General features: G+C 69.7%; 39 protein-coding genes. 15 read left to right on the top strand and 24 right to left on the bottom strand.

Going from position 1 to position 57,671, the window contains the following annotated elements:
* Nucleotides 1–397 precede the first annotated feature (397 nt).
* Nucleotides 398–814 (top strand): hypothetical protein, encoded by a 417-nt coding sequence (locus LZ199_RS34605; RefSeq protein ID WP_253998038.1) that lies wholly within the window; start codon nt 398–400, stop codon nt 812–814.
* A gap of 47 nt (nt 815–861) precedes the next feature.
* On the opposite strand, the gene LZ199_RS34600 is transcribed toward LZ199_RS34605, so the two are convergent.
* From LZ199_RS34600 to LZ199_RS34560, 9 genes are all read right to left on the bottom strand, one after another.
* The gene (locus LZ199_RS34600) at nt 862–1,791 is read right to left on the bottom strand and encodes a lytic transglycosylase domain-containing protein (protein ID WP_253998037.1); all 930 of its coding nucleotides are present in this window, start codon (nt 1,789–1,791) and stop codon (nt 862–864) included.
* A gap of 223 nt (nt 1,792–2,014) precedes the next feature.
* A complete protein-coding gene (locus LZ199_RS34595; protein ID WP_253998036.1) occupies nt 2,015–3,673 on the bottom strand; it encodes a hypothetical protein in 1,659 nt (552 codons plus the stop codon).
* 42 nt (nt 3,674–3,715) lie between these two features.
* The gene (locus LZ199_RS34590) at nt 3,716–4,603 is read right to left on the bottom strand and encodes a hypothetical protein (RefSeq protein WP_253998035.1); all 888 of its coding nucleotides are present in this window, start codon (nt 4,601–4,603) and stop codon (nt 3,716–3,718) included.
* A gap of 81 nt (nt 4,604–4,684) precedes the next feature.
* On the bottom strand, nt 4,685–5,287 hold the full coding sequence (locus LZ199_RS34585) for a hypothetical protein (RefSeq protein ID WP_253998034.1): 603 nt from the start codon (nt 5,285–5,287) through the stop codon (nt 4,685–4,687).
* A gap of 31 nt (nt 5,288–5,318) precedes the next feature.
* A complete protein-coding gene (locus LZ199_RS34580) occupies nt 5,319–5,936 on the bottom strand; it encodes a hypothetical protein (RefSeq protein ID WP_253998033.1) in 618 nt (205 codons plus the stop codon).
* A gap of 283 nt (nt 5,937–6,219) precedes the next feature.
* Nucleotides 6,220–7,524, bottom strand: a complete 1,305-nt coding sequence (locus LZ199_RS34575) for an AHH domain-containing protein (protein ID WP_253998032.1) — start codon at nt 7,522–7,524, stop codon at nt 6,220–6,222.
* Nucleotides 7,525–7,647: 123 nt separating this feature from the next.
* Entirely contained in the window at nt 7,648–10,695 is a 3,048-nt protein-coding gene (locus LZ199_RS34570; protein WP_253998031.1) for a helicase-related protein, read from the bottom strand.
* Complete coding sequence (locus LZ199_RS34565) at nt 10,692–15,797, bottom strand: hypothetical protein (RefSeq protein WP_253998030.1); 5,106 nt, start codon at nt 15,795–15,797, stop codon at nt 10,692–10,694. The genes LZ199_RS34570 and LZ199_RS34565 overlap by 4 nt, the downstream gene beginning before the upstream one ends.
* 76 nt (nt 15,798–15,873) lie before the next feature.
* Nucleotides 15,874–18,369: an AAA family ATPase gene (locus tag LZ199_RS34560; protein WP_253998029.1), complete on the bottom strand. Its 2,496-nt coding sequence runs from the start codon at nt 18,367–18,369 to the stop codon at nt 15,874–15,876.
* A 672-nt stretch (nt 18,370–19,041) separates the two neighbouring features.
* Here LZ199_RS34560 and LZ199_RS34555 point away from each other — a divergent pair.
* Together LZ199_RS34555 and LZ199_RS34550 are read left to right on the top strand one after the other, a co-directional pair.
* Nucleotides 19,042–20,247 (top strand): DUF2380 domain-containing protein, encoded by a 1,206-nt coding sequence (locus LZ199_RS34555; RefSeq protein WP_323390089.1) that lies wholly within the window; start codon nt 19,042–19,044, stop codon nt 20,245–20,247.
* Nucleotides 20,244–20,711: an NUDIX hydrolase gene (locus LZ199_RS34550; RefSeq protein ID WP_253998027.1), complete on the top strand. Its 468-nt coding sequence runs from the start codon at nt 20,244–20,246 to the stop codon at nt 20,709–20,711. Before LZ199_RS34555 ends, LZ199_RS34550 begins: the two co-directional genes overlap by 4 nt.
* A gap of 24 nt (nt 20,712–20,735) precedes the next feature.
* Here LZ199_RS34550 and LZ199_RS34545 read toward each other — a convergent pair whose 3' ends face one another.
* The 6 genes from LZ199_RS34545 to LZ199_RS34520 form a co-directional block, all read right to left on the bottom strand.
* A complete protein-coding gene (locus LZ199_RS34545; RefSeq protein ID WP_253998026.1) occupies nt 20,736–21,881 on the bottom strand; it encodes a methanobactin export MATE transporter MbnM in 1,146 nt (381 codons plus the stop codon).
* Nucleotides 21,882–21,924: 43 nt separating this feature from the next.
* Nucleotides 21,925–22,785 (bottom strand): MbnP family copper-binding protein, encoded by an 861-nt coding sequence (locus LZ199_RS34540; RefSeq protein WP_253998025.1) that lies wholly within the window; start codon nt 22,783–22,785, stop codon nt 21,925–21,927.
* 242 nt (nt 22,786–23,027) lie between these two features.
* A complete protein-coding gene (locus tag LZ199_RS34535) occupies nt 23,028–24,014 on the bottom strand; it encodes a hypothetical protein (RefSeq protein WP_253998024.1) in 987 nt (328 codons plus the stop codon).
* A 221-nt stretch (nt 24,015–24,235) separates the two neighbouring features.
* Nucleotides 24,236–26,098: a sensor histidine kinase gene (locus LZ199_RS34530; protein ID WP_253998023.1), complete on the bottom strand. Its 1,863-nt coding sequence runs from the start codon at nt 26,096–26,098 to the stop codon at nt 24,236–24,238.
* 338 nt (nt 26,099–26,436) lie between these two features.
* Nucleotides 26,437–28,203 (bottom strand): hybrid sensor histidine kinase/response regulator, encoded by a 1,767-nt coding sequence (locus LZ199_RS34525; RefSeq protein ID WP_253998022.1) that lies wholly within the window; start codon nt 28,201–28,203, stop codon nt 26,437–26,439.
* Between the two features lie 207 nt (nt 28,204–28,410).
* The gene (locus LZ199_RS34520) at nt 28,411–31,167 is read right to left on the bottom strand and encodes a TonB-dependent receptor domain-containing protein (RefSeq protein WP_253998164.1); all 2,757 of its coding nucleotides are present in this window, start codon (nt 31,165–31,167) and stop codon (nt 28,411–28,413) included.
* Nucleotides 31,168–31,458: 291 nt separating this feature from the next.
* Here LZ199_RS34520 and LZ199_RS34515 point away from each other — a divergent pair, with 291 nt between their 5' ends.
* Nucleotides 31,459–31,632, top strand: coding sequence for a hypothetical protein (locus LZ199_RS34515; RefSeq protein WP_253998021.1), 174 nt, complete (start codon nt 31,459–31,461; stop codon nt 31,630–31,632).
* A complete protein-coding gene (locus LZ199_RS34510) occupies nt 31,629–31,874 on the top strand; it encodes a hypothetical protein (RefSeq protein ID WP_253998020.1) in 246 nt (81 codons plus the stop codon). The genes LZ199_RS34515 and LZ199_RS34510 overlap by 4 nt, the downstream gene beginning before the upstream one ends.
* 52 nt (nt 31,875–31,926) lie before the next feature.
* Here LZ199_RS34510 and LZ199_RS46815 read toward each other — a convergent pair whose 3' ends face one another.
* The 3 genes from LZ199_RS46815 to LZ199_RS34495 all read right to left on the bottom strand — a co-directional run bounded on the left by LZ199_RS46815 (nt 31,927) and on the right by LZ199_RS34495 (nt 36,703).
* Nucleotides 31,927–35,295, bottom strand: a complete 3,369-nt coding sequence (locus LZ199_RS46815; protein WP_253998019.1) for a protein kinase domain-containing protein — start codon at nt 35,293–35,295, stop codon at nt 31,927–31,929.
* Nucleotides 35,292–36,188 (bottom strand): transcriptional regulator, encoded by an 897-nt coding sequence (locus LZ199_RS34500; RefSeq protein WP_253998018.1) that lies wholly within the window; start codon nt 36,186–36,188, stop codon nt 35,292–35,294. Before LZ199_RS34500 ends, LZ199_RS46815 begins: the two co-directional genes overlap by 4 nt.
* Nucleotides 36,189–36,331: 143 nt before the next feature.
* Nucleotides 36,332–36,703 carry a helix-turn-helix domain-containing protein gene (locus tag LZ199_RS34495; protein ID WP_253998163.1) on the bottom strand — a complete coding sequence of 124 codons (372 nt, stop codon included), beginning with the start codon at nt 36,701–36,703 and terminating at the stop codon, nt 36,332–36,334.
* Nucleotides 36,704–37,196: 493 nt separating this feature from the next.
* Here LZ199_RS34495 and LZ199_RS34490 point away from each other — a divergent pair, with 493 nt between their 5' ends.
* The 3 genes from LZ199_RS34490 (at nt 37,197) to LZ199_RS34480 (ending at nt 39,492) form a co-directional block, all read left to right on the top strand.
* A complete protein-coding gene (locus LZ199_RS34490; RefSeq protein WP_253998017.1) occupies nt 37,197–37,754 on the top strand; it encodes a hypothetical protein in 558 nt (185 codons plus the stop codon).
* A gap of 112 nt (nt 37,755–37,866) precedes the next feature.
* Complete coding sequence (locus LZ199_RS34485) at nt 37,867–39,000, top strand: protein kinase domain-containing protein (RefSeq protein ID WP_253998016.1); 1,134 nt, start codon at nt 37,867–37,869, stop codon at nt 38,998–39,000.
* Between the two features lie 120 nt (nt 39,001–39,120).
* The gene (locus LZ199_RS34480) at nt 39,121–39,492 is read left to right on the top strand and encodes a response regulator (RefSeq protein ID WP_253998015.1); all 372 of its coding nucleotides are present in this window, start codon (nt 39,121–39,123) and stop codon (nt 39,490–39,492) included.
* A 20-nt stretch (nt 39,493–39,512) separates the two neighbouring features.
* On the opposite strand, the gene LZ199_RS34475 is transcribed toward LZ199_RS34480, so the two are convergent.
* Both LZ199_RS34475 and LZ199_RS34470 read right to left on the bottom strand, forming a co-directional pair.
* Nucleotides 39,513–41,960: a PAS domain S-box protein gene (locus tag LZ199_RS34475; RefSeq protein ID WP_253998014.1), complete on the bottom strand. Its 2,448-nt coding sequence runs from the start codon at nt 41,958–41,960 to the stop codon at nt 39,513–39,515.
* Nucleotides 41,961–42,109: 149 nt separating this feature from the next.
* Nucleotides 42,110–42,358 (bottom strand): hypothetical protein, encoded by a 249-nt coding sequence (locus tag LZ199_RS34470; protein WP_253998013.1) that lies wholly within the window; start codon nt 42,356–42,358, stop codon nt 42,110–42,112.
* Nucleotides 42,359–42,573: 215 nt separating this feature from the next.
* Between LZ199_RS34470 and LZ199_RS34465 the strand changes: the two genes are divergently transcribed.
* Complete coding sequence (locus LZ199_RS34465) at nt 42,574–43,263, top strand: response regulator (protein ID WP_253998012.1); 690 nt, start codon at nt 42,574–42,576, stop codon at nt 43,261–43,263.
* Nucleotides 43,264–43,272: 9 nt separating this feature from the next.
* Here the strand turns inward: LZ199_RS34465 and LZ199_RS34460 are convergent, their stop codons facing one another.
* The 4 genes from LZ199_RS34460 to LZ199_RS34445 form a co-directional block, all read right to left on the bottom strand.
* Complete coding sequence (locus LZ199_RS34460; RefSeq protein WP_253998011.1) at nt 43,273–46,317, bottom strand: bpX6 domain-containing protein; 3,045 nt, start codon at nt 46,315–46,317, stop codon at nt 43,273–43,275.
* Nucleotides 46,314–48,227, bottom strand: a complete 1,914-nt coding sequence (locus LZ199_RS34455) for a hypothetical protein (protein WP_253998010.1) — start codon at nt 48,225–48,227, stop codon at nt 46,314–46,316. Before LZ199_RS34455 ends, LZ199_RS34460 begins: the two co-directional genes overlap by 4 nt.
* Entirely contained in the window at nt 48,224–48,694 is a 471-nt protein-coding gene (locus LZ199_RS34450; RefSeq protein ID WP_253998009.1) for a bpX5 domain-containing protein, read from the bottom strand. The genes LZ199_RS34455 and LZ199_RS34450 overlap by 4 nt, the downstream gene beginning before the upstream one ends.
* Before the next feature lie 82 nt (nt 48,695–48,776).
* The gene (locus LZ199_RS34445) at nt 48,777–49,958 is read right to left on the bottom strand and encodes an AAA family ATPase (protein WP_253998008.1); all 1,182 of its coding nucleotides are present in this window, start codon (nt 49,956–49,958) and stop codon (nt 48,777–48,779) included.
* Nucleotides 49,959–50,180: 222 nt separating this feature from the next.
* On the opposite strand from LZ199_RS34445, the gene LZ199_RS34440 reads away from it, so the two are divergent.
* The 6 genes from LZ199_RS34440 (at nt 50,181) to LZ199_RS34415 (ending at nt 57,141) form a co-directional block, all read left to right on the top strand.
* On the top strand, nt 50,181–50,774 hold the full coding sequence (locus tag LZ199_RS34440) for a hypothetical protein (RefSeq protein WP_253998007.1): 594 nt from the start codon (nt 50,181–50,183) through the stop codon (nt 50,772–50,774).
* 62 nt (nt 50,775–50,836) lie between these two features.
* On the top strand, nt 50,837–52,771 hold the full coding sequence (locus tag LZ199_RS34435; protein ID WP_253998006.1) for a gliding motility protein: 1,935 nt from the start codon (nt 50,837–50,839) through the stop codon (nt 52,769–52,771).
* Entirely contained in the window at nt 52,768–54,414 is a 1,647-nt protein-coding gene (locus LZ199_RS34430) for an SWIM zinc finger family protein (protein ID WP_253998005.1), read from the top strand. The genes LZ199_RS34435 and LZ199_RS34430 overlap by 4 nt, the downstream gene beginning before the upstream one ends.
* A 165-nt stretch (nt 54,415–54,579) precedes the next feature.
* Nucleotides 54,580–55,860, top strand: coding sequence for a reverse transcriptase family protein (locus LZ199_RS34425; RefSeq protein ID WP_253998004.1), 1,281 nt, complete (start codon nt 54,580–54,582; stop codon nt 55,858–55,860).
* A gap of 142 nt (nt 55,861–56,002) precedes the next feature.
* Entirely contained in the window at nt 56,003–56,353 is a 351-nt protein-coding gene (locus LZ199_RS34420) for a BP74-related protein (RefSeq protein ID WP_253998003.1), read from the top strand.
* A gap of 101 nt (nt 56,354–56,454) precedes the next feature.
* Nucleotides 56,455–57,141 (top strand): YqiA/YcfP family alpha/beta fold hydrolase, encoded by a 687-nt coding sequence (locus LZ199_RS34415; protein WP_253998002.1) that lies wholly within the window; start codon nt 56,455–56,457, stop codon nt 57,139–57,141.
* Nucleotides 57,142–57,671 lie beyond the last annotated feature (530 nt).

Genomic DNA, 57,671 nt, shown 5'->3' with positions numbered 1-57,671 from the left:
CCTGTTCTCCCGTTGCACGCGACCGCGACATGGCGGCCGACCAGGTGTGTCCCTGGTTCACGTTGAGTCAATGCAGCCGAAGGACAGGTGAAATCCGGTGTCACTTCAGCCGCACACCCGATGAACGGAAATCCCGGGGAAAAGTCGCGACGCACCGCTGCAATCCTGGCGTGTCAGAGGGAGGTGGCAGACCCCGGAGGCCCCCTGGCACCGTCAACGCCGTGGTCGGGCAGTGTCACCGCCGTGGACAGCCAGGACCCGGGGAGCTTCGGACTTCCGAGCGGAGACGGGCGGCGACGAGGGGGAACGCGAGCCGGCATCCTCCCTGCAGTGCGCTCCAGGGTGGCCGCGCGGGACGCTTCCCGTGGCGCGGCGAACGCCAGGAGCGTGTCTGACCATGCGTCTGTCCTTGACAGGTCTCTGCTGGGTCGTCCTCCTCTTCTGCGCCCTTCCCATCGCCTGCATCGAGACGATGGGCTTGCAGGAGTCGAGGACCTACGCGGGCTATGGGCTCATCTACATCTTCATGCCGCCCCTGCTGTTCTTCACGGTGGCGCCCACGCTGACAGCGCTCTGCGTGGCGCCCTTCGTCGAGGGGCCAAGGCATCAAACGCTGACAGGGTTTGGCTGCATGGGCACGTTCTGCATCGTGCTCTGCGTGGCGGCGCTGACGGTCTGGGCGGTCACCGAGGCCACGAACATCCTATACGGACTGGGAGCGGCCTATGTCTACGGCAACGTCGCGCTCATGGTGTGCCTCATCATCGGGCTCCACTTCCGGCGCGAGGTGGAGCCACCCGCGGAGGCGGATTGATGCCGGGCCCGCGCCATGACTTCGGCCACGGGCCCGCGTGCCGCCGCTCACGCAGGCAGCGTGCCCTCGCCCGTGGAGAGGGTGTTCATGAAGTCCTTCACCTTCGTCACGTAGGTAGCGTCACCGGTGCCGGCGGGAATCGCGTTCGCGTTGTTGCGGTCCACGCCGTTCGGGCCGGAGTTGTAGGCGCGCAGCGCCAGGTCCCAGCTCCCGAACTGCTCCTTCATGTCCTTCATGTAGCAGGCGCCCGCGAGGATGTTGGTCGCCGGGTCGGAGAGGTCCTTCCCCTGCAGCTCGGGGTGCTTCGACTGCAGCTCCTTGAAGGTGTTGGGGTTGACCTGCATCAGGCCGGTGTCCGTCAGGCCATTGCCGCCGTTGGTGGAGACAGCGTCCAGGTTGCCGCGCGACTCCTGCCAGATTTGCGCGGCCAGCATCTCCGCCGGCACGCCCGTCTTGGCCGCCGCTGACTCGATGGTGCTCCGCAGCTTCTCCAGGCCCGGAGGCAGGTTGCCGCCCAGCTTCTTCCCACCCGCGGCGCTGGGCGCCGCATCGACGCTCGGCGCCGCATCGAAGCTCGGCGTCGCGCTGGGGCCCGTCGGCGTGGGATTGAGGTCCAGCGGAGGCCGCCCCGAGGACGCCTGCGGAGAGAAGCCGCTGTCGCCGTTGAAGCACGAGCTCTTGGACGCGCCCTTGGCCCCCTGGGGCGCCTGCACGCCGCCCTGCTCGGCGATCTGCGACATCACCTGCACGAGCGTGTTCATCACCGAGAGGGTGCTCTCCAGGAGCTTGCCCAGGTGCGCCTTGCCACCCGAGCCCCCCAGCTCGAAGCCGTCCTTCTGGAGCGCGGCCAGGCCCGGCGCGGACTTCACGCCCGTGCCCACCGACGGACCAAGGGATGCGGACTCCACGCCACCGCCGCGAAGCTGGGAGACGCTGGAGCGGGGGACAGCGGCGTTCTGCAGGGGGGAGATGCTCATGGCGAGGACCCTCGGGGGATGGGAGGCGGATTGATGCGTCCCGGGAGCCCATAGCAGCGCGTGTGCCAGCCCTCGGCGGCAGGCATGGCACGAACAACCCCTGGAAATTCCAAGCAGCCACGCGCGCGCGCACGGCGATGGAGCCTCGCGCCCTGATGACAGCCGTCATCAGCCGAGTGTCCCCGGTCATCAGCCGGCCGCTCATCTCCTGCCCATCAGACAACTACCGGACCAGGGGCTCCCAAAAGACAGGTCCCCAGACATCTCGGAAGGGCTCACGCCGGCCCTGCCCCGTCGGAGGTGCTTTCCCACGGAGGATGCGCCCCCGCTTGTCGAGCGCCATCACCGTGGTGTCAATCACGGAGGGCCTGCCCACCACCTGTCTCGACTCCAGGTCCACCACGATTCCACCGGCCAGCACGAGCGAGCCCGCGTGGAAGCTCCAGTGGGTCACATGCTCGCCGAGCAAAGTCCGCTTGCCCGTCTCGACATCCCACAAGGACAGGGCAAGGCGGCGACTCTTGACGAGCTCCTTGACGTCACTGCGGCTCATCACCTCATGGGGCTCGGCGTGCAGCGGGGCCCGGAGCAGCGCGAGAAGACCTTGCGTCGCCACGATGTTGTCATCGACGCGGTGCAAGGCCCGCGTCTCCAGGTCGATGAGGACGCGCCTCGTATCGATGAATCGAGCCACCTGCCCATCGGGAGCGAGGTACTCCGGGAACCCCTCGGGCACGGAGATGAGCCGTGGAAACGGGAAGCGAGAGGAGCCTGAGTCCTCGTCTCGATAGGTGACGTGGAAGTCCAGCGGCTGATGGACTTCGGCCCCATGCAGCTCGACGGTGGCCAGCGACTCCGGTCCCTTGTACGTGCACGCCACCACCACGAGCTCACGCCGAGGGTCCGCGACCAGGATTCGGCCCTCGCAGAAGGCGGGGACCCACTCGGTGCGCCGGCCCGAGCCGTCCTCGGCGAACAGCTCACCGGCCTCTCCTCGCCGCAGGATGAAGCGTCCCAGCAGCAAGGTCAGGGGCTCTCTTTCATCGATGCGCGCCGCGCCCCTGAGTTCATGCAGGGGCCCTCCCTCCACACGACGCGCGCGCCAGACCAGCCTGTCCTCATTCATGTGGTAGCGCTCCCCCTTCGGGTCGAGCTTGCACGACCCGCGGAGCCGCGAGGACCAATGGACCGGCCGCTCGCGAGGCTCACCCTCGGGAAGGTCCTCGGTGTGGACCCAGAGATTCACCCAGTCACCGGCATCGCTGAAGTCCGCGTTGCGCAGCTCACCCGCCCCCGCCTCCACCTGTTGCTCGCGGCCCGAGGCCAGCTCCCGCAGGACGGCGGACACGCGCCCTTGCGCCTCTCGCAGGTAGAGCATGTGCCTTGCGTCGGACGAGAAGCGCGCGACAGGCGGAGGCCACAGCGCGTCAGGTCGGTTCGAGTCAGGGACGCGGTATCGCACCAACTCCCGCTCTTCTCGCGTCCACACGTCGAGGAGGATGAGGGTCTGATTGCGAACCACCGCGAGGTAGCGACCGGAGACGTCCGCGCCGAGGAAGTCCTCGATGGGAGTCCCCAGGCCCGACTCGAGGAAGAGATACGTGACGGCCTTATCCCCTTCGCCATACCTCGGGTGAGGGAAGGTACGGTCGTCCTCGTCGATTCGACCGTTCTTGTCCGTGTCCTCTCGCGCCTGACAGGCAATCAACCATCGCCCGTCGGGTGATGCCTCCATCAGGTTGAAGCGATGCGCCGTTCCAAAAGGTCCGTCTGGCGGCGCGGTGGAGGGCTCGCCTGGAGCCAGCCCCCCATCTCCTTTCGCAATCGGACGAGAGGTCGCGCAGGCGGAGAGGACCACCAGCAGGAACAGAATCGAGCGCATGGAGGGGCAGGATACATGGATTGCATCGTCCCCCGACGAGACTCAGGCCCTGGGCGGAGGAGGCACAAGGAGGTCCGTCCACTCGCCATAGGCCTCCGCGGGCGCGCCGCTCCCCTGGAACTCGCGCACGCTGGTGAGGAACTGCCGCCAGTGGTCGCCGACGACAGCGTCCAGCCAGTTCTCCTGGCTGTACGCCAAGAGGCTCCCAGCGGCCTGGATGGCGGGAGCATCGGGCTTCACGGCGAGGATGATTGAGAGCGCGTGGCTCTCCGCGCCCGGCGTGCGGCTCGGAGAGGCCGCATCCAACCGCCAGCGCGCCGCCGTGTCCCCGAGCGCCTCCGCCTTCACACACTTCCAGGCCGCGTCGTGGAGAGAGGGTCCCGGGTCTGGCTTCCCATAGAACTCCACGGCGACCTCCGACGCCCGACGCGATTTGGGCATGGGCAGCATGAGCCGTGCCTGGGGCAGTGATTCAAACTGAAGCGTGCCCCTGAGCTCCTCGCACGCCTTCACGCGCGCGTTCGCCTCCGGCAATACCTTGAGCACACGAAAGGCCTCGGGGCTCGTCTCGTACAGGCTGAACTCCACGACGCATTCGAAGCGCGCGAAGCCCTGCTCCCGCTTGGGGAACAGCGATAGGCCGAACTCCACCCGCCACGGCGAGTACCCCTCCGGACACACCACGTCCGTCCCTCCATACGGCGTCACCATCAGCTCGTCATGGAACGACACCAGGTCCGCGCTGGCCCGCTTGCGCAGGGCGAGGAACGTCTCCTTCAGCCACGTCTTCTCAGCGGGGGTGTCGAGCCGGCCGCTCAACAGGAACGCGTCATGGACCGTCTCGTCCCATTGCGCCAGGCAGTCCAGTGGAGGGCGGTTCTCCAGGAACCTGTCGAGGGGCCTGCTCTGAAACTCTCGGGGGACGGACATGCGGCTCCTCGCTCAGCACCGGGCGGGAGCCATCATGCAATGCTTCACCCTCCGCGCGCAGTCCCCGCCGCGCGCCGGGCCTCAGGGGTACGTCACGCTGAAGGTCGCCGGTCCCTTCAGGTACGTCAGTCCCTCTTCGGAGCGGCAGCCACTGTCGATGTCCGTGCTCAGGAACGTGGTGGTCCTCACCGCCGTGGCGCCCTGGAACTTGCCGGACAGCACCTTCCCCGTCTGCGTGACGAGCGTCGTCGCGTCTTGCACGGAGAGGTGTGACTGGCTCATCAGCACCGTGGAGGTCTCCGCCGTGTTCCACGTCACCACCTGGCGCCCGGCTCCGGCTCGCGCCAGGTCCGCGCAGGACAGGCCTCGCATCAAGTTGGGCGCCTCCGTGCCCAGCGTCGCCGACGTCACCGCCGAGCCGAGCACCGTCACGCAGTTGCTCACCGTCGCCTGGAACGACACCGCGCTGTCGCGGGGCGCCGCCTTCACGCCCGTGCCGTACCTCGCCTCGCCATGACCGAGGGGACAGGTGATGAGCACCTTCTCCGGAGGCCGCTCAATCGTCATCGCTCCCGGCCCCTCCTGCGCTCCGCGCCCCGGGCCTCCGCCGCCGTCTCCACAGGCCAGCGGTCCACAGAGCCCGACGAGCACGAGCCCCCTCACACTCCATGACGTCGCACGCATGAGCAGCCTCCTCCCAAATTTTTCCAACGACTCACGTCATGGTGCGGATGAGCTCGAGCGTGGACGGCCCGCTCAGCCAGATGAGCCCACCGGGTGACGCACAGCCCTTCTCGATGTCGGAGTTGAGGTACGTCACCGTCCAGATGGCGGTGGCCTCCGCGAAGGCGCCCGACTCCACGGTGCCCGTCAGCGTGAAGACGGTGAGCGGCCCCTGCGCCAGCTCTCGCGACTGACTGAACACCAGCGTGGACGTCTCGCCCGTGTTCCACGTCACCACCTGGCGCACCGTGCGCGGCGTCAGCAGGTCCGCGCACGAGTAGCCCGTGAGCAGGCTCGAGTCGAGCGGCAGGCGCGCGGACGTCACCCGCGACGCGGGGATGGTGACGCAGTTGCTCAGCGTGGTGGCCCCCGCCACCGTCACGTCCTTCGTCAGCTCGCCCAGCCCGGGCATGTACGACGCCTGGGTGATTCCGACGGGACAGGTGACGACGACGGGCCCGGGGCTGTCAGAGCGCGGCGCGGCGTCCAAGGCCGGCTGCTCCCGGGATGGAGGGGCCTCCTCGCCACTCCCCGCCGACACGTCGAATGTCGAGGTGAGGGCGAGTGCGGAAAGAATGACCACCACCGCCGCCAACAGACTTCTGCGCATTTCCGCTCCCGATAACGCTGCCGTTGCCGAGATAGGAATTCACCGCGCACAAGCCCATCCGCGAAATATGACAAGGGACAATGAATGACGCTCGCACCTCCCCGCGAGCCCGGGGCGATGTGCCGCACCTCCCACGGGAAGTGTCGGACACCAACAGCCGCGCGCGGCCTGTCGGAACCGTCACATCGCCCGCGTCAGCGGTGCGGGCTCGGAGCGACAAGGACCGCGCGTCGAAGGAGGGCTCCGGGTCCGTGAGGCGCACGTGGAAGCGTCACCCCACCCGCTACTCCTCGGCCCCACTCGTGACGAGGGTCCGCAACTCCGTTCCCTTCGTGACGAGCTCCCGAGCCACCCTGGCGAGCTCGCGCGTCAACGCGGCCCGACACCCGCCAGCGTCCCGGCATCCTCCCGTCGCGTCGTTCAGCAACTCGAAGACCCGCGCGTGGTAGGCCTCGGAGTGAGGCCCTCGATGTCCCTTGATTCGAATCAGGTTCGCCGGGTCCTCCGGGCGCATCCCCGCCTTGCCGAAGAGCTCCTGACAGCGCTGTGCCCACGGGCCGCCATCCGATTCAGAGGCCGTGCCCTTGCCCGCGCAGATGGGGTGCACCGCGCCTTCTGCGTCCCCCTGGATGCCACCCGCCGTCCCCATGGGAGCCGCACCGGGCCCCATCGCGACCGCGGCGATCGCCGTTGGCGCGAGCGTCACTCGCAGCTCTCCCCCGGACGTGAGCGCAAGCGACCGGACGTCTCCGGACAGGGCACCCGCGAGCTGAAAGCCCGCTTCCGTCTGGGCGCGTATCGCGGCTTGAGCGAAGCCCGGCATCTTCGGTCCTCGCACCGTCATGGCATTCCTCCCGCCGAGCACCGACAGGGAGACAATCACCAGGACGCGGGCGCCGTTTTCGCCCAGCACATCGCCGAAGCGATGCCCGACGCGCTCCAGTTCCTCGAAGCTCGCCGCGTTGCGTGACTCTTCCACCAGCTGCGAGAAGCCCTGCCCGAGCTTCCAGACAGGCTCCGTCCCGAGATACGCAATCAGCGAAGCCGCCCATGTCACCGGAATGGGCTTCGTCATGGGCTCGGGAGCCACCAGCGACCTCAGCGCCGTCCCGGACATCGTCGTCACCAGGCCCCGCAGGGCCGCGACATTCACCGTGTCGCGGAGGTCCTCCTCGACGTCGTCCCAGGCGCCATCGAAGGCGAAGTAGAGCGCGAGCATCCTGCGCTCCGTCGGCCCCAGCGTGAGCCCACCGGTCATCATGCCCAGGCAGCCCATCGGGTCCTCCTGCCTCTGACAGATGCGCTCATGGGCTGACGAGACAGCACGCCCCAGCGCTCCGCCCCCTTGGGCCACGCTCGTGGAGCGATGGTCCTCCTGGTCGACCTCCTTGAACACGACGTCCAGTCGCAGGTCGGGCACGAGCCGCGCGACGGCGCCCTTGAACTCCTCTTCATCCATCTCGACGGGCTCGGTCTCGATGGGTGTGTATTCGATTGACTTGCCCCCGCCCGTATCCAGACGCACGACACGGGTCGACGCGCAGCCGCTCGCCAGCAGCAGCAGCGCAAGAACTCCCAACGCTCTCATGGATGGCCCCTGAAGACAGCCGCCAGCGCATCGACAAGCGCCGCGCCTCATCTCCGGGGATGACACCCGAAGGCTCCGGGGCCGACCATCCCCCTCAGGAGGTATTGCGTCGAGGCACGGGCCTCACGCCTCGCCGGGGTCCTCCCCTACGACGACCCCCACCATCTCTTCTTCACCGAGAACTTCGTTCTTGAGCGGGAAGCGGAGCATGGCCTCCATCTGCTGGAAGAGCGCTTCGCCCGTCAGTTGTTCCTTGCGCCAGCGGGCGGCGGCCAGACGCAGGCTCGGCTTGTACTGACCGGCGAGGATCCACTGACGCATGGCCTCCAGAGTAGCGAGCCGTGCTTCATCACTCCCCTTGCGCAGGGCGTCGACCGAGGAGAGCACCCACTCCTCATTGATGTTCAGCGCCGGCTTCTGCCTCTGCGCTCGAACGTTCTCCGCCAGACTGGAGAAGAGCCGCCGTGCCTCTTCCGCCAGCAGGTTCGCGCGCTGCCGACACGTGACAACCCGCCCTCCTTCCTGCACACCCGTCTTCTGGGAATGATTGAAGAGCAGGTCCAGGCCAGCGACATCGGCGATGCGCTCCATGCCCCCTTCATCCTGTTCTCGCCAGAAGGCCCAGTACCAACCCAACCGTGTGGCAACGACTCCCGGGAGGCGGGATTGCGTCGCCGCCCTGCGGCCAGGACGCAGGGCGCGGATTCGCGAATAGCGGGCAGGCTCCATCTGCTGGATGGACAGGATGCGTTCGGCATGGCGGCCGAGCGCATCCATCTCGTCCTGTGCCTCGGCCTTCTCCAGGGCCATTCCGGCATAGATGTCCAGGACACCATCCACATCGGGCCGTTCCTCCAGTGGAAGGATGTGGCTGTCTTCACCAAAGACCTTCAAGAACTCCTGGATACGCCGCCGGAGGACCTGCTCGAGCCCCAGGTTGGATTCGAGCGCCCGCTCCGGCAGGAAGCTGGAGATGTGAATCTCCTCGTTCAGACTTCCCAGGCGGTCGATACGTCCCGCGCGCTGGATGAGCCGCACGGGATTCCAATGCAGGTCGTAGTTGATGAGGGTGTCGGCATCCTGGAGGTTGATGCCTTCACTGAGCACGTCCGTGGAGATGAGCAGGTCGATCTGCTCCCCCTTCGGCAGCTCGGAGCCCTCCCGCACGGGATTGGCCCGGGGCGCGAAACGCTGGGCAATCCGCCGGACGTTTCCGCTGCTCCCCGTCACCTTCTCGACGACACCGTGCCCCTGCTGGAGGTGAGCGTGGAGGAACTCCGCCGTGTCGGTGAACTGGGTGAAGATGAGCGTGCGGTGCTCACTGGGAGGACGTGCCGCCAGATAGGCCCGAAGACGCGCGAGCTTCGCATCCGCCGCCGAGGTCTGCTGATGCATGGCCCCCAGGAGTTCGTCCACCCGGTCCAGGTCCGCCGCCAGGGCGGTGCGCAGCCGGTCCACATGGAACATCCCCGAGGGCATCTGGTCGCCTCCCGGGGTCGACTCGCCTTCGTCCTCCACCTCCGCGACGACCAGGACGAAGCCCTCCTGGAGATTCGAGAGGGCACGCCGGAGCCGGGCCCGGAGTCGCTCCAGTGAGGCACGGAACGCGGCTTCACTGGACTCCAGCCGCTTGAGCAACAGCACCTTGAACAAGCCTCGAAGGCTCTGTCCCGCCTGCCGGAAGCCGACCATGCGGGAATCGTCGCGGTGCATCTCCAGGACGTAGGCGGCCAGCCCATAGAGCGGGTATTCCATGCTGCCCAGCGCCTGGATGATTCGCTCGTACAGGCCGGTGCCGTAGGTGTCCTCGATGCGGTAGCGCAAGCACTGCTCTGGCCCCGAGACGCGCTTCGGGAAGCGGATGGGCACCCAATCGTACCCCCCAGCAGACCGCTTCACCGGGAGCTTCGCGTCGCGGTAGTGGTTCTGGATGAAGCGGCGGGTGCGGCGCACCACGACGTGCTGGAGGACATTGGTGAGGGACTCCCGTCCCGCCTCCACCGCCTTGAAGTAGTCCTCCAGGGATTCCCCAGGGAAGGGGAGCCGCGTGAAGTTCTCCGGAAAGAGCTTCAACTGCTGCATCACATCCCGGGGGCTGTTGTTCTGGGGCGTCGCGGAGAGCAGCAACACCTGCCGGCGCGAAGGGACGTTGTTGGGATGCAGCCACTCCCAGATTCGCTCGTAGCGGCGCGTCGCGGGGTTTCGGAAGTTGTGGGACTCGTCCACCACGAGCACCTGGCGCTGGCTGTATTTGGGAAGATCCTCCAGCTTTCCATGGGACAGCGTACGGAGGTTCACTCCGAAGTCGTCGGCGAGCGCCTGCCAGGTCGGGCACACGGTGGGCGGCGCAATCACCAGTGCGTGGCGGTCCATCGTGTCCTGGAGGTACCGCAACAGGGCCATGGCGATGTATGTCTTTCCCAGGCCCACGACGTCCGCCAGGAAGACGCCTCCGAAGCGCCTCAGGATGCCCTTGGCCTGCTGATAGGCCGCCCGCTGGAACGTCGTCATCACGTCCAGCAAGGGATTGCTGTCGGTCAGGTCGGCGCCCTGGAGCATCTCCAGGAAGAACTCCGAGAGGACCTTGAGGTACAGGTCCTCCGCCCCCACCATCCCGCCAGCCCAGGAGTTCTCCAGCAGCGCCTGGACCTCCTTCGAGATGTCTTCCGACTCCGCCGCGCGCGACCTGAACCATTCCCGTGCCCGCTCATGCATCGCGCCCGTGAGCGTCAGGTCCAGCTCCGCGCCAGGAGGTCGAAGCAAGGTGCCTCGCGTGATGGGTCCTACGGGGACGAGGCTGCTCGTCGGACGGCTGATGAGCCGGCTGAAGAGGGGACCCGGTTGATGGTGGAGAACACGGGCCTCGGCGGCGGAGAGCTTGCAAACCCACTCCGCGATGCGCGCTTCCCACTCCGTCGTCTGGGGAAGTCCATCCAACTGCCCGGCGAACGTCTCCAGGAGCGCCTGGCGGTGGGCATGCGTCGCCTTGGCGGGGAGGGCCGCGTGCGGCTCCTTTGCGAGGGCCGCATGTCCATGAGGAGGCTGTGCCAACAGGCCCGGCGCCGACAACAGGAGCTCCATGCGCGCCTCGGCCTGGAAGATCTCCAGGACGTCCGTGCGCAGCTCCCCCGCCGAGACCAACGTCGCTCCGTCCATCGACTCCGTGCTCATGAGACCCGCCCTCGCTTCAGCCAGACATCCATCGATGTGGAGAGGAGCGACACCTCGGGGAGAAGCCGCGTGTTGTCGCCCAGCCAGGCCGCCATGGTGACCTCCAGAAGGGAAACCTCGTCCACGTCACCCACTGGCGGGATGGGAGGCGGCACGAACAACGGGGTCGCCACCAGGAGCTCCTCGGGCTGCGGCGATACCACTGGCGCAGCCCCCGGCGGGGGCACTGGGGCCTCCAGGGTCGGCTGCGTCTGGGGAAGCTCCGTCCCCATGGGGACCGCCCCGGCCTCCAGGCCCAGCGCCCTCAGAAGGACCGGACTCCAGACCCCTTCCACGGGGCGTCCGGCATGCGCTACGAGGAAGCGGACGGGTGTCGTGGCCGCCTCCATGCCTGGCCATCGAGCCCAGGCTGCGGACGCGAGCGGAGGCACGAAGCGGCGGCCTCCAGCGGCACCATTCTGGTCCGGCGGCGCCCAGGACCATCCCGAGGGGGCGCCCTCGCGAGGACGCGTCTTCCACCAGCCCGCCAACGCACGCACCAACAAGCGACGCGCGGTCCACAGCCATGCACCCTCTCCTGGGAAGGCACGCCGCACCCTCTCCTCGACCCACACGCTGGCCCGCGCCCCATCCTCGACAAGCGGGGTGGGCCGCCTGGCCTCGAGGAGGCGGCAGAGGTCCAGGGGCCGTGACTCCCGCAGGACCAACGCCCCCATGAGTTCCCTCAGCGCCAAGGTCCCCACGCTTCCAGGAGGCATCCGCGGCGCATCAGGCGGCTGCCGCCCCGCGTCCACCTGTTCGGCGTCCGAGGTGGAGAACGCCCCCACGAGGCCCATCAAGCGAGGCAGATGAAGCCGGAGCAGGCGCTCTCGCGCGGCGCGCTCCTCCCAGAACTCCGCCGAGAAAGGCTCGAGCGCGGGCGAGGGCAACGGTGGGAGGAAGAGGGCCTGCTCCGCCGAGAAGATGCCGACGGTGCTACCCCCTGGCGAGGTCCGAGCCATCCGCAGCCTCACCAGCTCGACGCCCTCATGAGGTGACTCGGCCCACGCCTCGTCGTCGCTGTCGGCATCTTCCTCTGCCCGTGCGTCGGTACGCACCTTGGCGGGGGAAGCGCGAGACAGGAGCGCATGGACGTGGGGAAGCCGCTCGACCTCCCGTTCGATGAAGGCGCCGTCGAAGCCGGACTCCACCGGGCTGCCCTCCATGCGAAAGAGCCCTGGGACCACGGAGCGCAGCCCCGGCGCCCGCGTCAGGGGCCAGAGGCGCGTGATGAGGCCCGCGAGGCTCGTGGGTTCGTCCCGGTGCATTCCCTGGTCCATCGAGCCGAACAGGGCCTCGACGGCCTCGTGGAAGGAAGCCCGCGCCGTTTCAATCACGAGCCGGGCGCCTGAAGCGCGCAGGGCCGCGAGCCTGTTGGATGCGAAACGCACCCGGTGGTACGCCTCCGTCAACGGTGACTTCACGAGCCCCGGTGCCCCAGGCGGCAGACCCGTGGGATGAAAGGTATTGGGCAGGACCGCCAGGCTGGAGAGAAAGAACCGCCCCACGAGGTCCGCGCCCCCCGTGGCCACGTCATGCTCCAGGGTCTCCAGACCGCGCAGCAGGGCTTCACGCTCGGCGGCGGACAGCCGCCCTTCCAGGCGCTTTCGACCGGCGGCGCCTGGAGCTCCGTTGCGCAAGGCCTGACGCATGAGGATTCCGAGCACCACGGCGCCCACCCGGACCTGCTGCGCCTTCAACTCGGGAAGCGTCAGTCCCAGCAGGCAGGCCGCGCTCTCCATCCTCCACGGATGGAGGACCGGCTCACAGAGCCCCAAGGCCGGCAGGGCCCGCCGCTCCTGCGTCGACGGGCGCAACACGACGGGCGTGCCACAGCCCCAGGAGCCGGGTTCGCACGGCTCGAAGGCACGCCTGCGCCCGTGCGTCCGGCCACACCAGCAGGACCACCTGACGGGCGCGTCGTCCTCCTTGGCATAGCCCGTGGTCCATTGCCGCACCCGGGACATGGTCAAGGACTCCAGCTCCGCGGCCCGACCCTTTCCCGGCTGGCGCGTCGACTTCGTCTTCATCCAGTCAGGCGGCGCGATGTCAGCGGCCTCCAGGACTTCCGCGAGGCGGGGAAGAAAAGGAGGGACATCTCCCGCCCAGGCCCGTTCGATTTCCGCCAACTTCGCCGAGTCCTCGGGACGAGCCGCCGTCCACCACAGACGCTCCATGGCGGACAACGCTGGCGCTTCAGCGCTCGCGGGAATGCCCTCTCCATCGCGGGCGCGAAACCGGAGCTGGAGGTCGGGTCCGACGAGCACGTCGCGCGTCGCGGGGAGCACGAAACAGGTGCCCACGTGGGCGGTGGCCCGCTCCAGCAGTTCGCCCGTCACCCCATCGAACCACACGTCCGAGGGAGAAATGGCCGCGAGGGTCGGGTCCTCGATGACCAACTGCGCGGGCGCGCCATCCTCCCGATAGGGAGCATCCTCCCGCCTCAAGCCTTCCTGGAAGGGAAGCACCCGCCCATCTGGCAGGACCAGATGGCTCCAGGGAAAGGAAGGCGCCTCGGTGCCCACGACGAGCGTGATTCGCCACGCGAGCCCTTCGCCCGACTTGTCCCGCTCCAACTCCTCATGGATGTCGAGGACCTGTCCGTGGACACCGGGCGGAACGAACCAGCGTTCCACGGCCTTGGGAAGCTTCAGCGAGGGGAGCGGGAGGATGGTCTCCTCCTCCGCCTCATCCTTCGTGGGCTTCTTCGGCGTGAACGTGAAGACATTCGCGGCGAGGCTCCACATGTTCATTTCGTGGAGGCTCGTCGTCCTCGGTCGGGTACCCGCGAGCTGGGCCCAGAGCGACCGCTCCGCCTCCAGCCACGCATCTCCGGCCTTCACACAGGCCCCCCGCGACAGCAGCACGCGGTGCGCGACGACCCCTTCGCTTTGCATCAACCCGGGAATCCTGACGCTGAATTCGCGAGCGCGGACCGCCTTGTGCTCGGGTGGCGGTGGAGCCTCCATCGTCCACCGGGCACACAACCGGGGCCCGTGGACGGAGACCACGCGAAGTCCCTCGGGGAGGGGACGTGCATGAAGCGCGACCTGCGCGGCCGACTGGAGCCGGCCCGCAGGCAGCGCGGCGAAGTGGGAAAGCCCCTGCGCAATCCAGCCCCGCGCCCCCAGGCCTCCAGTGCCCCCCGCTCGCGGATTCACCTGAGGCAGCGACTCCATCGAGACTCCCAGCCGAACCACCCCCGCCGCATCCCGGAGAGGCACCGAGAGGTCTCCCCCCGGGGTGAGGCGAGCCACCTCGACCGGGACCCACGCCCCCGGCCGCAGGTCCGCGGACACGTCGGGACAGGCCCACGCCGGTGCGGTGCCGGCGTCCATCGCGACGGCGTGCCGCAAGATGGGAAGCAGCTCCTCGGGTGTCGTCATCCCCGGCGCGGGCTCCAGGACCGCCTTGAGGAAGACCTTGCTGACCAGGAGCAGTCGGTCGTCACGTCCCACGGTGCCACGCAAGAGGGCCGGCAGGCTCCGGGGAAGCTCATGGGCGTCTTTCTCATAGGACGCCAGCCGCATGCTGATGCCCATCAGCTTCCGGTACGTCGCGCTTTCGAGGAACGCGCAGAGACTTCCGCCCGCCAGCGACCCGATGACCATGGGGTCCCGGGAGGCCCTGAGCGAGGAAGGGGCAAGCCCCTCTTCCTTCAGCAACTCCAGGGGTGACTCCAGTTCAGGTTCGGGTCCCTCCTCTTCCGGGGCCGCGCCCTGCTCTGGGATTGGCGACTCCTCCTCGACCTCTTCCTCGAATACCTCGTCGAAGGATGGCTCCTGGACTCGCGCATCTCCAGCGCTCAGCAGTCCCTTGCCGAGCACCCTGGGGACCCACCGATACCAGAGGCCATCCAGGAGCATCCGTCCCCGGTCATCCACCTCCGGCACTCCGGCAGGAAGGGAGAGGGGCAAGGCCCGCCCGTCATCAAAGACAAGCTCCAGCTTCAGGGTGAGCCGCCGGAACCAGCTCTTCCCACTCCGGCTCGCGACCTCCGGCGAGGTGGGGGCCTCCAGGTCATAGCCCCGGTAGCACAGCCTCGCCTGCTTGTGGGCCAGGGTGAAGGGAAGGGCCATGCGCAGGACCCGCTCCAATCCCCACCAGAGCCGGGGTTGCTGACCTGGCGCACCCCGGTCTTCTTGCAGGAACGCGCGCCGCTCATGGCCCAGGAGCCGGTCCCAGGTAACACCCGGAGGCGTCGACAGCGAGGGCGCGAGGGCCACCGGGTTCCACTGGCGTGACACCTCCACGGGGTCCGGCCCCAACGCGGACTCCACGCGTCGCACCAGCTCCACCACCTCCTCCCCGCCTGTCAGCCGGAGCAGGCTCATGCGGCGCAGCCATATCAACAGGGTGTCACGCAGCTCGCCGCCCCTCGCATGGCCCACCAGCTGACGCGTTCTGGGAACGAGGGTCCCTCCATCCTTCTCCTCCCGATAGGCGAACTGGCAGGCATTCCATCCGGGTGCGATGGCCACCACGAGTCCATAGGGGTGTCTGCGAAAGATGGGCTGGAAGATGGAGCCATGCGGGTAGGGAAAGACGAGCTCCGCCAGGGACACCATGAAGTCGCCATGGCGAGCGACGGTGCGGAGTCGACGGATGACCACCGTGGAGTCCAGCCGCGGTGTCTCATCCACGACGTGGGCTTCGTATCGGAGATGCCCCACGAACAAGCGGCTCAACAGGGTCGCGGCTGCATCTGCCTCATCACACCGGGCGAGTTCATCCAGCAGGGCCAGGAGCTCCCTCCCCCGTGGAATGGCGTCAATCCATGCCGAGCCGTTCTCCCAGGGGCTCCACCCCATCTCCTCGGGTTGCGCCGGCTCTTCCCGGACAGGGGGAACAGCGACGGGCAACGGCGCCACGGGAGTGACGACCGCGGCGGGAGGAAACGTTTGCAGCCGCCCCACCAGGGCCGCCACCAGCGCGATGTCCGGCGCACCCAGCCCCGCCCAGCCTCGTTGGTCGAACTGTTGCCGCAAGGAGCGTGCTTCCTCACGGAGAGACGACTGCTCCAGTGTCGAGAGCAGTTGCCGCACGACGGATGACGCGGACATGTCTTGTTCGTTCGACAATGAGCCCCCTTGAAGCCCCCGAGAACCGCTCACTTCGCCTGGAGTCGAGGCGGGCCCTTCAGGGCGCTCGCGCCTGGGCTTCGAACCTTCGCGCCAGCGCATCCGCCAGGCCCGCTCCGCAGTGGCGTCGCGTCTCCGTGAGGAACCGCTGGATGGAGCGCGCGGAGACGGACCGGGGGCCCCCTTCCAATGCGGCGGCGAGCGCCTCCACGGTCAGGTGCACCGGCCCCAGGCTCTGCTCCAGACTCGGCGCCTTGCCCAGCGCGCAGCCCAGATAGGACTCGGTGACCGCGGCCTCCAGGTCCGAGCCCGAGAAGAAGCGCTGGTCCACCAGGTTCCGGGCGAACAGCGGAGACAGGGTGGCCTTCAGCTCCACTGCGCTGGGGACACGGTCCGCCGCCGCGGTCTCCGCGCGCGCCAGCCGCTTCAGGTAGTGGGAGACAATCTCCACCGCCTCGTCCAGGTCCGGAGGAGGCACGGGGACGAAGCGCCCGAAACGGCCGCTCCGGATGACCGCTTCATCCAGGGCCCCCAGGAAGTTCGTCGTGCCCACGATGATGCGTCGCAACCTGCCCGCCCGGTCCAACTGCACCAGCAGCTCGTTGACGTCCGCCTTCTCATCACTGTGCATGTCGCCCGAGCGACGGGAGCGAGCGACCGCGTCCAGTTCGTCGAGCACGAGCATCCGCTTCTCCTGCTCCACCACCCAGTCGAACTGCTCGCGAATCATGCGCTGCCCCCAACCGAGGTAGGGGCCACGCAGGTCCGAAGGCGAGAGCAGCCGCACCTCCTGCTCCAGCTCGCCCGCTATCGCACGCGCGAGCAGCGACTTGCCGCAGCCAGGGGGCCCGAAGAAGAGAATCCCCGAGGCCCGGGAGACATTTCGCAGCAGTGCCCCGCGCTGCTCCGGCCATACGATATCGCGGCGGATCCGCTCCTTGACGGAGGCATAGCCAGCCACGTCGTCCAGCAGCGGCAACGTGTCGTCGCGGCGCTCCGACTTCTCGACCGGGGAATCACGCCGGGCCTCCTCCTCCGGGTCCTTCACCTCCGAGGCGTTCTCCACCAGCGCGCGCGCCTCGAGCGAGGCGAAGGCGGCTCCCGCGACGGGCACCAGCACCGCGCCTCCCTCGCCCAGATGGTGGGCGATATCCGCCAGGAAGGGCCCGGCCCACAGCAGCGCCTCGCCAGGAACCACCAGGGAGAAGGGCTCGTCCGGCTTGCGACGGGAGAAGATCTTCCGGTGGTAGAAGGACTCCATCGGGCCGCTGCCCACCAGCGTCTCCACCTCGAACATCCCCTGCCCCTCCACATGCAGGTCCGTGCGAATCACCTCCTGCTCGTCACCTTCATCGTCCAGGACCTCGGTCCGGTGCTGCTCGAATTGGAGCGAGGCCTGGGGATTCCTCACCAGGAGCCACTGCGCCAGCCGGGCCTTGAGGGAGAGTGACATGCTGCTCTCGTTGCTGCCCTTGAACCGGGAGAGCGGCGTCCGCGTGAGGAGATCTCCCCACGAGTTCATCGCCTGGGCCGCCCCCTGGGCACTGGCCTCGCGACTCCACAACACCAGCTTCAATGGAGACAGCTCTGATACGACCGCCTCTGTCGCCAGCGCGGGCTTGCCTCCCACCATCAACAACAACTGGGACAGGGGCACGCCGCCCCCAGCAATCGCCGTGGCATCGAACTCGAAGACTGGTCCCGGCCAGGCGGCCAGCAGGCGCGACAAATCGACGGGCGCCTCCCTGTCTCGCTGGAGCGCGATGAGGTTGAGGGCATGGGGCGCATCGCGCAGCCTGGGCCCCTCCGAGTCCAGCAGCGAGGGCTTGAGATACCCATGCAGCAAGTGGGACGAACCTCGGACGACCGCGGGGGCCCCGTTCTCCCCACGCCCCGTCCAGACGAAGCGCTGCGCGGAGCGATAGGCCCAGCCCATCACCCCTTCCCAGGTGGCCTGAAGCCAGTCCGCAGTCTCCCGACGCTCCGGAAGATACAGCAGCGCGAGGAGCGGCTCGGCACCGGTGAGCGCTCGCAGGAACGCCACCTCGCGGTCCTGCGACAAACCCAATGCACTGGGCCAGAAGGGCTGCGGCAGCGCAAAGCCCTGGGAGGGCTCCGGCTCCGATGCGTCGTCTTCGACCAGCGAGGGGTCGATGAGGGCCTTCTTCAATGACAGGACAAAGGGCGCGTGGCGGTCCCAACTTCCCGTGGTGGGATTGACGTCCAGCCCCGCCCGCTCGAGCTGCCGCACGACGCTCTCCAGCGAGGTGCGCTGCATCTTGACGTCCGTTGAATAGCCAAACGCTCCCACCAGTTCGGCCAAGGCGGACTGGCCCACCAGGCTCAAGGTATTGCTGAACTTCACCTGCCGCCGTCGAGCATCCGCCAGCCACAGGGCCAGCGGCTCCACGTCCGCCCGGGAGACGCGCTCCGTGGAATTGCCCTGGAGAGGCAACCGCACCGTGAGCAGGGCGCCGCTGCGCCGCGTCACGATACCGATGGGATTCCCCGCCTTCTCCTTGATGACCACGGTATCGCCAACCATGACCTTCATGACGCCCCTCCCAGGGTCGAGCATGGCACGAGGTGGACACCCTCGTCCCACACCCGCGCGGATGACACCCGAAGGCACCGGGGCCGGCCATCCCCCTCAGGGGGTATTGCGTCGAGGTACGGGCGTCATGGCGCACCGCCGCGCCTTCGCTTCGTGTGCCCTTCCGGCGTCGCCGTACAGCGCGGCGTCGGGCTGGTAGGCTTTGGCACCGCACGAACCAGGGGAGCACATACGCCAGTGAAGACTACCAGCACGTTCTGGCGAGGCACGGCATCGTCCGAAGCATCAGCCGATGCGGCAACGGCTACGACAACGCGGCCATGGAGAGCTGGTTCAGCACGCTCAAGCTGGCGGTGGACCATGCGCGCCAACGCCTTGCTGGCCGTGGTGCTGCTGGCCACGGGGTGCTCCTCGGTGACTCATGCGCCTGGGCGCGACAGAACGCTGAACCACGCTCCGCGTGCAGCCTCGTCCCTCGCCTGGGAAGAGGAGCCAAGCGACGAACGCCCGCACGCCATCGCGGGACCCGAAACAGGACAACGGCTGTGGCGGCATCGGGGGCCACGAAGCGCCGCAACGCGGGCTGGGCCTGGCTCCGTGGCTGGAGATAGCAGAGGCGGAGCGCGGAGCGCCGCGCCGACTCGTCAAGCAGTCCTTGAGTCCATTGACGAGATGAAGGGCTCGCTGGAGGGAGTCGAGTCCGCGTTGTCCAGGATTGAGAAGCGTCGGCCCGGCTTCGATGGCCGGGCCATCAACGGCGAGGTGTTCATGCGCTTTCACCGCCTTGGCTCCAAGCAGGTGACGTGGATTCGCGGCGCGCTCGGAAGCGCGACGGTGATGGCCAGGGCCGCATCGGAAGTGGAGGACCCGGAGATGGAGCTGGGCGTCCTGCGCATGACGGGGCCACGGCTCCAGGCCGCGATGTTCGGCACACTGCTGCTCGCCACCCGGGTGGATTTCCTCCAGCTCACCGACGTCTTGCTCCGGGAGTGCTTCATCTGCAGCTTCGAGAAGCAGTTCGTGGACCTCAACCGCGTCCGGGGTCTGGTGGAGACCCCGTTGGCGGACCTCGCCTCCCAGGACCCGGACCGTGTCGAGGCGGCGGCACTCGCGATGCCCGAGCTGATGGAGACATTGACCCGGGAGTTCAACGCGGTGCAGTCGGACGGACGGGAGGCCATGGAGGATGGAGGCAAGGTCCTGGTGGCCATGCAGGTGCTGGAGATGGTCACCCTGATTTCCTCACTGAAGATGTCGCTGCCACGGCTGCCCCCGGCCGCACCCGCGACGCTCGGCGTGGGCCTCGCGATGAGTTCAGGGGGCGTCATGGCGGGCTCGCGCATCGTTGTCTCCGCCGAGTGGGTGGAGCTGATGCGAAGGCTCGTACAGGCGGGCGTCATCTCCCTCCCCGCCGTCAGCGCGGCCGTCCGCATCCACGGGGGTCAGGTGATGATGGCTCAGGCTCATCAAGACCTGCCCGAGGGCGTTCGTGACGCGCTGGGGGACAGTCCCGAGGTGCGGGGCATGCGGGTGACGGGCAAGGCAGGAGCGGGCATGTCCGACGCTCCGAAGCACCACGTCCTACCGAAAGAGCACCGAGAGTGGTTCGAGCAGCGCGGCTTCAAGGGCGACATGGACATCGACCAGCTCTGCGTCCGGCTGGAGCAGGCCCACCACGAGGCCATTCATGGCGGGGGCAACTGGAAGCTGGGGCGCGTGTGGCCCGGCGAGTGGAACCGACTGGTCATGGAGATACTGTTCAAGGCCGAGATGAAGGCTGGCCGAATGTTGACGCGGAATGAGATCTTGAAGGAGGTCGGGATGCGTATGCGGGACTATCGAATCCCGATGGACTTCACGTCCGGGAGAGGTCGATGAACGGTGGAGAAGCCTGGCGGGGCAACATCAAGGCACGCCTGTACGAGAGGACTCGTGAACGAGGCTTCGACTCACTCATCGCCTTTGCCGAAGCGCGCCCTGCCGTTCCGCTGTACGTCTTGGCCGACGAGCTTGGCAGCGACGTTGCTGCCGTGCAGATTCTAAGCGGCTTGCTGTACGAGGCGGAGAAGCACAAGCAGGTCACTCGCTTGGTTCGTGACGTCCTCGTGCGCGAATTCGCCGAGAGGTTCCCAGGTGGCTGGCCGGGCGTGCTGGACGACGTAAGCCGTGGAGAGGTCGCCCTGGCGCTCGGGACCTGGTTTGCCTACGCCCCAGAAACACACAAGGAGCGGGTTGATCGGGCAGGTGATGCACTGCTCGCCAATCCACCTCCCGCGGGATGGCGTCCACTCGGTCCTGACGACGAGCTTCTCCGGAGGCTTCTCCCCGACGACGAAGCCTGACCGGTGGGCCAGAGCGAGAGCTTCCTAGGGCTCCGTCCACGGATTCGAGTACCGCGCGTCGCGCGTGAACTCCACGTCCGTGAGGCTCTTCAGGAACGCGATGAGGTCCGCGCGCTCCGACTCCGTCAATTCGAACGGCCGCACCAGCGGATCCTTGTTCGGGTTCGCCCGGCCATCTCCCGCGAACGGCCCCTCCGTCACGTTGCGCCCACCGGCCATGTAGTGGTCGAGGACCGCCTCCAGCGTGGCGATGCTCCCGTCGTGCATGTACGGCGCCGTCAGCTCCACGTTGCGCAGCTGCGGCACGCGGAAGCGGCCCTGGTCCTCCACCCGCTGGGTGAACTCGAACAGGCCCGGGTTGTCCAACGGGTACGCGCCCCGCCCGTCCAAGTCATACAGCCCCGTGTTGAAGAACTGCATGTTCGGCAGCACCGAGTCCTTCGAACGGAACGAGTTCGAGAGGTGCCGCCCACTGTGACAGTGGTAGCACTCCGCGCGCTCCCCGAAGAACAGCTCCATGCCCCGCCGAGCCTCGGGCGTCAGCGCCTCCCGCTCGCCCTGCAGATAGCGGTCATACGGCGAGCCGCCGGACAACAACGTGCGCTGGAACGACGCCAGCGCCTTCACCACCGTCTCGCGGTCCACCAGCTCCGCCTTGCCGGGATACGCCGCGCGGAACAGCTCCTGGTACTTCGCGTCGTCCCGCAGCCGCTGGAAGACCTCCTCCAGCCGGGGCGTCACGCCCATCTCCGTGGGGAACTCGTTGAACAGCGGCACCAGCGCCTGCGACTCCAGCGTCTCCAGCAGCGGGTTCGCCCACGTGTACGTGGCCAGGTACGCCACGTTGGCCAGCCCCGGCGAGTTGCGCGCGACGTGGTCTCCCGTGGAGCCCCGGGGCGTCGGCTTGCCATCCGAGAACGCCCGCGCCTGCTCGTGGCAGCTCACACACGCCATGGTGCCGTTGCCCGACAGCCGCTTGTCGTGGAACAGGTGGCGCCCCAGCTCCACCTTCGCGTCCGACATGGGGTTGTCCGCCGGCACGAAGGGCTCCGGAAAGCCCACCGGCAGCTTCCACGCATAGGGCACGGGAGGCGGCGCGCCTTCCTCGCCGCCACACCCCACCAGCATCAGCGCGCCCAACACGGCGCTCACCTTCCACGCGTGGAACATCCTGGCACTCCTCATGTCACTCGGCCGACGACAGGGCCCACGCTCAGCGGACCCGGAAGAACGTCGTCGGCAGCGCCTTGGGGCTGCCATCCGCGGCCAGGCCGAACTGCGAGAAGAGCACCGGGCACTCCGGGTCGCTCGCGCCCGACATGCACCCCGGCATCATGTCCGTCGTTCCGTTCGGGACGCGATTCACGTCCAGCTCCGAGTACAGCCCCGCCAGGTCCAGGACGACCTGGTTCTCCTCCGGGTCGAAGCCCGCCAGGGTAATCGTCGCCTGGTTGTCCGCCGTGCAGGTGAAGCCGTCCGGCACCGAGCCCCGACACCCCGAGGCCCCCATGTGGAAGTAGAAGCTCTCGTTCGCCTGGGAGCGGATGTCCAGGGCCACGAACTTGTAGCCGCCCTGCCAGCTCCACCACATGGGCGCCACGTTCAGCGGCGCGCGCTCGGCCTCCGCGTCCAGGTGGTTGCGCTCCGGCGGCAGGCCGACCTTGAACTCCAGGCCCGTGTAGTCGTCGTGCTCCGGCGCCGTGCCCACCACCTCGCGGTGCATGGCCGGGCTGCCCGTGGTGCACGCCCCGGTGCCGTCCTCGAAGTCCAGCAGCGCAATCGCGTCCCGCTGCCACGTCCCATCCTGCGCCAGCGTCAACGGGTGGCGCTCGCCATTGGCGCGCACCAGCGTGACTTCACGCAGGTACATCTTGAAGTCGAGCAGCTCGATGACGCCGCGCGACGTGCCGATATCCGGGTAGGTGGTCCCACACATCAGGGCTTCCTGCCGCACCTGGGGGCTGAAGCGGACGGTGTAGGTCTTGTCGCTCTTCTTCTCGTCGTCACCGCAGCCCTGCGCGAGCAGGAGGACGGGCACGAGGGCCCAGGACGCGGGCTTCCAGACGGCGTTCATCGAATCGACCTCCACGGGGGCGGATGCGAGGAGCGCACCGCGACGGACTGCAGGGGTACCAGCCCCGGGGAGCAAAAGTCGTGTGGCATGTTGTCGCGGCGGGAATGAACCTCCGCCCCCAGGGTGCTTCGGGGCGGGAACGCCTGCGACTTCCGGACATATCGCCGCCGGAGGACCTCCGGTCGGCCCTTCATGGACCCACGCGGCGGGGGGGCCGCGGGTCCGAAGTCCGCCTGCTCGCTCTACTGGCAGGCGCCGCAGTCCGCCGCGCAGCTGTTGGCGGTGACACCCGTGCCGCACTTCTCCGAAAGCTGGCACACGCCGTCGCCGCACCGGTAGATGTCCTGGGGACGGATGCGGGTGTTGATGGGGCGGTACACCTTCCCGTTGAACGTGCAGCTCTTGTACGACGTCCGCGACGCATCCAGCTGGCAGTAGTCCAGGCAGGAGCCCACGTGCGTAATCGCGGGCGCGCACGCGGAGTCGCCACTCCACGACGACAGGCCGCAGGTGCGCACCGTGCTCTGGTCATAGGCCAGGTAGCTGGTGTCGTTGGCCGCGAAGAGGCCCTCGTTGTTGAAGAGGTTGCCGAAGAAGCACGCCTCCTTCTGGCTGAAGAGCTGCAGCTCCTCCGTCGTGGAGGGAATCGCCACGTTCGTCGCGCCCTTGCCCTGCACGGAGATGTTCACATGCACGCCGAACTTGTTCGCGTGCGCCGCCAGGCACGCGGACACCACCTGCTGCTCCGCCACCGTCGCCGGCTGCGGCTGCGAGCCCGACGCGCTCCCCGTCCACCCCGGCGCCAGCCCCAGCGAGCCGGGCCACGAGTACGTCGTTCCGCCATGGGTGTACGTCAGGGATTGGCTTGATGACAATGCACAGCGGGCGACATACCGCATCAGCATTTCCGCCTCGGCTGGATTGGCGGTGAACCATGTATTGAACACCCCATTCGTGCTCAACCCGTTCGTGCTCAGCCCGTTCGTCGACAGGCCATTGGTGCTCAGGCCATTCGTCGACAAGCCGTTCGTGCTCAGCCCGTTCGTCGACAAGCCATTCATCGACACCAGTCCGTCTTCGTGGGTGCCCAGGGACTCGCTCGGCTCGCCCTCACCCAGCCCCGCCGGGCCGCATCCGATAGTGATGCTCAGGAGCGCGGGCAACCCCCACGCGGTCAATTCACGAAGGAAGGAAGGACGGGACTCGAAACGGCTGAAGCACTGGCGCATGTGACTGTCTCCGCGTTGGGGGTGACCGCGCGGTCTCTCGCGGCCATGACAACGGGTAGTGCTTCGCGCCCAGGGTGACAGGTGTACTCACGTGCAATTCTTCCGTTGGGGTCGTGCGTCCGACAAGGCTTTCGATAAACGGCTGACGTTTCAGCCGTGTATCGACTCACGGTTGACGATGATTCACTGGCGGTGACACAGCGCGAGACGCGCTTGAAACATCACCGCGGCGCGCGGCGCGCGTCACGAGGGAGTGTCACGGTGAACGTCGTCCCATCCAGCTCGGAGGAACGCACGTCCACGCTGCCACCATGCGCGTGGACAATCTCCCGGACGATGAACAGCCCGAGTCCCAGTCCACCCCGGCGTCGGCCCTTCTCGCGCGCGGCGCCGGCCTGACGGAACGGGTCGAACAGGGTGGCCAGCTGCGGCGCGGGGATGGGCGCGCCAGGGTTCGTCACTTCCACCACCTGCCGCGTCTCGTAATCCAGACACCGCAGCAGCACGGGGGCATCCTGGGCGCCGTGCTCCAGCGCGTTACCCACCAGGTTGCTGAGCACCTGGGCCAGCCGGTCCGCGTCCCACAGCCCGTCACAGCGGCCGTCCACGTCGAAGGCGATGTAGCGGTCCGGATGGACGGCGGACAGCTCCTCCACCACCTGCTGACACACGGTGGAGAGGTTGGCGGGCGCCACCTGCAAGGGGATGCCGCCGGACAGCCGGGCCCGCGTGAGGTCCAGGATGTCCGATATCATCGTCCCCATCCGCTCCGCGGACGCTTCGATTCGCTGGGCCATCTGCTGCTGGGTGGAGCTGATGGCGGCGCGGCGGCGCAAGGCCCGGGCGGACAGCGTTATCGCGTTGAGGGGGTTGCGCAAATCGTGGCCGAGAATCCCGATGAAGCGCTCGCGGAACTCCGCCTCCTCCGCCAGCCGCTCCAGCGCGCGCTTGCGCTCGGTGATGTCCATCATCGAGCCAATCATCCGCACTGGCCGGCCCGCCGCGTCACGCGACAGCACGCCGCGGTCCAGCACGTGCGCCCAGCTCCCGTCGTTGCGCAGGAAACGGTACTCGGCCTGCCACGCGGCCCGGGTGGACGCCGTGAAGTCGCGCAGGCTGGCGGACACCGACTCGCGCTCGTCCGGATGCAGCCTCTGCGTCCACCAGCCCAGGTCATGGTCCGAGGCATCGCGTCCGTAGCCGAACAGCTCCTCCTGCCCCGCGTCCCAGCGCACCCGCCCCGTGGCCAAATCACAGTCCCAGAGCACGTCATGCGTGGCGCGCGCGGCCAGCCGGTAGCGCTCCTCCGCCTCCCGCAGCGTGGCCTCCGCCTGCTCGCGCTCGGTGCAGTCCGCCACCACGCCCACCATGCGGTGCGGCCGCTCTCCCTCGTGGAAGCTCTGCCCCACCGCCTCGTACCAGTGGGTGGTGCCGTCCAGATGACGACAGCGGAACTTCAGCGCATAGGCCCCGTCCACGGCCAGCGCCTGCTCGATTCCGCGCGCCACCTTGGACCGGTCCTCCACCACCACGCAGGACAGGAAGGCCGGCAGCGAGGTGCCCAGCGACGCGGGCGCCTGTCCGAAGAACGCCTCCGCGTCCGGGGACCACGTCACCGCGCGCCGCGCCTCCGTCCACTCCCACACCACCATGCGGGCCTTGGACAGGGCCAGCCGCAAGAGCTCCTCGCGGGCCTGCAAGTCCCTGGCGCCCTCCAAGGCGCCTTCCGCGCGCCGCCGCGCCTCGCGCTCCCGCTCCAAGGTGTCGCGCAGCCCCGCCGCGTCCTCCGGCGACGGCTCCAACAGCCACAGGGCCAGGCCCTCCGACTCCTTGACGCCCACCACCTGGAAGCACGCCTCCAGTCCGTCGCGGGACAGCCGCAGCGTCGCGGACAGGGGCACGCCGGTGGCCCAGACGCGCACGCACGCCTCCAGCTCCACGCCGCGCACGCCTTGCTGCACCCAGCGAGAGACGCAGGCGGGCACCCCCCAGTCATGGACGAAGTGCTCCGCGGCCGCGTTGAGCGACGACCACTGGAAGTCGAGCACCTCGCCCGCCGGTCCCCGCAGCGCCTCCAAGCGCATGCACGGTGCGGGACTTGCGGCATGGAGCGACCGTGCCAGGGCATTCCCTGGCAACGACGACAGGCTCACCATCGACTTCCCCCCGGCGCCCAACACCCCGCCAGCCCCCCGTGCGGGAACTGGGGCGCGGAGCGCGCGTTGGTAGAGAGTGCCATGTCCGAGGTGTCGCGAACGTGTCCTCGGGTACAGCGATTCCCGCAGTGCTCACCCGTAAGCACTGTGTGGCGTGTGCCACGTCCCCCGTCCCCACCCGTCCCCAGGAGCAAAGTGCACCCAGGGTGACAACCGCCACTGCCCCACGGGGCAGGAAGGCGGGACTCCCACCCCGCTCCCGGACTTCAGTCCTGGAGTCGGGGCAGGCGCACCGTGAAGGTGGTGCCATCCTCCACGGAGGACACCACGTCCACGCTGCCGCCATGGCCGCGGACGATGTCCCGGACGATGTAGAGGCCCAGGCCGATGCTGCGGCTGGACTGGCCCTCCTTCAGCATGCCCCGCGTCATCGGCTCGAACAGGCGCGACAGGAGCTCGTGGGGAATGGGGTCCCCTCCGTTGTAGATGCTGACGAGCGCGTGGCCGGCTTCTCCGAAGGTGCGCAGCCGCACCGGCGCGTCCGGCGGGCTGTAGGCCAGCGCGTTGGAGAGCAGGTTCGTCAGCACCTGGGCGATGCGGTCCGGGTCCCACTCCCCTCGCACGTCCGGCGCCACGTCCACCTGCACGTGCCGCCCGGGATGGGCGCCCTGCACCTCGTCCAGCACCTGCGTCACCACCTCGCGCAGGTCCGTCGTCTGGCGGTGCAGGGCGATGCCGCCGCCCAGCCGCGCCTTGGTGAAGTCCAGGAGGTCTCGAATCATCCGCGCCGCGCGCTCGCTGGCCTGACCGATGCGCTGCACCGTGCGCCGCTGCGTGTCGGACAGCTCGCCCTTCTTCTCCAGGAGCCCCACCGACATGGAGATGGCCGCCAGGGGGTTGCGCAAGTCGTGCGAGACGATGCCCACCAGCTGCTGCTCGAACTCCGAGCGCCGCCGCAGCTCCTCGTGCACGCGGCGCTCCTCGGTGATGAGGCGCACCTGCTCCAGCGCCTGCGCGCACGCGTGCGCCAGCGCGGAGAAGAACGCCCGGTCCATCTCCGTGAAGAGCCGCGCCCGCGCGAAGGACAGGCTGATGGCCCCCAGCGCCCGCCCCTTCACCAGCAGCGGCAGGGCGATGGCGGACTCGTGGATGCCGTACGCGTTCAGGTGCGGGTAGCGCCCTTGCCAGTCCTCCAGCGAGCCCAGCCAGATGGGCCGCTGCTCGCGCACCGCCTCCGTGAGCGGCACCGGGTTGGACAACGGAATCCGGCGCCACTTCGCCAGCACCTGCTCGGGGTAGCCCACCGCGTCCACGATTTCGAGCGCGTCCCCTTCGTCGTTCAGGAGGTTCACCGCGCCCGCCTTCGCGCCCGCGGCCACCAGGCCCTGCTCGAAGAGCGCGCGGCACACCTCCGCCACCGTGCTGGCCTCCGACAGCCGCGCGGTGAAGTCGCGCAGCCGGTCGATGTGGCCCGCGGCGCGGTGCGCCAGCTCGCGCGCCTCCGCCTCCTTCTGGCGCAACAGCTCCGCCTGCGCGCGCACCTGGTGCTGCGCGCGGAACAGCTCCACGAAGACATTCACCTTCGAGCGCAGCACTTCCGGCGGGAAGGGCTTCTGCAGGAAGTCCACCGCGCCGGTGGAGTAGCCCGTGACGAGCTCCGAGTCGTCGCGCCCGTACGCGGTGAGGAAGATGATGGGGACATTGCGCGTGCGCTCGCGCTGCTTGATGAGGGAGGCCGTCTCGAAGCCGTTCATGCCCGTCATCCGCACGTCCAGCAGGATGACGGCGTAGTCCTCGCGAAGGAGGAAGCGCAGCGCCTGTTCTCCCGACGAAGCCTTCGCCAGCCGCACGCCCAGCGGCTCGAGGATGGCCTCCAGCGACACCAGGTTGGCGGGGTTGTCGTCCACCAGCAGCACGCCCGGGGCCTCGACGCCCGCGGGGACGGGGTTGTCCGAAGGGGCGTCCGGAGAGAGCGTGGCGCTGGAGCTCCCCTGCGTCCCTGGAGTTCCCCGCCATCGCAACCATTCCGCCATCGTCGCTATCCCTTCGTGGAACATGGAGTCTTCACCTGGAGGTCGGGCGGTCCACCTTCGAAGCCTGGGAGTGTCCATCCGGCCCAGGGGCGAGGCCGGCTCCCGACAACACTCCTTGCCCAGGAATCAAACCGTGCCGACGGTCGGCTTGTCGGGGTCGCCCACGGGGAGAGGCGGCAAGCGTGCGCTATCCATCACTCCCCGGGTTCAGTATCGCCCCTTCGCGCCCAGGATGGGCAGGACGATGGGCAGCCCCACGGCCTCCTTGGACAGCGGTCGGCCGCTCCCTCCGTCGTACTCGAAGCTCACCGTCTCCTGACTGATGGTGACATTGAGCATGTCCAGGTACGCCTCCAGGCTGAAGGTCTCATACACCCACGACTTGGACAGGCGCACGTCGAAGCGGAAGAACGGCGGCAGCCGGTCCACGGAGTCCCGGTCCACCTTCACCCATGACGGCCGGCCGGAGCTGTCGCGGCCCGCGCGGTGCGTCTGCGTGCCCAGCGTCCCGTACTCGGGGCGGCCGGTGTTGAAGTGCAGCACGCCGCCCAGGGTGACGCTGTTGGAGAACTTGTAGCTGAGCACCAGGTTGAGTACGTGCGACTGGTCGAAGGCGAAGGGCAGGTCCGCCTGCGCCTCGCCCAGCACGTTGCCCTCCAAATCGTACCGGTAGAAGCGCGTGCGCCGGACGCTGCGCTGCAACGTGTACGAGAGCCAGCCGAACCAGTTGTCGCCCAGCGGGTGGCGGATGAGCAGCTCCAGGCCGTACGCCAGGCCCTGGCTGGTGAAGTCGGGGAAGTTGATGTCGTCGCGGTCCGGGATGCCCGGGTCCTGGTCCGGGGTGGGAAACGGGTCCGGGTCATCCACCAGTCCCTCGTCGGAGAAGGGCGTCAGCTCAATGGTCCGCACCAGCGGGTTGACGTAGACGTCCATGCCCAGCTCCAGGCCCTGCATGGCCTTCCACTCGGCGCCGAGCGAGAACTGCGCGCCCTCCTGGAGTCCCAATATCAAGCTGCCCACGTCCACCACCGGCAGGCTGATGAGCGACGTGGGCGGCTGGTGGAACAGGCCCGCGGAGCCCTTGAGGACGAGCGAGTCGGTGAGCTGGTGGCGCAGCGTGAGGCGCGGCTCCAGCGCGGTGCGGTCGATGCCCGGGGACAGGTGGTAGTTGTCCACGCGCAGGCCCGGCACCACGGACCACTTGGGCGTGGGCTGCCACACCAGCTCCGCCCACGCGCCCAGGAAGGTGGCCAGCGCCACCGGGGCGAACTCGGCCGTCTCTTCGTCCGGGTTCAGCTCGTAGAAGTCGACGATGGCGCGCTTGTGGTCCACGTCGCCGCCCAGGCGCAGCGTGACTTTCGGGTCCAACGGCGCGGTGTAGTTCAGGCGCGCGGCCCAGGTGCCCTGGTCGATGAAGACGGACGTCGCGTCGCTCGGCGGATTGCTGCTGGTGACGGCGAAGCGGTCCAGTCCCCACGTCGCGCCGATTTCCAGCTCGCCGCCGGCCAGCGGGTGGCGGTGCCGCAGGTCCACGCGGTGGAAGATGATGGACTGCAGCGCGGTGTCGCCGAACTCGTCCTGCGCCTCGGAGCCGAACGTGTCCGACGAGCCGAAGGCGAACAGCCGCAGCTTGCCCTGGCCCACGTCCTGCTCCACGCGGAGCTGGTAGTCCCAGAAGTCGAGGATGACCTTCGGGTTGGTGCGGCCCGGCGACGGCGGGTCCTGGAGCTTGTTGGCCGCGAGCGCGATGAGCCACGGCGTATAGGAGTAGCGCCCCGCGACGCTGACGTTGGTGCCGGTGGAGACGAACGGCGTCTCCAGGAAGAAGCCCGCGTTGATGAGGTCCGCGTACGCGCTGCCGTGGACGCGGTCATCTCTGGGCCTGCTGAGCCGGCCTTCAATCGCGCCGCCCAACAAGCGCCCGTAGCGCGGCGGCGGTGAGCCCGGGAAGAAGTCGATGGAGTCGATGAAGTCCGGGTGGATGACGGCCGGACCGAGGAACAGGTGGAAGAGGATGGGGACGCGGATGCCGTCCAGGAAGTAGCCGGTGGCCGCGGGCTGGCTGCCTCGCACCACCGGGTACGCGACGCCGGACAACATGCTGCCCACGCCGGGCAGCAGCATGATGACGCGGAACGGGTCGCCCATGGTGCCGGGCACCTCGCGCAGCTCCGCGTCGTGCAGCGTGACGCGGCTGACCTCGGTGCGCTCGCGGTCTCCTCGCACCACCGTCTCGTACGGGTTGATGACGAGCGGCTCCAGCCCGTACACCACCTCCAGCGCCTCCTGCTCCCGGAGCGCCTCGCGGAAGAGGCCGGGCTTGTGGCCGGGCGCCGACACGCGGACGCGGTGTCCTCCCGAGGGCCAGCGCGCCTCGAAGCGGCCTTCCGTGTCCGTCTGCACCGGCGAATCCGGCGCGCTCTCCGACACCAGCGTGGCGCCGACGACGGGACGTCGGTTGCCCTTGGTGCGCACCAGGCCGCGCAGGGTGACGGGGCCCTCGGGGCGCGCGTCCTCGGCGACGACGGGCGCCTCGAAGCGGTACTCGAAGGCCAGACGCACCGGCACCGGCGTCCCATCCACGGTGGCCGGCGTGAAGCGCAGCGACGGCGCGGCGTGCAGCGCGGCCTCGTTCAACAGCGGGTGGACGCCCTGCACCAGCGTGGCGGACTCCACCTCGCCCGCTTCGTCGACCAGCAGCTCCAGGCGGACGACACCCGACACGCGCTCCGAGGCGAGCCTGGGCGGATAGGGCGCGGGGGAGTCCAGCGTCAGCGCGGGAGGGAGGAAGACGGGCTCGGCCACGCCACCGTCCGGCGTGGCGACCTCGACGGCCCAGCCCGCATCCGTGCGCGCCAGGCCCACCTCCTCGGCCACGCCCGCGTCCGGGCTCCCCGCATCCGACGGTGACTGCGCATGAGCGGGGCGCACCGGCGCGAGCAGCACCAGCAGCCACACCGCCATGCACGCGCGCGGGCCGAGTCCTCCGCGTCGCCTTCCCCGAATCGTTTCCGTCACGTCTGTTCCCGAGGGCCCCTGGCTCGCATGAGGCCAGGGACGGAGCGGAGTGACAAGCATCCCTCCGGCGAAGTCGTCACCCGCAGAGCAGAAGCAACCGCGAAACCTTCGCGTCCGTCCCGGGTTGGACGGAGCGCGGCCACCGCGTCACGCACCCGACACGGGCCTTGTCCCCGAGGGAGGGAGGACATGCGCACGGGGGCTCACCAAGTTCCCCGCACTCCGGAGCCCCGCGTCATGAGTCTTTGTCTGTCCCCGTCCTGGTGCCGGCTGGCGTCTACCGCCACGCCGCTGTCCTCGTCCCAGTCTCTCGCTGCCTGCCTGCTCCCCCTGGCTCCGCCGACGCGCTCGGTGGGGGACGTGGTGGTCGCGGGGACGTGGACCCTCGTCGTCGGGGAGGGCGTGGGATGATCGCCCCTCCTTCCATCCAGGTGGTGCGCGCTCGCCTGCTCCAGCTGCTCTTCGGACTGCTGCTGGTGCTGGCGGCGCTGAGCTTCATCCCCGCAGTGGAGGCCTCCCAGCTGGACACGCTCACGGCCGAACAGACGGCGGGGCCTCGCGATGACGCGGAGCGCCTGAGAGAGCCCTTGAAACCCGGGGCGATGGGGCCCGAGCGCTGCCCACCCGACACGCTCTGCCTTCCGAGCCGCTGAGCACCGGACTCGAAAGCACCCGGGCCGGTTCCTGGACGAGCCTGGCCCTCGGTCAGCGCACGACGCTTCGACAGTGCCCCAGCTCGGCCCGCGCCTCCGCGGTCTCCTGGGCGTAGGCCTTGCTCCAGGGGGTCAGCTCCTCCCAGGCACGGTGCGCCTCCGCGCAGGCCTCTTGCGTCGCGCCCGTCAGCCGGAGCGCCCGCGCGAGCCGACGACGGACTCTTGGAACGCGCGCGGAGCTCACCTGCCGCGCCGTGAGCACCTCCAGCGCGGTGCGCAGCGGCGCCAGGGCCTCGGCGGGTTGACCTCGCGCGAGCTGGACGTCTCCCAGGAGGAGCAGCGCCTCGATTCGCTCGGACGACGCGGGACCCAAGTCCCGCTCCATGCTCGCGAGCGACTGATCCACGTGACGCCGGGCCTCGTCCACCTTGCCCAGGAAGAGGAGGGCATCCGCCAGGGAGCGCAGCCCCGCGCCATCCACCTCGCCCCTGGCGACCAGGGGCTCCTGGAGCGCGACGCCGCGCGCGTGGAAGGCTCGTGCCTCGTCCGGACGACCCAGGAGGCGCAGCAGCCTGCCCACCTCGTGGACATCCAGGGCCACCTCCGGATGCGAGGCGCCATAGACGCGCTCGCGATGCGCGAGGACGCGCCGCACGTGCTCCAGCTCCAGGGGACGCTCGCCCTGCTCTCCCAGGACGCCGAGCCGGTTGGACGCCATCCCCATCAGCACGGGGCTGTCGGCGGCCACGCTCTTGCGCGCCACGGCCCAGCTCGCCTCCGCGGCCTCCCGTGCCTGGGCCCCATGTCCCCACTCGAAGTAGACGAGGGCCAGGTTGGACAACGTCCGCGCCACCGACAGGTTCTCCTCGCCCAGCGTCTTGCGGAGGATGGTGAGCGCGCGCTGGAGGACGGCCTCGGCCCTCGACAGCTCGCCCAACAGGGCCAGCGTGCCTCCCAGGTTCGCCAGGGCCCGTCCCGTGTCCCGGTGCGCCGGACCGAAGTGCTCCTCATGCAGCCGCAGCGCCTCCTCCTGCCAGCGCTTCGCCTCCAGCAGGCGCCCCTGCTGCCGCGCCAGCAGGCCCAGCCGGCCACTCAGCTCCGCGCGCGCATGCGTCTGGCCGCGCGTGGTGGCGGTCTCCAGCGACGCGCGCAGCAGCGGCTCCGCCTCCGAGAAGCGGCCCTCCTGCTCCAGCAGCTCCGCCTGCACGTGGTCCAGCATCGTGTCCAGCTCGGCGTCTCGCAGCGTCTCCGCCACGGCGCGGGCACGTTGAAGGAAGGGCCATGCTTCCGGGGTGCGCCCCAGGCCGTACCCGTGCAGCCAGGCCTGGGACTTCAGCACCCGCGCGAGCACGCCCAGGTGTCGCCCCGCCTCGGCCGCCAGCGAGCCCTGGGCCAGCGACGCTCGCGCGTCCTCGAACGCTCCCGCGTCCTCCTGCAACAGGGCGTGGAGCTGATGCGCTTCCGCTTCCAGGGGCCGATGCCGCGTGGCGAGCGCGCGCTCCCGGGCGGGCAGTGAGATTCGCAGCGCCTCCGAGGTGTGGCCCGCGAGCAGCTCCGCGTTGGCCCGGGCCAGCTCCACGCGCACCGCTTCCACCTCCGCGCGCACCGTCGGGTCCTGCGGTGGAGACACGGCCTCCTGCAACGTGCGCACGTCCGCGCAGCGGCCCACGCCGCCGAGCGAGGCCCCCAGCTTGAAGCCCCGCTCCACCGTTCGCGCGTCCGCGCCCTGCAGCGCCACTGTCAGCCGCGACAGCTCTCCCAGCCGCTGGTCCAGACATGTCATGCGCAGCCCCAGCGCAGCCTCCGACTGCTCGCCGAAGACGCGCGTCGCCTCGCATGCGGACCGGTGCGCGTGCGTCCAGTCCCGCGTCCACTGTTCCAGCGAGGAGGCCACGGCCTGGAACGAGGCCTCGGCCAACGGGTCCTCCGTCCTCAGGAAGGCCAGATGCGTGGACTCACGCACGGACGTGTCCCAGATGCCCGCGAGGTGCCGCTCGCTGCCGTGACAGGCTTCGCTCGGTGTCGTCGAGGAAGGCCCGAGCACGAGGAACCCCAGGCCCACCAGTCCTCCCGCGAGCACCGCCACGGCGGCGCTGCGCTTCCAGGCGCTGGCTTCTCGCGAGAGGCGGGAGCGCAGCACCTGCATGGACTCGAAGCGCCGCGACGGGTCCGCGTGGAGTCCACGCCGGACCACGGCCTTGAGCCACGAGGGAATGCCCCGCTTCTCGGGACGCACCTCCTGGCGCAGCATGGACGCGAGCAACTCTTCGCCCGTGGCGCCCGCGAAGGGCCGCTGTCCGTTGAGTGCCTCGTACAGCGCGACACAGAAGGCGAACTGGTCCGAGCGCGCATCGCCACGCGCTCCGCGAAGCTGCTCCGGCGCCGCGTAGGCGGGCGTCCCCAGGAACACTCCGGTGGCGGTAAGCGGCTCCGCGACGGGGACGAGCGGCTCTGCTTCTCGTGGTGGCTCTCCTGTCGCGCTGGCCGGGCCGACGTCGGTGCTACGCACCTCGCCCCGTGACGGCTCCAGTCCCGCCGCGTTGGCCAGACCAACGTCAGTGCTGCGCACCTCGCCCCGTGACGACTCCAGTACCACCGCATTGGCCAGACCAACGTCGGTGCTGCGCACCGGGCCCCGTGACGGCACTCCAGTCGCCGCGTTGGCCAGGCCAACGTCGGTGCTGCGCACCGGGCCCCGTGACGGCACTCCAGTCGCCGCGTTGGCCAAGCCAACGTCGGTGCTGCGCACCTCGCCCCGTGACGGCTCCAGTCCCGCCGCGTTGGCCAGGCCAAAGTCGGTGATGCGCACCTGTCCGTCGCGCGTCAGCAGGACGTTGTCGGGCTTGAAGTCGCGGTGGCTGATGCCCAGCGCGTGGGTGGCCGCCAGCCCGTCCGCCGCCTGGATGAAGCGCGCGAGGATTTCCCGACGCGTGCGCGGCTTCTCCGCCAGCCACCGCCGCAGCGTGCCTCCCTCCACCAACTCCATCACCAGGAAGAGCTGCCCCTGGAACTCGCCCACGTCATGCAAGTGCGCGACGTGGGGATGCGACAGCCGCGCCATCGTGCGCGCCTCGCGCTCCAGTCGCTGACGCGCTTGGGTAAGCGAGCCCTCCCCGAGCCGCGCGAGGTTCAGCAGCTTGAGCGCCACCTTGCGGTCCAGCTCCGGGTCATAGGCCGCATGGACGCGCCCCATCCCTCCCTCGCCGAGCAGCCCCAGCACGATGTAGCGCCCCACGCGCGCACCCGTGACGAGCAGCCCCGCGTCGACGCTCGGTGACGGCGCCAGGAACCCGCCCAGCACCGCGAGCACGCTCCTGCACTCCGAGCAGCCGGAGACATGCTGGCGCACGGCCTCGGTGCCCTCGGCGTCCAGCCCTCCGCTCGCATATCCCGAGAGCGTGTTCTCGTCCGGGCAGCTCACTCGCGCGCCGCCAGCAGTCCCGAGAGGCTCAAGTCCAACCGTCCATGGATGGCGCGCATCAGGCTGTCCACTTCCGGCTCGGGCAATGACAGCCGCTCGGAGAGCGCGCGTCGCGTCCGCTTCTCCAGCAGCGCCTGCACCGAGGAGAGGCGACGCGACAGGGTGGACTTGTGCAAGCCGAACAGCGCACCCATGCGCTCCAGCGAGAGGCGCTCGACGAAGTGCAGTCGCAACAACTCCCGGTCCTCGTCATCCAGCGACGCCACCGCGCGAATGAATGCCGCACGCACGTGTCCCCGGGCCTCCTCCCGCACGAAGCCCAGCTCCAGTCCTCCCGGCGCGGGGTGCGCGGCGAGCACCTCGGCATCGACCAGGGACTCTTCTCCCTGGGCCTTGCGCATCCTCAGCGCGAGCCGCACCGCGGAGACACTCACCCAGTGCAGCAGCGGACCCACGCCCGCGTAGCCAAGCAGCCGCGAGGGCGCATCCGCGCGAGGCATCAAGAGATTCGCCCGGAGCACCTGCAGCACCTCGTCCACGAACACCGGCGAGGGATGGATGCGAGACAGCGGAACGCGCAGCGCGAGGAGGACCTCCTGCTCCAGGAGCGCGGTGGCCGCTGGCAGCCCCTCGGCGCAGGCGAGCGCGAGCGCGAAATCCCGGGCATGCAGTCGCTCCAGCGCGAGCATCGGGTCCACCGCCCGCGAGAGCCAGGCTCCCAGGTGTCGAGCGAAGGCACGCGGCTCGGGCGCGGCGGAGGAGAGAGAAGCGGCCTGGGAGAAGACGCGCTCCACGGCCTCCCTGGCGCCAGGAGCCTCGCGCAGGCGGGCGGAAGACGGCTCGCCCGCGGACCGCAACACCCACTCGAAGGACTCGGAGTCAGCCCCATGCATCCCAAAGCGCTCCCAACCTCGAGCCCGCGATTCGCCGGGGCCGGGGCCACGCTCATGCATCTACCACGAAGCCCCACGCGCACTGAACGCCGCGCCAGGGTGACGCCCGCCTGCTCGGGCTCGTTCAGGTTCGGAAGACGCGTTCAGCGCTGGGGGAGGATGGCCGAGGCCACCTGGTTGACCAGCTTGAGCTGACCGCGCGACATGCGACGCAGCGTGCGCAAGAGCCGGCGCATCTCCGGCAGGTGGTCCTTGTCCCGGGAGTCCTCCTCCCACAGCGCGGCCCCCACCGAGGCCGCCGTGACGAGCCCCAGCCCCACGTCCGCCGACAGGCGCAGCGCCAGGCACAGCCGGAACAGCGTCGGCACGCTGGGCATCATCTTCCCGCGCTCCATCCGTCCGTAGACCTCCGCGGCGATGCCGATGCGCTCGGCCACATCCGCCTGCGTCAGCCCCGCGCGCATCCGCGCCGACCGCGCCTCCTCGCCCACGCTCACCGCCAGGCGACGCTCCAGTTGTTGACGCGACTGCCGGGCGCGGTCGCTCGGCCGTCCCAGGCGTCCTCGGGGCGACTTGCGGGTGGAGGCGAAACCTTCAGGGTGGGTCTTCACCGCGTCAACCTTATGAGTACGGGCCGAGGCCCCGGCCCACACAGGCACAGGCCGTCCTCGGACGCGTGTCCGACAGGACTTATAACCCAGCAAGTCATCAGGCGAAATACCGATATGGCGGGTAGTCTCCCGGTCCTCGCCAACCCCACCGCCCACCCGTCACGCCCCCCACCCTCCGTCCGAGTCCGCCCTCTGGCGTCCTCCTCCGCTCCCTCTGAGCCAGCACCCCCTCAGGACCCAGGAGGTCCAGGACATGTGATGAGACCTCCCACGCGAGGTGGGCCCCTCCTGACAGGTCCTGGACGCTTGGGCTTCGGCGCTTGACACCTCTCGTTCGTAAAGCCGAAAATCAAGACATCGCCTTAAAACTGGCAGACTCGAAGACCGAGGACCCACCATGGCCGGGCATCCCACCGCCGATGAGCTGATGAAGCGCCTGCTGGCCACTCGCGAGGCGGGCGACGCCAACCGCGCCAGCCCGGAGCAGCTGCGACTGCTGCGCGAGCTGACGCGGGATGCCCCCACCTTCGCGCCCGCGCTGCTGGAGCTGGCGCGGCTGCTCCAACTCGCGGAGGAGCCCGGGGTGGCCTCGGAGGTCACCTTCGCGGAGGTGCAGCGGCTGCTGGAGCAGAGCGTCTCCGTGTCGCGCCGCAGCGCCGTCGCCCTGGTGGAGCTGGGCTACTTCCTGGACGTCATCCGGGGCCGCGATGACGACGCGATGGCCCTGTGGGAAGAGGGCTCCACCCAGGCCCTGAAGACGCTGGAGCAGGCGTGGGCCGGCATGCTGCGAAGCCTGGGGGACGCGCGCACGAAGGAGTCCCTGGAGAAGGGGCTGCGGCTGGCGGAGCGCGCGGAGAAGGTCTTCCCGGACTCGCCGCGGCTGCTGGACGAGGTGGAGCTGGTGCGCGAGCACGCACGGCAGGACGGACTCCTGAAGCCGACGTCTGGCGCCTGAGGAAGCGTCCGGGGCAGACACTACCCATGAGGTGACTTCCCGCTGGAGGACGACCATACTCTCCGAGTGAGTCCTCGGGCCCATCGGGTCCGTCCGTCAGAGGAGAGTCGCCATGTCGCCCCCGTCGTCCGACGCCTCCGCCCAGCCGCATGTGCTGCTGCGCTCCGGTCGCGCCTCCTATGAGCTCGTCAAGTCGCTGGGCGCCGCGCACCACGGGGAGCTGCTCCTCGCGCGCCGCCGCTACGAGTCGGACTTCGGGGGCTACGCGGTCATCAAGCGCCCCCTGCGCGCCGAGGCCGCGCACCGGCTCCTGGAGGAAGGGCGGCTCACCGCGCTGCTGCACCACCCCAACGTGGTCAGCGTGCATGACCTGAAGGGTCCGGATGACGCGCCCGTGCTCGTCTTCGAGCACACCCCGGGACACCGGCTGGACTCGCTCCTGGAGTCCTCCGCCCGCGCCCACCTGCCCTTCACGGAGGGCTTCGCCCTCTACGTCGCCGCCGAAGTCGCGGAGGCGCTGCACCACGCGCACACCCTCACCGACGAGCACGGCCGGCCGCTGCGCGTCGTCCACCGCGACGTCGGTCCCCACAACATCCTCATCACCGAGCACGGCGCGGTGAAGCTGCTCGACTTCGGCGCCGCGTCGTCCGCCCTCTCCGGCGCGCTGGAGACGCAGGAGCACCCCACCAGCCTCGCCTACGCCGCCCCGGAGCACGTCGCGCGGCAGCCGCTGGACGGACGCGCGGACCTGTTCAGCCTGGGGCTGGTGCTGCTCCAACTGCTCACCGGCCGACACCTCTTCGAGGGCGCGGACCGCTTCGAGGCGGAGCGCCGCCAGCGCCGCGCGCGGGCCCTCTCCCAGGAGAGCGCGGCGGAGGTGCACGCGCTGGACTCCGCCATGCAGGAGGCCGTCAGCCTGGCTGCCGCAAGGGAGCTGCGTCGTCGCATCCGCGCCTATGGCCGAGAGGACCTGGAGGACGCGCTGCGCGCGGTGCCCGTGGCCTTCCAGCCGCTCCTGCGCGGCACGCTGGCGCCCGAGCGCGAGGAGCGCTTCGGCACCGGCGCGGAGCTGGCGCGCACGCTGCGGCTGTACGCGCGCCGCGCGGGGCTCGTCTTCGGACGCGCGGACGCGCTCGCGGAGGTGACGGGCCTGAGGTACGCCTCGCTGCGCGTGCAGGCCGGGGAGTCTCCCGAGGAAGTGCTGGAGGACAGGCTGTTGCCGGAGGAGGACCCCGCGAGCTGATCCCCGCACACCTCCCGAATCCGGAAGCGTGCGCTGGAGAACACCCGCACCGTCCCCGCCCGGACGTATCGACGCGGTGCGACTGGCGGTACTGAGACTTCGGTACGAGTCTCAGTCTCCATGTGCACGCCAAGCCTCGTCCTCCTGGTGGAAGACCACGCAGACAGCCGGGAGCTCCTGGAGGAGTTCCTGACGATGGAGGGCTTCGCCGTGGAGACGGCGGGCAACGGCCAGACGGCGTGGGAGCGCCTGCGCCGGCCGCCCTGTCCGGACGCGGTGCTGCTGGACTTGATGATGCCGGTGATGAGCGGGTGGGAGCTGATGCGCCATGTCCGCGAGGACGCCGCGCTGAGCGCCCTGCCCGTCGTCGTCGTGTCCGGCGCGGGCAGCAGCCAGCCGCTGCCCGAGGGCGTGCAGGCCGCGGTGCCCAAGCCGGTGGACCTCTGGGAGCTGCGCGCGACGCTCGCCCGCGTGGTGAACGCGGCGGGCTGAGGGGCTGACGCGCTGGCGACTCAGGCCGACGGAGGCGCGCGCGGGAGCGTCACCTGGAAGACGGTGCCCTGCGCCTCGGTGGACGTCACCTGGATGCTGCCCCCGTGGCCCTTCACCACCTGCTCGACGATGTAGAGGCCCAGGCCCAGGCCGCCGCTGATGCTGCTGCCCTGGTGGCTGCTGGTGGCGCGGCGGAACGGGTCGAACAGGTGGGGCAGCGCCTCGGCGGAGATGGGCTCGCCGGGGTTGTGGACCTCCAGCATCACCGCGTCGCCCAGGTCCGTCAGCGTGAGGGTGACGGGCGCATCCGGCTTGCTGTACTGGAGCGCATTGCCGCCCAGGTTGCTCACCACCTGGAGCAACCGGTCCGCGTCCCACTGGCCGTCGTAGCGGCCCGCGCCGCCCGCCACCTTCAGGGAGCGCTCCGGCCACGCGGCCTCCAGCTCCTCCACGCCCTGGCGCACCACCGCCCGCAAGTCGCCCGGCGTGCGGTGGATGGGAATGCCTCCGCCCAGCCGCCCGCGCGTGAAGTCGAGCAGCTCCGAAATCATCCGCGTCATCCGCGCGCTGGAGCGGGCGATGCGCGTGACGAAGCGGCGCTCGCGCTCCGCGAGCACCTCGCTGTGGAGCAGCTGCGTGGTGGACAGGTGGATGGCGTTGAGGGGGTTGCGCAAATCGTGGCTGACGATGGCGATGAGGCGCTCACCGAAGCGGGCCGCCTGGAGCGCGGCTTCCTGCGTGCGGCGGCGCTCGGTGACGTCCGCCAGCGTGGCGACCCCGGCGATGAGCTCTCCGTCCCTGTCGCGGATGGGCGCGCTGGAGACGAGCACCGTGAGCGTCCGGCCATCCTGGTGCTTCAGCATCGCCTCCTCGCCCTGCACCACCTCGCCCGTGCGCAGGGTGCGCGCCAGCGGCCACGCGTCCGGGGCATACGGCTCCCCATCCAGGCGGCGGGCGTCATAGGTGGTGGTGAAGGTGTCCACGTGGGCCATGGGCAGGAAGGGACGCCCGGTGAGCGCGGCGACCTGCCGGTTGGCGAGCACCAGCCGGCCGGTGGGCGCGTCCGCGATGAAGATGCCCGCGGGCAGCTGCTCCAGCACGGCGGCCAGGCGCGCGCGCTCCGATTCGATGGTGGACAGGAGCCGCTGCCGGTCCGCCTCCACCGCGCGGCGCTGGGTGATGTCCAGCACGGTGGCCACGCGCCGTGACACCCGCCCCGTCTCGTCCCGGAAGGCGGTGACGTGGGAGAAGGCGGGAAAGCGGCTGCCATCCTTGCGCAGGTGGAGCGATTCGTACTCGTGCGAGGGCTTGGAGTTCGCGGCGGTGGCGTGGCGCGGGAGCATGCCCCGGGCCTCGGGGGCAATCGTCGTCTCCAGCGGCTGGCCGATGAGCTCCTCCGGCGTGGCGCCGTGCATGCGCGCGAAGGCGGGATTGACGTCCAGCAGCGTGTCGTCCTGGGCGGACACCACCGCGACGCCGACGCCCAGGCGGAAGAAGACCTCCTCCCAGCGCCGCAGGCCGGCCTCGCTCTCGCGCAGGCGCGCAAGGGACGCCTCCGCCTCCGCGCGAGCCTGGCGCTCGCGCTCATGGGCCTGGGCCTGGGCGACGAGCGCGGTGGCACGCGACGCCATGGCGCGGAACAACAGCAGGTCCTCTTGCGACAGCTCGGTGCTGCCACGGCTGCCCATCAGGGCCACGCCGATGAGCGTGTCGTTCAGGACGAGCGGGACGCCGTAGAGCGCGCGCACGTCGGAGGTGCGCACCACGTCCGAGTGGGCCCGCTCGTCGCGGCTGGCGTCATGCACCAGCAAGGGCTCGCGCGTCGCGGCGATGGTGCCCGCGAAGCCCTGCCCCACGGGCACGCGCCCACCGACCTCCACACCCTCCCCCACGCCGCTCTCCACGCGCAGGGAGTCCTCGCCGTCGCGCAGAAGGACCACGGCCACGTCCACCGAGGCCACCGTGTCGCACAGCACCTGGAGCAGCCGGGGCAGGAAGCCCGCCACGTCGGGGCTGCCCAGCGCCGCCGCGCTGATGCGGTCCAGGGCCTGCAAGGTGCGCTCTCTCGCGCGGGTGTAGCGGCTGACGGAGGCGGCGACGGCCTCGTCCATGGCCTCGTGGAAGATGCGCTCCTCCTGCGGGCGGGCCGTGGCGTGGCCGCGCGCGGACCACAGGCGCAGCACGCAGCCGCGAAGCAGCCGGTACTCGGCGACGACCTGCCGCAAGTCGAAGCCCTCGCCCAGCCGCTCCAGGGCGTGGTCGTCGCTCATGACCTTCAACCCCGCGGCCAGCTCCGAGTGGGAACCGCGCATCATCGCCGCGACGCCCTCCAGCAGTCGGGGCAGTCCATCGCGCAGCGCGGGGCGCGCCAGGGCCTGGGCCGCGGGGATGGAGCGGACCTCCACCTCCCACGCCTCCAGGATGGTGTCGCGGTTCTGAATCAGGAAGTCAGCCAGGGGGATGGGCAAGGGCGTGTCGGAGGTGGTGCCCCGGGCCGGGCACGAGGTGGGCGTGGATTTAGGTCAAGCGCCCCCCCGTCCACAACCGAGCAGAAGCCATGCGCCATCCAGGCCACACTTCACTTCGCGTCGAAAGCCTCGCCGGCTCGCGGTGTCGCTCAATGCGACGACGCGGGCGCCATCACATCCGTGAGCCGCAGCAGGCGGTGCTCCTGCTCCAGCAGGTAGTGCACGCGGAAGCCGGAGCCCAGCACCACCAGTCCCACTTCTTCCGGCAGCAACGGCCCCTCGAGCGGCAGCCCGGCGGCCAGCGCGGCCAGCTCCCCTTGGAGCCGCTGCCGGACCGGGGCCGGGCACTCGTCGAGCGTACGCAATGCCGGAGGCGCGAGCTGAAGACGCAGAGCCATGGTCCTACTCAGGGTGACCACCCCGGGCGTGGCGAACAAGACGTGCCCAGGGTCGATGAGACTGGTGCGCTTCCAACTTCCACGAATCTGGATTTCCCGCGCGGCGCTCCGCGTCACCCCTCCGGCTGTCCTCCACCGAACGAGCCACACCCGGTCCAGCAGGCGGGAAATGCTGGCGCGCGGTATTTGAAAAGGGTCTCCTCCCCCCCGGCGCCATGTCTCAGTCCCTACGTCACCTCCTCCTCGTCGAGGACGACCCCTCCTGGCGGTCTCGGCTGGCCGATGCGGCCCACGCGGAGGGCGTCGCCGTGAGCCATGCCTCGGATGGCGTGGAGGCGCTGGACTGGCTGCGCACCCGGCCTCGCGCGGGGCACCCCGACCTCATCCTGCTGGACCTGGTGTTGCCGAACATGGATGGCTGGGAGCTGTACGGCCAGCTGCGCACGGATGCGCGCCTTCGGCACCTGAACGTGCTGATGTTCTCCGAATCACTCAACGGCCAGGAGGTGCCGCTGGGCGGCGTGGTGGGCTATCTGCGCAAGCCCCACGTGCCGGAGGCGATGCTGACGGCGCTGCGCTCGAACCTCCGGTATCCGCCGGAGCTGGCCCCGCGCGAGTCCTCCGAGCCGTATGTGTTGAGCCTGACGGAGGAGGTGTCGCTGCCGCTGCGCCTGTTGCCTCCGTCCTTGGGACACGCGGTGCGCATGCACCTGTTGCACGCCGCGGAGCTGGTGGGCACCGAGCTGCCCATGGCGTCCACGTGGCTGATGGCGCTGCCAGGCACGCCTCCCGCGCTGCTGGTCTCCGTGGAGGGCGTGCGGGTGGTGCTGGAGGTGGACGACGAAGCGCGCGTGCTGCGCGGCACGTCCGTGGACCTGCCCGCGCACCTGCTCAAGCCGTCCTGACGACTCGGCTCACGCGATACCCCCGTTGCGCACCGTGCCGTGCTCCAGGTCCAGGCACAGCAGGCGGCCTCGGGTGTCGAACATCAGCAGCGCGGTGGAGGTGAGGCGGACTCGTGGGAGTTGCTCGTCCCCCTCGGTGGTGAAGGTGAGCCGCGCGCGGAGGAAGCCACGCGCGTCGAACAGGCTGACGTGCCAGTCCTCGTCGACGAACGCCAGCTCCGCGCGCCACGACTCCGAAAGGAAGCCCTTCACGCGCTCCAGGGACGCCTCGCCCACGGACATCGGCGTGGCGAGGCGAGGCGCCAGCGGCTTCACCCACAGCCAGTCCGCCCCGGTGATGCGGTTGTATTCGCGGTCGCTGAAGTGGACGGAGGCGCGCACCTCGCCATCGGCGGTGAAGGCGCAGGAGAGGAGCCGGATGGAGATGCCTTCCCGTCGGACCCCGAGCGAGTCGCGCACGCGCAGGGTGGGGCCGTCTCGCAGCTCGTAGACCCAGCGCTCCGCATCGGTGGTGACGAAGCACGCGTGCGTCTCGTTCGCGGCCAGCGCGACGACGGAGCCAGACACCTCCGACACCCTCCACAGGGCGCGCGGCTCGGCGGCCTGGGCATCCAGCATCATCACCGTGGACCTGGACGCGACGAACCACACCTCCCCGTCATAGGTGGGAGCCCACGCGTTCATGGCCACGTCGCACCACGCGGTGGCCTGACGCCGCACCACGTCCACGCGGGATACATGGTGCACCTCGCCGCGCGGCGCGATGGCCAGCACCCGGTCCCCATGGAGTGAGGCGACCAGGGAGAACGCGGGCACGTCGAAGTGCGCGAGTCTCCGGCCCTCGGCGCTCTGAAGGACGACGCCCGCCTCGCCCAGCGCGAGCAGCCACCGGTCTCCGGGGAGCACCACCGCGTCATGGATGGCGAAGGCTCCAGCGTCCGCGAGCGAGGCCGTCGCCAGTACCACGGGCCGCCGGGTGTCATGGACCCAGGAGGACGGAACTGGAGGGACCAGCGAGGGCAGGTCCGCGCGCAGCGAGCCATCCGGCAGGCCTTGCAGGAGTTGGGAGACGAACTCGAAGAGGAAGTGGGCCCGGCCCAGGGCGCGATCTCTCAGGAGGGCACGCACGGTGGGGACGAGCACGGCGGCCCGGGCCGCGGACACAGGCTCGCTCTTCAGGGCCTGGGCGAATGCCAGCCGCTCGGCCGGGCCCTGCGAGGAGTCATCGTCCAGCAGCGCGAGCACGCGGGGGTGCGCCGCTTCCAGCCCTCCCTCAATCGAGCCGACCCACAGCGCGAGGAGCCGCGCGCCGCTTACACCGCCCACCTCCACGCCGCGCTCCAGCCACTCACGCGCCTGGGGCCGAGCCTCCTGCACCGGCCAGATGGCGTGGACGGCCTGGGCCCAGTTTCCCGCGTCGGCGCGAGACTGGCCCCATGAGAGGCGCAGCGCGTGTGCCTCGGTGGGGTGCGTGCGCTCCAGGCGCAGCACGGCATCCGCGAAGCAGCCGCTGCGCCGGGCGATGTCGATGGCGCGCTGGGAGTCCTTCGCGAGGAACCACTGGCGCACGACGAGCCCCGGCGGCAGCCCGCGCCCCTCGGCCAGCTCCGCCGCGAGCTTGAAGCGCCCGTGCCGCTCCAGGAAGGCGACGGCCTCCTCGTGAGCGCCGAGCAGCTCGGAGAGGACGAACGCGGCCTCGTCGATGCGCCCCTCGCGCTCGAAGCGCTGCAAGGCGGCGCGGTAGCGCTGGCGGAGGGCCTCGAAGAGCGCGTCACCTCCGGCGAAGGTCGTGGCCGGACCGCGCGGCCCGAGCTGGAGCTTGAGCTCCTCTCTCGGCCCCGGCAGGCCGAGCGCCTCGCGGGTGTTGGCGTTCACGCTCCCACCCAACGGGATGGCATGGCGCAGCGCTTCGTGAAGGTCGCCGCCCTCGAACATCTCGAAGAGGCGGCGCAGGTACTCCGCCTTGCGCCGGCCGAGCAGGTCCCCCAGGGGCGTATTGCGCACCAGCCACTGAGACAGTCGCGACAGCGGGCCGGGGCCCGGAGGAGGACCCGAGGGCTGGGGTGACGTGGAGCGCGCCCCCGCACCGCTTCCGGATTCCCGTGTCGCCGAGCGAGCACGAAGCGCCGCCCACAGCCGGCCCAGCAGGGACGGTGTCCTGGGAGTCAGGGCCTCGCGCCGCGCGCCAGACGTGGAGATGCCCTTACCCTCACCCGAGGGCAGCGCGCCCGCCGAGGAGGACGCGTTCCTCAGCCATGCCGCGAGGCGGCCGAGCCACCCGCTGGCGACTCCAGGGCCCGCGCGTCCCGACGTCGCTCCTGACTCGACGCTCGACGTGGAGGCCCACAGGGCGCGCAGTCGCGACAGCAACCCTGGACGCGCGGCGCCAGCATCACTCCGGGAGGCCATCGCCTCGGCGGACCGCCCCTTCCACGCGGCGCGCAGGCGCGCGAACAGCCCCGGGCGCCTGGCCACGACAACCTCGGACGAGGGAGCCCTACCCTGCATCCGCGCCAGCACCACACGTGCCTCCTGCGACGGCTCCGGAATCGAGCCGCCGAAGAAGGCGCGGGTGACAGGCGCCACGGGCTCCACGGCGGAAGCCACGGGCGGAGGTCTCGCCCCCAGGCTGTCCGTGCGCAGCACCGTCCACGCTGACACGTCGAACCACGAGGACAGGTCCACGACGCGCGCACCCGACAGCGAATGCACCTGGGCCTGGCCCGCGCGCACGAGCACGAGCGAGTCCTTCGTCGCGCCCAGCCGCTCCCACTCCGAGGCCGTCAGCGGCGCGGAGGTGAGCACACCGCCCTCCAGCGTGAGGGGCAGTCCCGGGCTCGATGCCGTGGAGACGCGCTGCACGCGCGCGGAGCGCAGCAGATATCCCCCCGCCACGAACAGCACGGACGTGCCCGGCGCCCACAGCGCCATCACCCGCCGCCGAGCCTCCTGCTCGCCGAGCAGCTCCGGGTCGAACCAGAACGCCGAGGCACTCACCGTGCCCCGGTGCACATGCTGACGCGGCGCCGTCCTCGCGTGCGCGAAGCGCCTCATATGCCCTCCGCCGTCGCGCGATAGCGCACGTGTCCGTCACGAAGGTCCAGCAACACCAGCTCCCCGGTCTGCGTGAGCCAGCCGAGCAGCGACGTGGTGTGGCTGAGCTCCGCGTGCACCACCGGAGCCGAGGCCTGAGCGAGCACGTGGTGGCCCTGCGCTCCGAACCACGACAAGGTGCGCTCATCTGGCCCCAGTACCACCAGCCCGGCCTGCCCCGGAGAACCGTGACAGCAGCCCACGCCGACCACGTGGAAGCCTGGGGGCACCATGATGTCCTGGACGGAGCCCTCGAGAAACAGTCGCCACACTCTCGGCCCGTGACTCATCGCGAGCAACCCCGAGTCCCCAGGCACCTTGACTCCGACAGCGTGCCCGAAGAAGGCCTCACCCCCTCGTGCCTCCAGCACCGTGCTCGTCGACGCGTCCGGCCCCACGACATGGAGCGTCGTCCGCGAAGGCAAGGGCGGCCCCTCCGAGGGCGCGATGTAGACAGGCTTGCAGACATTGGGCGGATACGGAGACGCGGGATACAGGCCGCGCAACCCCGTGCCCCGGCGAACGCTGGGGCCACTGCGGACGTAGACGAGCTTGCCGTGGACCCGGGCCATCGCCGTCACCGAATTGTCCAGCGCCATCAACTCGACGCGATGCTCGGCCTTGACCAGGTAGACGAGGAAGAGCTCTCCGCTCCGCGTCAGCAGCAGGACCGACTCCCCATCGCGGTCCCTCCACGAGAACAGCCGGCCGGGGCCTCCGTGCGCGACGGGGAGCTCCGAGGCGTGGCCCGGCGTCCACCGCTCGGTCACCGGGCGCCGCTCACCCGCGTCGGCGCGGGGAGGCTGGGGCTTGAGCGTGCCGTGGAGGACATAGCGGTCCGGCCGTTCCATCAACGCGAGCAGTCCACCATTCGAGCGCCACCCCGCGGCGAGCATCATATGACCGGGCTGGAGCCTCATGCGCCGAGGTCGGGGCGCGGTGGAGCTGGTCGAGTCGGGAATCGCCATCGCGGACACGCCGCCGTCGGAGTGGAACATCACCAGCCGGAAGCCGTCCGCCGAGAAGTGGAACGAGCGGGCCTTCTGGCCTCCGGCCATCGACACGGGCTTCGCGACACGGCTCTGGAACGGGTCTCTCAGCAGGCGGATGCTGTCGTCGGGAGGCGGCAGGTCCAGCACGACTGAACGCACCGGACGGGAGGCGGGACGCACGTCCACGGTGAGCTTGCGCACCTCGGGGGCCAGCACCTCCGTCACCTCGATGCGGGACATCGACTCCGCACCGGGCAGCCGCGCGAGGCGAGCACTCCCCACCAGCCACGTCTCCTCCGGAGCGTCACCCAGGGACAGGGCTTCGTGCCATGCGGCGAGTCGCTCGACGGTGGGTGGCTCCACATCGCGCGCGGAGAGCCAGGAGAGCAGCACGCTGGGAGTCACCTCGGAATAGGTGCCCCGCTCGGGCGGAGCCTGGAGCACGCCCCACGCGAAGGAGGCCCCGGCGGCCTGGGCACGACGGGCCATGACGATGAGCAGCGCGAGGTGCGCGATGCGAGGGTTGCCGAGCTGGTCGGGCCCCGCGTCCAGCAGGACGACGGTGCGGCGCGCGCCCTGGGGCTGACGGAAGGCGGGCTTGAGGAAGGACAGCTCACCGAAGGCGGCGCGACGCACCAGCTCGTCCGGAGCCTCCAGGGCCCACAGCCACTCACTGACGAGCAGCCGGTCGAAGGAGCCGCGGCGGGTGATTCCGTCATAGCCCTGGGGCTCGCCACCGGCGGTCTCTCCACGCGGGCGCAATGCCCCCATGGCCGCGGACAGCCGGGCCACGAACGGCCCCAGGTGCATGGCCATTTCCTCGGGGAACAGCGCGAGCGACTCCGCCCACGGGCGCAGCGCGGGAGGCAGCGAGCTCATGACGCCCCTTCCCTTCCCGCGCCGGCTTCCTCGCTCGCGAGCCACGCGACGAGCGTGGGGCGGTGCACCGGCCGAGCCGAGGCCACCGAGATGAGCTGAAACGAGCCAGGAAGCACGGCGAGCGGCGTGGCGGTGTCTCCCGCCAGCGCCAGCAACGCCCGCTCCAGCAACGAGGCCACCACGTCCGGCGCGAGCGCACAGGGCAGCAACAGTGACGGCGCCGCGCTGTCGCGGCCCAGGTACAGGACGCCATCCACCCACGGCAGGGACTCCGCGGCGCCCAGCAACACGAGGACGCCCTGCCCCGCGACACCGCGCCACGCGCCCAGCTTCGCGTCGTCCTCCCGAAGGGCCCGTCGCGCGAGCACGCGCGCCACCTCTCCCACGCCGATGACGGCGAGCGGCTCCATCGCCTCCGCGCGCGGTCCCCAGCGCACCGGCAGGGCCCCCTGACTTTCACTGCTCATGACTCCACTCCACCGCCCTCTCGCACGTCTTGAAGCCCCGTCCCCCGCGTCGTCGACGCGGACCACGCCGCCAAACCTCCGGTCAGGAGAGCCCGGCGCGGCGAGCCTCCAGCGACACCGGAGACACGAGCGCGAGCGCCTCCGTGAGCCCGGCGCGCAGGACCTTCAGGTCCTCGGTGAGGAACTCGGGAGCGAAGCTCGCGTCCATCTCCCGCGCCACGCCCTCCAGCTTGAGGTGCCACGCGGCGAAGGCCTCGGCGTCGGTGTCGCTGGGACGCTCGGCGAGCAGCACCTGCCCGGCCTGGGCGATTCGCTGCGCCCGAGCCCACGGCCCCGCGCTGGCCTCCAGCGCCGCCGCCGAGAGGGCCGGGTTCTCCGTCGCCGCGAGAAACTCCCGCAGCACCTCCCGCGCGAGCGCCTGTCCTTCCTTCGTCGGCACCGCGTACACGAGCGGCCACAGGTCCGCGGTGCTTGGAACGGAGCGTCCCGCGAGCACGGCCGCCGCGGCCACCAGTCGCTGCACCTTCACCGCGCGCCGGTCCGACAACGCGAGCCCCGCCCCGCGCAGGGAGCGCAGCGCGTGGGCCAGATGCGGACGCACGGGCGCCAGGTCCGCCTCGCGCGCCGCCTGCGCGAGCACATCCAGCGCCTCCAGCGAGGCACGGCGTCCCGAGCCGTCGCCCCACAGCGAGGCCCCGCCCGCGAGCAGGTCCTCCAGTCGCGGGTCCGGCACGGGCTCGACGAAGATGCGCGCCAGGAAGCGGTCAGCGAAGGCGGCGAGCGACTCGTCCTCCGGCAGCGCGTTGGCCGCGCCCACACAGACGCGCAGCGGGCAGCGCATGCGCGTGTGGCCCCGGCGGAACGTCCGCTCGTTGAGCAGGCCCAGCAGCGTGTTCAGGATGGCGGTGGAGCCGAGGAAGACCTCGTCGAGGAAGGCGATATCCGCCTCGGGCAGCATGCCCGTGGTCTCCGTCTCCACCAGCCCCTCGCGCAGCTTGCGCAGGTCCACGGGGCCGAACAGCTCGGAGGGCTCGGTGAAGCGGCCCAGGAGGTACTCGAAATACGAGCCGCCCAGCGCGCGAGCGGTGCGGCGGACGGCCTCGCTCTTCGCGGTACCGGGGGGACCGATGACCAGCAGGTGCTCTCCGGCGACGGCGGACAGCGCGATGAGCTCCACCATGGCCTCGCGCTCGACGAGTCCCCGTCCCGCATCGGAGAGGGCGTCGCGGACGGCGCTGGCCGCGGCTTCAAAGGTGACGGACATGGACGAAGCCTAACCGCCGGACTCCACCGGCGCGAAGCGCACCCACCCCCCTGCGAAGGAACACCAGCGGACGTCCCCCGGCCTCGCGGTGCCGGGACGCCTGCCTGGTGATGGGGGTAGGTGCGGAAACGGGACGACCCTTGCGTGACGGAGGGCGGTTTGCTTCATGACACGCAGTCCCACTTCATGCTCCGGGCGCGGGTCGGACATAGACTGCCCGCCATGAAAAAGATGTCGAAGTGGGTGGCGGTGGTGGGCGTGCTGGGGGTGGGAACCCAGGCGGTGGCGGAAGGCTGGAATGGGTATGCCTCGCTGGGCGCGGGCATCTCCCTGGACCACCTGAGTGACTTCCGCGCGAAGGGGCCGGCGCTGCATGCCTACCTGGGCGTGGAGTCCCCGCCGGGGTTGTCCCTGGGCCTGTTGGCCGAAGTCTCGGAGACGTGGGGCACGGAGCTGCGCGACGCGGCGAGGGAGGACCGGCTGGAGCGCACCCAGTTGGACTACAAGGCCGTCGGAATCGAGGCGCGGCTGCGGTTCTTCCGGGACAAGCCCATCACCCCCTGGGTGGGCGCGCGGCTGTCGAAGAGCTGGGGCAGCACCTTCACGCCGGACGAGTTCGGCAACTTCCTGCGGGAGAACGTGGACACCACGAGCATGGCGTTCCGCGTGGGGGTGGATGCCTGGTTCAGCCAGCGCTGGGGCATCTCCGCCGCCACGGCCTTCCAGTTCTGTGACGTGAAGCTCACGCGGGACTCAGTGGACGAGTGCGCCAAGCTGATTCAGTCGGTGATTGTGGGCCCGGTGCTGCGCTTCTGAGACAGCGCCCTGGCGCACTCGACTGATGCGCCGCGAGTCATGGCCGGTGTAGAGAACCAGGGGTGAGCGAGAGCTGGGAGCAGCGGGCGCGACGCGAGGCGCGGGAGATGGAAGCCGCCATCCGGAGCGCCCTCGCGCGAAGACAGTCGGACCTGGAGCTGCGCACGGAGCTGGAGGCACTGGCCCAGAGACCGCGCTTCCGGAGCTTCCCCTGGCTGTGGGGACCGGCGCTGCACGTGAGGGACAGGGTCCTCTTCCGTCCGCTCATCCTCTCCTGGCTGGCGCCGGTCAACGTCACGGCGAGCGGGAAGCTGTTCGACCCGTGGAAGAGCGAGTACGCCGCCGCGCTGGAGACGTGGCTGTCGGACGCGGACCGCGCCGACGACGTGGCCGTGTTCCGGAAGCTCTACGGCTGGAAGCTGCAGGGGTTGGGCAAGAAGCAGGAAGAGGTGTGGCACGAGGACGTCGTGCGACGCTTCCGGGGCGCGAAGACGCGGAGTGCCCGGCACCTCGAGTTGAGCAAGGTGGAGCAGCTTCACCTCCGGTTGGATGAGGAGACGGCGCTCGCGCTGGACACGGTGGACCCGGAGGCAGCGCGGCCGTTCATCCGTCAGCACCTGCCCTTCCCGGCGAACACCTGGTCCCGGCCGAAGAAGCCGATGGAGATGTGGAGCACCTACCGGGAGCGCCTCTTCGCCAGGGGAGACACGGAGCAGGCGTGGACGGTGTATCGCCGGCTGGTGTCCGAGGAGGCCTGGCGCCAGGACGCGCTGGCGCTCACCCGGTCCATCCAGGAGCCGGAGGCGCTGGTGCGCGCGCTGGACGAGCACCACCCGGAGTTCGCGCCCACCGCGGCGGCCGACGTCTTCGTGGAGCTGGTGGAGCGGCGCGGGCGCGACGTGGTGCCCTATGTCCTGGAGCACCTGCGCTCGGTGTTCCCGCGCTGGGCCGGACCGAGGGGGAAGAACGCGAAGGCGCTGCCGGAGTTGCTCGAGCTGTGCAGGGTGCGCGGCTGGGAGGACGTGTGGGGAGCGGCGCTGCGCACCTCCGCGACGGAGGAGACGTTCGACACCGAGGTGCGCAAGCTGGTGAAGGACGCGGACCGGGATGAGCAGGTGGCGCGGCGTCGGCTCCTCCAGGTGGCGGGAGCCGGGGCCGAGTGGAACCTGCCCGGGCTCGGCTTCGCGAGGGTGCTGCCGCTGACGGACGCGACGGCGGTGGCGATGTACGAACGCTTCCCGGAGCTGGTGCATGGGCCCTTCCGGATGCACGTGTCCTCCGGCTGGCGCGCGGCGTACCCCGAGCTGGTGGCGCGAGCGTTGGAGCAGCGCGACGAGGAGCTGCTGGACTTCATCGCGAGCCGAGCCGCCACGCAGCCCGTGCCCGAGCATGGCGCGAACAAGCGACAGAAGGAGTGGACGCGGGTCCTGGAGGCGCTGGCGTCCCACTATGAGGAGCTGCCGAAGGAAGGCGGCGTGTTCGCGCGACGGGCCGCCAACGCCCTGGGCGCGGTGCCCGCGTTCTCCATCTGGGATTTCGACTCACTGCTGTCCCGGAACCGGCTCGCGCGGCTGTTCTTCCAGCGCTCGGATGACTTCTACCTGGCGGACCCGCTGGCGGTGAGGGACTTGCTGGAGGCGCCACAGATTCACGTGCAGGCGCTCGCGTTCCGGCTCCTGGGGCGGGACTCGGAGCGCGCGAGGGCGGTGGCGAGACTCAACCTGGACCTGCTCCAGGCCTCGCTGCTGAGGCCCCTGCACCGGCGCACGCGGCTGGCTGCCTTCGGAGCGCTGGCCAACGCCGCGTTGCATGACGCGGCCACCGCGAGGACGTTGCTGCCCCGGATGCGCGAAGCCTTCGCGCTGCCCGACAAGCGGTATCCGAAGGAGGCCCTGGTGGAGCTGCTGGCGAAGGTGCTGATGCGCTGGCCGGAGCTGCGCGGCCCGTCGGAGGTTCCGCGAGTCTTCTCCGCGTCCACGAAGGAGGCCACGTCATGACGGTGGTCGACCTCCTCTACGCGACGCCGTCGGTCTTCGAGTCCACGCGAGAGCGCACGTTGCTGGGCTTGTCGGCGGACCAGCATCGGCCGGTGCGCTTCCACGCGAAGGTGGCGAGGGACGTGCTGCCGATACGACTGGCGCTCCAGGCGCTGGGTCAGCTCATCTGGCAGTCGGACGAGTGGAACTCGGAGTGGATGGGGGGATTGATGGACCCCCTCATCACGGTGCATCCGGACCGGGTCTTCTTCGAGGCGTTCAGTCAGGACCAGAGCTCGTACGGAATGGTCATCGTGGACCGGAGCTGCTTCGAGCCCGAGGGCGAGGTGCGCTGCGGCACCACCAACGTGGACTTCACCGCGTGGTTGTGGGCGGCGCTGGCGGAGATGCGCTCCAGCCGGGAGACGCACCTGCGCGTGGGGGCGGAGGGCTTCGAGGTCCGCACGAAGGGCGCGGGAGGGCGTTTCGAGCAGAAGGTGGAGGTGCCGGACGAGTGGGTGAGAGGTTTCCTCCAGCTCCAGGGCGGCATGGCGATGCCGGGCACGAAGCTGACGGTGCGTCCGGTGGACCTGCTCTCGGCGGTGCGCTACCTCACCTTCACCAAGGCGAAGGTGTCCCCGCGAGCGCTGCGCTACGTGCTCACGCCGGGCCAGGACGCGAAGCTGGTGCTGGAGCCGTGGGAGCACGAGGTGCCGCTGCGAGGAGCGACCCATGGCGCCACTGAGCCGCGCACGGTGCGCACGTGGGGCAGGCGTCGGCTGCGGTTGCTGGAGCCGTTGCTGCCGTACGCGGACAAGGTGGACATCTACCTGAAGGGCCGTGCGCTGCCGCACTTCTACGGGGTGCACCTGGGGCCAGGAGTGCGCTTCGTGCTCGGGCTGTCGGGATGGACGGCGAACCGGTGGACGGGAACAGCGGGGATGGACCTGCTGCTGGAGCCCGAGCGGGACCGTGGACTGACGGAGAGGGTGCTCGGGTTGTTGCGTGAGCGAGTCCACGCATCGACGGAAGAAGTCGCGCAGGCGTTGGGCGTGAGCAAGGCGCAAGCGGCGGGAGCACTGGCGGCGTTGTGCGCGGCGGGGCGGGCGATCTTCGACGTGGAGGCACGGAGCTGGCGGCACCGCGAGCTGTTCACCGCGCCGGTGGACCTGGGCCGGCTTTATCCCCCGGACGCGCGGCGCGAGGAGGCGGAGCGTCTGGCGGCGGCGGACGCGGTGAAGGTGACGTCGGAGACGACGCGGGAGACTCGCAAGGTGCGCAAGCTGCCGACGCCCGAGGGCGCGGTGGTGCGCGAGGTGGTCTACCGCGATTGGGTGGTGCACGGACACGTGGGGCTCCAGCAGGACGTGGAGCTGGTGTTGAACGATGAGGACCGGCTGCTCTTCGGCAGGTGCGGCTGTGAATACTTCCGCGAGCACCTGATGAATCAGGGACCGTGTGCGCACCTGCTGGCGTTGCTGCGATTGGCGAAGGTGCGGCGCAAGGAGCTGGCGAGCTCGGTGCCGGCCTCTGCCGAGGCGCTGGTGGTGAGCGCGGCGGAAGCGGCGGCGCGGCGGCCGAGGAACGCCGACACGGACGAAGACACCGAGGCGGACGACACCGAGGCGCTTGACGAGGACGGCGGCGATGACGATAACCGGTGATGCTCTCGGGAAGGGCCTGGGCTCGCGGATGAGCCGTCGGTGCCGTGGTGTTTCGCCGCGGCGGTGTTCTGTCTCCTTCTCTTCTCCAGGGTCCCTGCGTACGGAACGCAGGGAGCCCCGGGTCCAGCGCCTCGCAGGTCGTCCCCTGGCCCCTCCCGGAGCACCATGAGCTGGCTCGATTGGTTCAAGGGGTGGTTCTCCCCCAAGCCGGTGACGCGCGACGTCTCACGGCTGGATGCACCGTTCGAGCGCGACGCGAGCGACCGTCCACCCGACCTGGTGCGCGAGACGGTGGCCACCTCGGGGCCGCTGAAGCCCGGACACCTGCGACAGATTCTGCGAGACGCGCGGCTGTTGCCCAAGGGCAAGCGGGTCTACACGAAGAATCGGAAGCGGCTCTTCAGCGCGACCGAGGCGCGGCGTTTCTTCTCCACGGCGTTCCGGACGCGGAACCGGAACGTGCGCGACCTGCTGCAGGACGAGGCGCAGCTCGCGAGGTACGGGCTGCCGGTGTGGCGCACGGAGGAGGACGTGGCCACGGCGCTGGGCCTGTCGGTGGGGCAGCTGCGGCACTACTCGACGCACCGAGCGCGGGAGCGGGTGTCGCATTACGTGACGTTCACCGTGCCGAAGCGCTCCGGAGGGCAGCGGCTGTTGCATGCGCCGAAGCGGAAGCTGAAGGCGATACAGCGCCGGCTGTTGGACGTGCTGGTGTCGAAGCTGCCGGTGAGTGCGCAGGCGCACGGCTTCGTGACAGGGCGCTCCATCAAGACAGGAGCGGCGCCGCACGTGGGCAAGCGGGTGGTGCTGAAGCTGGACCTGAAGGACTTCTTCCCATCCGTCACGATGGGTCGGGTGCGAGGGCTGTTGTTGGCCCTGGGGTATGGCTATCCGGTGGCGGCGACGCTGGCGGTGTTGATGACGGAGGCCGAGCGTCAGCCAGTGGAAGTGGAGGGGACAGTGTTTCACGTCCCGGTGGGGCCGCGAGTCTGCGTGCAGGGCGCGCCGACGAGTCCGGGGCTGTGCAACGCGGTGCTGACGCGGCTGGACCGGAGGTTGGCGGGACTGGGGCGGCGGTATGGCTATGCGTACACGCGCTACGCGGATGATTTGACGTTCTCCGGGAATGACCTGGCGACGATGGAGAAGGTGCGAGCGCTGGCCGCGAGGTACGTGCGCGAAGAAGGCTTCGAGGTGAATGCCGAGAAGACCCGCGTGCAGCGCAAGGGTGGGCGGCAGCGAGTGACGGGCGTCACGGTGAACGAGGGGCTGGGGTTGTCGCGAGCGGAGCGGCGCAAGCTGCGGGCGATGATTCACCAGGAGGACCGGGACGGTGGGGATGCGAAGCGGAGCGCGCGCATCGACGGGATGTTGGCGTATGTGGGGATGTTGAATCCCGAGCATGCGACTCGCCTCGCGAGGCGACGCAAGCCTCGGGGTGGGTGAGTCGCTGGACGGATTGAGGTGTGTGATTCCTCAATTCCCTGTGCGGGATTGAGGGGTTTCTCACGGCGGGGCGAGGGAGTGCGTTGTGAGGTGAAGCGGCGACCCATTACACAGGGCGCCCCACCCCCACAGGAGTTGCGCCATGGCGACTGCCACCCGCTTCGCATTCACGCAGCCGAGCTCACCTGGAACCGAGTTCATCATCGAGTTGACGGACGACAAGACGATCAACCATGCACGGAAGATCCTCTCCGGCGAGGAGCGCAACGAAGTCCACGTGCATGGGCGAATCATCAAGAGGACGCAGCCGTACAACCCGAAGTTCTCGTTCCATCTGGACCCGTCGACCATCCAGTTTTTCTCGATGGCCATCGAGGTCTGCGACGCGAACATGGTGTACGTGGAGGACCACCTGGACGAGGCGGGGGGTGCCTTCCTGCCAGGCGGCCACTGGTGCCCGTGGGACTCCAGGCTCACCCGTGAAGTGAAGTAGACAGGGGACTCGACGGGCCTCATGCCTCGGTTGAGCGCGGCTAACGCGCTCCGAGGCTGAGGCCCCGAGAGGATGAGGGCCAGGCGCTACAGTGGATGGTCATGAGTGACCTTCCGTCCGTTCCGAAGCCCGTCGCACCGCGCTGGCTGTACCTGCACGGCTTCGCCTCGGGGCCTGATTCGGCCAAGGGCATGGCCGTGGCAAGGCACCTCGAGGCCAGGGGCGTCCACGTCGCGAGGCTGAACCTGCGAGTGCCCTCGATGGAGCAGCTCCGGTTGAGCGCGATGCTGGAGACGGTGCGAGCGGCGCTGGGAGAGAAGGAGGACCGGGCGGTCCTGTTCGGCTCCAGCCTGGGAGGCCTGACGGCGGCGAGAATCGCGGCGGAGGACGCGAGGGTGTGCGGGCTGGTGTTGCTGGCCCCTGCGTTCCATGTGGTGTCGCAGTTGAGGAAGCGGATGGGTGAGGCGGCGTGGGGACACTGGAAGACGTCGGGTTGGATTGAGACGGACGACTTCGCGGAGAAGCGCAAGGTGCGCATCCACTCGGGGTTCATCGACGACGCGGAGAAGGTGGACGCACGCACGGGAGGTTGGCCCGACGTGCGAGTGCCGACGCTGTTGATCCACGGGACGAAGGACGACACCTGTGACATCCGTTACTCGCGCCAGTGGGCGGAGGGGCGGAGACACGTGCGGATGGTGGAGGTGGATGACGGTCACGAGCTGACCGCGTCCCTGCCAAGAATCCTCGCGGAGTCCGAAGAGTTCCTGCGCCCCTGGGGGGCGTGACCGGGAGGGCTATCCCTCGAAGGCATCCCATCCGCCTGGAGGCGGTGGGAACCCGAGTGCGTCCAAGCACTCGCGAGCTTGGTGGACCCAGCCTGGCTCCGAGAGGCCGTCCGCAGGAGCGCCCCTCACCGAATCGGCGAGTGCTTGAACCCGTGGAGCTGCAGCGCGAAAGCGCTCCGCATCAGGACTCCCCTGCGCTTTTGCGCAGAACGCCGCAAGCGCGACGACGCGAGTGTTGAGCACCAGTCGCAGCTCTGCTGATGGAGTCTGCGAGCACCAACGTGCATAGAGGCGAGGCGCGGCCATCACGCTCAGAAGGTTGAGCGCCTCTGCCACCAAGGCCGCTTCCTGCTCCCAAGAGGCCTCACCCACAGAAAGGCCCCAGTCGGGCGTCGAAGGGCAGCGGAACCTGTCAACGTGAATGAGACAGTGAAACTGAGAGATTAGTGCGCAGCTGTCTGTGAGCTGGGGAGCTGCGCGGGGTTGTTTATCCAGACGGCGTTCGGAAGGGCCTGGGGCTTCGGAGGGCC

The sequence above is a fragment of the Myxococcus qinghaiensis genome, from assembly GCF_024198215.1.
Taxonomy (GTDB): Bacteria; Myxococcota; Myxococcia; order Myxococcales; family Myxococcaceae; genus Myxococcus; species Myxococcus qinghaiensis.
The sequence above is the reverse complement of the archived record's forward strand: the minus strand, read 5'-3'. Positions and strand labels throughout refer to the sequence as shown.

Bases quoted from the DNA above. Each gene is read 5' to 3' on its own strand.
- LZ199_RS34605 (WP_253998038.1), top strand. From the start codon at position 398: ATGCGTCTGTCCTTGACAGGTCTCTGCTGGGTCGTCCTCCTCTTCTGC.
- LZ199_RS34600 (WP_253998037.1), bottom strand. From the start codon at position 1,791: ATGAGCATCTCCCCCCTGCAGAACGCCGCTGTCCCCCGCTCCAGCGTC.
- LZ199_RS34595 (WP_253998036.1), bottom strand. From the start codon at position 3,673: ATGCGCTCGATTCTGTTCCTGCTGGTGGTCCTCTCCGCCTGCGCGACC.
- LZ199_RS34590 (WP_253998035.1), bottom strand. From the start codon at position 4,603: ATGTCCGTCCCCCGAGAGTTTCAGAGCAGGCCCCTCGACAGGTTCCTG.
- LZ199_RS34585 (WP_253998034.1), bottom strand. From the start codon at position 5,287: ATGCGTGCGACGTCATGGAGTGTGAGGGGGCTCGTGCTCGTCGGGCTC.
- LZ199_RS34580 (WP_253998033.1), bottom strand. From the start codon at position 5,936: ATGCGCAGAAGTCTGTTGGCGGCGGTGGTGGTCATTCTTTCCGCACTC.
- LZ199_RS34575 (WP_253998032.1), bottom strand. From the start codon at position 7,524: ATGAGAGCGTTGGGAGTTCTTGCGCTGCTGCTGCTGGCGAGCGGCTGC.
- LZ199_RS34570 (WP_253998031.1), bottom strand. From the start codon at position 10,695: ATGAGCACGGAGTCGATGGACGGAGCGACGTTGGTCTCGGCGGGGGAG.
- LZ199_RS34565 (WP_253998030.1), bottom strand. From the start codon at position 15,797: ATGTCCGCGTCATCCGTCGTGCGGCAACTGCTCTCGACACTGGAGCAG.
- LZ199_RS34560 (WP_253998029.1), bottom strand. From the start codon at position 18,369: ATGAAGGTCATGGTTGGCGATACCGTGGTCATCAAGGAGAAGGCGGGG.
- LZ199_RS34555 (WP_323390089.1), top strand. From the start codon at position 19,042: ATGAAGGGCTCGCTGGAGGGAGTCGAGTCCGCGTTGTCCAGGATTGAG.
- LZ199_RS34550 (WP_253998027.1), top strand. From the start codon at position 20,244: ATGAACGGTGGAGAAGCCTGGCGGGGCAACATCAAGGCACGCCTGTAC.
- LZ199_RS34545 (WP_253998026.1), bottom strand. From the start codon at position 21,881: ATGTTCCACGCGTGGAAGGTGAGCGCCGTGTTGGGCGCGCTGATGCTG.
- LZ199_RS34540 (WP_253998025.1), bottom strand. From the start codon at position 22,785: ATGAACGCCGTCTGGAAGCCCGCGTCCTGGGCCCTCGTGCCCGTCCTC.
- LZ199_RS34535 (WP_253998024.1), bottom strand. From the start codon at position 24,014: ATGCGCCAGTGCTTCAGCCGTTTCGAGTCCCGTCCTTCCTTCCTTCGT.
- LZ199_RS34530 (WP_253998023.1), bottom strand. From the start codon at position 26,098: ATGCGCTTGGAGGCGCTGCGGGGACCGGCGGGCGAGGTGCTCGACTTC.
- LZ199_RS34525 (WP_253998022.1), bottom strand. From the start codon at position 28,203: ATGGCGGAATGGTTGCGATGGCGGGGAACTCCAGGGACGCAGGGGAGC.
- LZ199_RS34520 (WP_253998164.1), bottom strand. From the start codon at position 31,167: ATGGCGGTGTGGCTGCTGGTGCTGCTCGCGCCGGTGCGCCCCGCTCAT.
- LZ199_RS34515 (WP_253998021.1), top strand. From the start codon at position 31,459: ATGAGTCTTTGTCTGTCCCCGTCCTGGTGCCGGCTGGCGTCTACCGCC.
- LZ199_RS34510 (WP_253998020.1), top strand. From the start codon at position 31,629: ATGATCGCCCCTCCTTCCATCCAGGTGGTGCGCGCTCGCCTGCTCCAG.
- LZ199_RS34500 (WP_253998018.1), bottom strand. From the start codon at position 36,188: ATGCATGGGGCTGACTCCGAGTCCTTCGAGTGGGTGTTGCGGTCCGCG.
- LZ199_RS34490 (WP_253998017.1), top strand. From the start codon at position 37,197: ATGGCCGGGCATCCCACCGCCGATGAGCTGATGAAGCGCCTGCTGGCC.
- LZ199_RS34485 (WP_253998016.1), top strand. From the start codon at position 37,867: ATGTCGCCCCCGTCGTCCGACGCCTCCGCCCAGCCGCATGTGCTGCTG.
- LZ199_RS34480 (WP_253998015.1), top strand. From the start codon at position 39,121: ATGTGCACGCCAAGCCTCGTCCTCCTGGTGGAAGACCACGCAGACAGC.
- LZ199_RS34470 (WP_253998013.1), bottom strand. From the start codon at position 42,358: ATGGCTCTGCGTCTTCAGCTCGCGCCTCCGGCATTGCGTACGCTCGAC.
- LZ199_RS34465 (WP_253998012.1), top strand. From the start codon at position 42,574: ATGTCTCAGTCCCTACGTCACCTCCTCCTCGTCGAGGACGACCCCTCC.
- LZ199_RS34460 (WP_253998011.1), bottom strand. From the start codon at position 46,317: ATGAGGCGCTTCGCGCACGCGAGGACGGCGCCGCGTCAGCATGTGCAC.
- LZ199_RS34455 (WP_253998010.1), bottom strand. From the start codon at position 48,227: ATGAGCTCGCTGCCTCCCGCGCTGCGCCCGTGGGCGGAGTCGCTCGCG.
- LZ199_RS34450 (WP_253998009.1), bottom strand. From the start codon at position 48,694: ATGAGCAGTGAAAGTCAGGGGGCCCTGCCGGTGCGCTGGGGACCGCGC.
- LZ199_RS34445 (WP_253998008.1), bottom strand. From the start codon at position 49,958: ATGTCCGTCACCTTTGAAGCCGCGGCCAGCGCCGTCCGCGACGCCCTC.
- LZ199_RS34440 (WP_253998007.1), top strand. From the start codon at position 50,181: ATGAAAAAGATGTCGAAGTGGGTGGCGGTGGTGGGCGTGCTGGGGGTG.
- LZ199_RS34430 (WP_253998005.1), top strand. From the start codon at position 52,768: ATGACGGTGGTCGACCTCCTCTACGCGACGCCGTCGGTCTTCGAGTCC.
- LZ199_RS34425 (WP_253998004.1), top strand. From the start codon at position 54,580: ATGAGCTGGCTCGATTGGTTCAAGGGGTGGTTCTCCCCCAAGCCGGTG.
- LZ199_RS34420 (WP_253998003.1), top strand. From the start codon at position 56,003: ATGGCGACTGCCACCCGCTTCGCATTCACGCAGCCGAGCTCACCTGGA.
- LZ199_RS34415 (WP_253998002.1), top strand. From the start codon at position 56,455: ATGAGTGACCTTCCGTCCGTTCCGAAGCCCGTCGCACCGCGCTGGCTG.